The organism is Thermomonas sp., from assembly GCF_020850895.1.
Classification (GTDB): Bacteria; Pseudomonadota; Gammaproteobacteria; order Xanthomonadales; family Xanthomonadaceae; genus Thermomonas.
In genome coordinates this window covers 1-55,455 of the sequence record NZ_JADZDS010000083.1, presented here as the reverse complement: position 1 = coordinate 55,455, position 55,455 = coordinate 1, and the positions used below count along the sequence as shown (strand labels likewise).

The 55,455-nt window shown below is 65.8% G+C and carries 58 protein-coding genes, 1 rRNA gene and 1 pseudogene (1 of these 60 only partly in view); 30 read left to right on the top strand and 30 right to left on the bottom strand.

The features are described 5' to 3' along the window. A protein-coding gene (locus IT472_RS08110; protein ID WP_297180711.1) for a sulfite exporter TauE/SafE family protein crosses the window boundary here: on the bottom strand, nucleotides 1-208 show its 5' end (the start). 596 nt of this gene lie to the left of the window's left edge; 208 of the gene's 804 nt are visible here — the first part of the coding sequence; it begins with the start codon at nucleotides 206-208; its stop codon lies beyond the left edge, outside the window. 49 nt (nucleotides 209-257) lie between these two features. On the opposite strand from IT472_RS08110, the gene IT472_RS08105 reads away from it, so the two are divergent. Together IT472_RS08105 and IT472_RS08100 are read left to right on the top strand one after the other, a co-directional pair. Continuing rightward, the gene (locus IT472_RS08105; protein WP_297180709.1) at nucleotides 258-2,303 is read left to right on the top strand and encodes a lytic transglycosylase domain-containing protein; all 2,046 of its coding nucleotides are present in this window, start codon (nucleotides 258-260) and stop codon (nucleotides 2,301-2,303) included. Between the two features lie 23 nt (nucleotides 2,304-2,326). After that, entirely contained in the window at nucleotides 2,327-3,586 is a 1,260-nt protein-coding gene (locus IT472_RS08100) for a multifunctional CCA addition/repair protein (RefSeq protein ID WP_297180707.1), read from the top strand. Here IT472_RS08100 and IT472_RS08095 read toward each other — a convergent pair. From IT472_RS08095 to tsaD, 6 genes are all read right to left on the bottom strand, one after another. After that, nucleotides 3,563-3,973 (bottom strand): VanZ family protein, encoded by a 411-nt coding sequence (locus IT472_RS08095; RefSeq protein ID WP_297180706.1) that lies wholly within the window; start codon nucleotides 3,971-3,973, stop codon nucleotides 3,563-3,565. The two genes, IT472_RS08100 and IT472_RS08095, sit on opposite strands and share 24 nt — an antisense overlap. After that, entirely contained in the window at nucleotides 3,970-5,160 is a 1,191-nt protein-coding gene (locus tag IT472_RS08090) for an SAM-dependent methyltransferase (RefSeq protein ID WP_297180704.1), read from the bottom strand. Before IT472_RS08090 ends, IT472_RS08095 begins: the two co-directional genes overlap by 4 nt. Then, nucleotides 5,160-5,651: a 6-carboxytetrahydropterin synthase gene (locus IT472_RS08085; protein WP_297180703.1), complete on the bottom strand. Its 492-nt coding sequence runs from the start codon at nucleotides 5,649-5,651 to the stop codon at nucleotides 5,160-5,162. The genes IT472_RS08090 and IT472_RS08085 overlap by 1 nt, the downstream gene beginning before the upstream one ends. After that, complete coding sequence (locus IT472_RS08080) at nucleotides 5,648-6,352, bottom strand: SDR family oxidoreductase (RefSeq protein WP_297180702.1); 705 nt, start codon at nucleotides 6,350-6,352, stop codon at nucleotides 5,648-5,650. The genes IT472_RS08085 and IT472_RS08080 overlap by 4 nt, the downstream gene beginning before the upstream one ends. Further along, a complete protein-coding gene (gene folB, locus IT472_RS08075) occupies nucleotides 6,349-6,711 on the bottom strand; it encodes a dihydroneopterin aldolase (RefSeq protein ID WP_297180701.1) in 363 nt (120 codons plus the stop codon). The genes IT472_RS08080 and folB overlap by 4 nt, the downstream gene beginning before the upstream one ends. A 78-nt stretch (nucleotides 6,712-6,789) precedes the next feature. Continuing rightward, entirely contained in the window at nucleotides 6,790-7,815 is a 1,026-nt protein-coding gene (gene tsaD, locus IT472_RS08070; RefSeq protein ID WP_297180699.1) for a tRNA (adenosine(37)-N6)-threonylcarbamoyltransferase complex transferase subunit TsaD, read from the bottom strand. Between the two features lie 89 nt (nucleotides 7,816-7,904). Between tsaD and rpsU the strand changes: the two genes are divergently transcribed. The 4 genes from rpsU (at nucleotide 7,905) to dnaG (ending at nucleotide 10,971) form a co-directional block, all read left to right on the top strand. Beyond that, entirely contained in the window at nucleotides 7,905-8,120 is a 216-nt protein-coding gene (gene rpsU, locus IT472_RS08065; RefSeq protein ID WP_139716606.1) for a 30S ribosomal protein S21, read from the top strand. An 85-nt stretch (nucleotides 8,121-8,205) separates the two neighbouring features. Then, on the top strand, nucleotides 8,206-8,649 hold the full coding sequence (locus IT472_RS08060; RefSeq protein ID WP_297180697.1) for a GatB/YqeY domain-containing protein: 444 nt from the start codon (nucleotides 8,206-8,208) through the stop codon (nucleotides 8,647-8,649). A 48-nt stretch (nucleotides 8,650-8,697) separates the two neighbouring features. Continuing rightward, nucleotides 8,698-9,201, top strand: a complete 504-nt coding sequence (locus tag IT472_RS08055; RefSeq protein ID WP_297180695.1) for a GNAT family N-acetyltransferase — start codon at nucleotides 8,698-8,700, stop codon at nucleotides 9,199-9,201. 36 nt (nucleotides 9,202-9,237) lie between these two features. Next, a complete protein-coding gene (gene dnaG / locus IT472_RS08050; protein ID WP_297180693.1) occupies nucleotides 9,238-10,971 on the top strand; it encodes a DNA primase in 1,734 nt (577 codons plus the stop codon). Nucleotides 10,972-10,975: 4 nt separating this feature from the next. On the opposite strand, the gene IT472_RS08045 is transcribed toward dnaG, so the two are convergent. Genes IT472_RS08045 through IT472_RS08020 form a run of 6 tightly spaced genes read right to left on the bottom strand, consistent with a single transcriptional unit; the run spans nucleotide 10,976 to nucleotide 15,982 of the window. After that, nucleotides 10,976-11,821, bottom strand: coding sequence for a methylated-DNA--[protein]-cysteine S-methyltransferase (locus IT472_RS08045; RefSeq protein ID WP_297180691.1), 846 nt, complete (start codon nucleotides 11,819-11,821; stop codon nucleotides 10,976-10,978). Nucleotides 11,822-11,874: 53 nt separating this feature from the next. Further along, complete coding sequence (gene alkB, locus IT472_RS08040; protein WP_297180690.1) at nucleotides 11,875-12,516, bottom strand: DNA oxidative demethylase AlkB; 642 nt, start codon at nucleotides 12,514-12,516, stop codon at nucleotides 11,875-11,877. Further along, nucleotides 12,513-13,442: a heme o synthase gene (gene cyoE, locus IT472_RS08035; RefSeq protein WP_297180687.1), complete on the bottom strand. Its 930-nt coding sequence runs from the start codon at nucleotides 13,440-13,442 to the stop codon at nucleotides 12,513-12,515. The genes alkB and cyoE overlap by 4 nt, the downstream gene beginning before the upstream one ends. Next, nucleotides 13,439-14,647, bottom strand: a complete 1,209-nt coding sequence (locus IT472_RS08030) for a COX15/CtaA family protein (RefSeq protein WP_297180685.1) — start codon at nucleotides 14,645-14,647, stop codon at nucleotides 13,439-13,441. Before IT472_RS08030 ends, cyoE begins: the two co-directional genes overlap by 4 nt. 4 nt (nucleotides 14,648-14,651) lie before the next feature. Beyond that, nucleotides 14,652-15,233 (bottom strand): hypothetical protein, encoded by a 582-nt coding sequence (locus tag IT472_RS08025; protein ID WP_297180683.1) that lies wholly within the window; start codon nucleotides 15,231-15,233, stop codon nucleotides 14,652-14,654. Then, on the bottom strand, nucleotides 15,230-15,982 hold the full coding sequence (locus tag IT472_RS08020; protein WP_297180681.1) for an SURF1 family protein: 753 nt from the start codon (nucleotides 15,980-15,982) through the stop codon (nucleotides 15,230-15,232). The genes IT472_RS08025 and IT472_RS08020 overlap by 4 nt, the downstream gene beginning before the upstream one ends. Nucleotides 15,983-16,048: 66 nt before the next feature. Between IT472_RS08020 and IT472_RS08015 the strand changes: the two genes are divergently transcribed. Continuing rightward, entirely contained in the window at nucleotides 16,049-16,279 is a 231-nt protein-coding gene (locus IT472_RS08015; RefSeq protein WP_297180679.1) for a twin transmembrane helix small protein, read from the top strand. A 120-nt stretch (nucleotides 16,280-16,399) separates the two neighbouring features. Here IT472_RS08015 and IT472_RS08010 read toward each other — a convergent pair whose 3' ends face one another. The 5 genes from IT472_RS08010 to coxB are packed head-to-tail and all read right to left on the bottom strand — an operon-like array spanning nucleotide 16,400 to nucleotide 20,698. Then, nucleotides 16,400-17,290: a cytochrome c oxidase subunit 3 gene (locus tag IT472_RS08010; RefSeq protein ID WP_297180677.1), complete on the bottom strand. Its 891-nt coding sequence runs from the start codon at nucleotides 17,288-17,290 to the stop codon at nucleotides 16,400-16,402. 27 nt (nucleotides 17,291-17,317) lie between these two features. Next, nucleotides 17,318-17,899: a cytochrome c oxidase assembly protein gene (locus IT472_RS08005; RefSeq protein ID WP_297180676.1), complete on the bottom strand. Its 582-nt coding sequence runs from the start codon at nucleotides 17,897-17,899 to the stop codon at nucleotides 17,318-17,320. Further along, nucleotides 17,896-18,039, bottom strand: a complete 144-nt coding sequence (locus tag IT472_RS08000) for a hypothetical protein (protein ID WP_297180673.1) — start codon at nucleotides 18,037-18,039, stop codon at nucleotides 17,896-17,898. The genes IT472_RS08005 and IT472_RS08000 overlap by 4 nt, the downstream gene beginning before the upstream one ends. A gap of 6 nt (nucleotides 18,040-18,045) precedes the next feature. Beyond that, entirely contained in the window at nucleotides 18,046-19,668 is a 1,623-nt protein-coding gene (gene ctaD, locus IT472_RS07995; protein ID WP_297180672.1) for a cytochrome c oxidase subunit I, read from the bottom strand. 31 nt (nucleotides 19,669-19,699) lie between these two features. Beyond that, nucleotides 19,700-20,698, bottom strand: coding sequence for a cytochrome c oxidase subunit II (gene coxB / locus IT472_RS07990; protein WP_297180670.1), 999 nt, complete (start codon nucleotides 20,696-20,698; stop codon nucleotides 19,700-19,702). 225 nt (nucleotides 20,699-20,923) lie between these two features. Here coxB and putA point away from each other — a divergent pair, with 225 nt between their 5' ends. Continuing rightward, a complete protein-coding gene (gene putA / locus IT472_RS07985; protein WP_297180668.1) occupies nucleotides 20,924-24,121 on the top strand; it encodes a bifunctional proline dehydrogenase/L-glutamate gamma-semialdehyde dehydrogenase PutA in 3,198 nt (1,065 codons plus the stop codon). Nucleotides 24,122-24,405: 284 nt separating this feature from the next. Here the strand turns inward: putA and IT472_RS07980 are convergent, their stop codons facing one another. After that, entirely contained in the window at nucleotides 24,406-25,818 is a 1,413-nt protein-coding gene (locus tag IT472_RS07980; protein WP_297180665.1) for an outer membrane protein transport protein, read from the bottom strand. 182 nt (nucleotides 25,819-26,000) lie between these two features. Between IT472_RS07980 and IT472_RS07975 the strand changes: the two genes are divergently transcribed. Further along, nucleotides 26,001-26,693 carry a rhomboid family intramembrane serine protease gene (locus tag IT472_RS07975; RefSeq protein ID WP_297180663.1) on the top strand — a complete coding sequence of 231 codons (693 nt, stop codon included), beginning with the start codon at nucleotides 26,001-26,003 and terminating at the stop codon, nucleotides 26,691-26,693. A gap of 53 nt (nucleotides 26,694-26,746) precedes the next feature. On the opposite strand, the pseudogene IT472_RS07970 reads toward IT472_RS07975, so the two are convergent. The 3 genes and pseudogenes from IT472_RS07970 to gpmI form a co-directional block, all read right to left on the bottom strand. Further along, a pseudogene (locus IT472_RS07970) lies at nucleotides 26,747-28,015 on the bottom strand (S41 family peptidase); the annotation flags it as partial. Nucleotides 28,016-28,408: 393 nt separating this feature from the next. After that, a complete protein-coding gene (locus IT472_RS07965; RefSeq protein WP_297180661.1) occupies nucleotides 28,409-29,635 on the bottom strand; it encodes a peptidoglycan DD-metalloendopeptidase family protein in 1,227 nt (408 codons plus the stop codon). After that, nucleotides 29,635-31,179 (bottom strand): 2,3-bisphosphoglycerate-independent phosphoglycerate mutase, encoded by a 1,545-nt coding sequence (gene gpmI / locus IT472_RS07960; RefSeq protein ID WP_297180659.1) that lies wholly within the window; start codon nucleotides 31,177-31,179, stop codon nucleotides 29,635-29,637. The genes IT472_RS07965 and gpmI overlap by 1 nt, the downstream gene beginning before the upstream one ends. Before the next feature lie 297 nt (nucleotides 31,180-31,476). On the opposite strand from gpmI, the gene IT472_RS07955 reads away from it, so the two are divergent. The 5 genes from IT472_RS07955 (at nucleotide 31,477) to IT472_RS07935 (ending at nucleotide 35,147) form a co-directional block, all read left to right on the top strand. Continuing rightward, entirely contained in the window at nucleotides 31,477-33,129 is a 1,653-nt protein-coding gene (locus IT472_RS07955) for a M28 family peptidase (protein ID WP_297180656.1), read from the top strand. A 36-nt stretch (nucleotides 33,130-33,165) separates the two neighbouring features. After that, nucleotides 33,166-33,558 carry an MAPEG family protein gene (locus tag IT472_RS07950; protein WP_297180638.1) on the top strand — a complete coding sequence of 131 codons (393 nt, stop codon included), beginning with the start codon at nucleotides 33,166-33,168 and terminating at the stop codon, nucleotides 33,556-33,558. Nucleotides 33,559-33,601: 43 nt separating this feature from the next. Further along, entirely contained in the window at nucleotides 33,602-34,087 is a 486-nt protein-coding gene (locus IT472_RS07945) for a PH domain-containing protein (RefSeq protein WP_297180637.1), read from the top strand. 74 nt (nucleotides 34,088-34,161) lie between these two features. Continuing rightward, complete coding sequence (locus tag IT472_RS07940) at nucleotides 34,162-34,617, top strand: L,D-transpeptidase family protein (RefSeq protein ID WP_297180636.1); 456 nt, start codon at nucleotides 34,162-34,164, stop codon at nucleotides 34,615-34,617. Nucleotides 34,618-34,646: 29 nt separating this feature from the next. Beyond that, nucleotides 34,647-35,147, top strand: a complete 501-nt coding sequence (locus IT472_RS07935; RefSeq protein WP_297180718.1) for an O-acetyl-ADP-ribose deacetylase — start codon at nucleotides 34,647-34,649, stop codon at nucleotides 35,145-35,147. 18 nt (nucleotides 35,148-35,165) lie between these two features. Here IT472_RS07935 and murA read toward each other — a convergent pair whose 3' ends face one another. Together murA and IT472_RS07925 are read right to left on the bottom strand one after the other, a co-directional pair. After that, nucleotides 35,166-36,422 carry a UDP-N-acetylglucosamine 1-carboxyvinyltransferase gene (gene murA, locus IT472_RS07930; protein WP_297180634.1) on the bottom strand — a complete coding sequence of 419 codons (1,257 nt, stop codon included), beginning with the start codon at nucleotides 36,420-36,422 and terminating at the stop codon, nucleotides 35,166-35,168. Then, nucleotides 36,422-36,655, bottom strand: coding sequence for a BolA/IbaG family iron-sulfur metabolism protein (locus tag IT472_RS07925; protein ID WP_297180632.1), 234 nt, complete (start codon nucleotides 36,653-36,655; stop codon nucleotides 36,422-36,424). Before IT472_RS07925 ends, murA begins: the two co-directional genes overlap by 1 nt. A gap of 55 nt (nucleotides 36,656-36,710) precedes the next feature. On the opposite strand from IT472_RS07925, the gene IT472_RS07920 reads away from it, so the two are divergent. The 14 genes from IT472_RS07920 (at nucleotide 36,711) to IT472_RS07855 (ending at nucleotide 48,726) form a co-directional block, all read left to right on the top strand. Next, entirely contained in the window at nucleotides 36,711-37,709 is a 999-nt protein-coding gene (locus IT472_RS07920) for a KpsF/GutQ family sugar-phosphate isomerase (RefSeq protein WP_297180630.1), read from the top strand. Then, a complete protein-coding gene (locus IT472_RS07915) occupies nucleotides 37,709-38,254 on the top strand; it encodes an HAD hydrolase family protein (protein ID WP_297180628.1) in 546 nt (181 codons plus the stop codon). Before IT472_RS07920 ends, IT472_RS07915 begins: the two co-directional genes overlap by 1 nt. Nucleotides 38,255-38,276: 22 nt before the next feature. Next, nucleotides 38,277-38,831: an LPS export ABC transporter periplasmic protein LptC gene (gene lptC / locus IT472_RS07910; RefSeq protein ID WP_297180626.1), complete on the top strand. Its 555-nt coding sequence runs from the start codon at nucleotides 38,277-38,279 to the stop codon at nucleotides 38,829-38,831. Further along, entirely contained in the window at nucleotides 38,815-39,333 is a 519-nt protein-coding gene (lptA, locus tag IT472_RS07905) for a lipopolysaccharide transport periplasmic protein LptA (RefSeq protein ID WP_297180624.1), read from the top strand. Before lptC ends, lptA begins: the two co-directional genes overlap by 17 nt. Next, complete coding sequence (gene lptB, locus IT472_RS07900; RefSeq protein WP_297180622.1) at nucleotides 39,333-40,052, top strand: LPS export ABC transporter ATP-binding protein; 720 nt, start codon at nucleotides 39,333-39,335, stop codon at nucleotides 40,050-40,052. Before lptA ends, lptB begins: the two co-directional genes overlap by 1 nt. A 150-nt stretch (nucleotides 40,053-40,202) precedes the next feature. Continuing rightward, nucleotides 40,203-41,687 (top strand): RNA polymerase factor sigma-54, encoded by a 1,485-nt coding sequence (locus IT472_RS07895; protein ID WP_297180620.1) that lies wholly within the window; start codon nucleotides 40,203-40,205, stop codon nucleotides 41,685-41,687. Continuing rightward, nucleotides 41,687-42,013, top strand: coding sequence for a ribosome-associated translation inhibitor RaiA (gene raiA / locus IT472_RS07890; protein ID WP_297180618.1), 327 nt, complete (start codon nucleotides 41,687-41,689; stop codon nucleotides 42,011-42,013). The genes IT472_RS07895 and raiA overlap by 1 nt, the downstream gene beginning before the upstream one ends. Before the next feature lie 36 nt (nucleotides 42,014-42,049). Beyond that, nucleotides 42,050-43,006, top strand: a complete 957-nt coding sequence (gene hprK / locus IT472_RS07885; protein ID WP_297180616.1) for an HPr(Ser) kinase/phosphatase — start codon at nucleotides 42,050-42,052, stop codon at nucleotides 43,004-43,006. After that, a complete protein-coding gene (gene rapZ / locus IT472_RS07880; RefSeq protein WP_297180614.1) occupies nucleotides 43,003-43,872 on the top strand; it encodes an RNase adapter RapZ in 870 nt (289 codons plus the stop codon). Before hprK ends, rapZ begins: the two co-directional genes overlap by 4 nt. An 80-nt stretch (nucleotides 43,873-43,952) precedes the next feature. After that, nucleotides 43,953-44,345 (top strand): PTS sugar transporter subunit IIA, encoded by a 393-nt coding sequence (locus IT472_RS07875; RefSeq protein WP_297180612.1) that lies wholly within the window; start codon nucleotides 43,953-43,955, stop codon nucleotides 44,343-44,345. Nucleotides 44,346-44,381: 36 nt separating this feature from the next. Then, nucleotides 44,382-44,651, top strand: a complete 270-nt coding sequence (locus tag IT472_RS07870) for an HPr family phosphocarrier protein (protein WP_297180610.1) — start codon at nucleotides 44,382-44,384, stop codon at nucleotides 44,649-44,651. Continuing rightward, a complete protein-coding gene (ptsP, locus tag IT472_RS07865; protein WP_297180608.1) occupies nucleotides 44,651-46,378 on the top strand; it encodes a phosphoenolpyruvate--protein phosphotransferase in 1,728 nt (575 codons plus the stop codon). Before IT472_RS07870 ends, ptsP begins: the two co-directional genes overlap by 1 nt. 155 nt (nucleotides 46,379-46,533) lie before the next feature. Next, nucleotides 46,534-47,895, top strand: a complete 1,362-nt coding sequence (gene mgtE / locus IT472_RS07860; RefSeq protein ID WP_297180607.1) for a magnesium transporter — start codon at nucleotides 46,534-46,536, stop codon at nucleotides 47,893-47,895. A 33-nt stretch (nucleotides 47,896-47,928) separates the two neighbouring features. Beyond that, complete coding sequence (locus IT472_RS07855) at nucleotides 47,929-48,726, top strand: tetratricopeptide repeat protein (RefSeq protein ID WP_297180605.1); 798 nt, start codon at nucleotides 47,929-47,931, stop codon at nucleotides 48,724-48,726. Nucleotides 48,727-48,821: 95 nt separating this feature from the next. On the opposite strand, the gene IT472_RS07850 is transcribed toward IT472_RS07855, so the two are convergent. The 5 genes from IT472_RS07850 to IT472_RS07830 form a co-directional block, all read right to left on the bottom strand. After that, the gene (locus IT472_RS07850) at nucleotides 48,822-49,757 is read right to left on the bottom strand and encodes an aspartate carbamoyltransferase catalytic subunit (RefSeq protein WP_297180603.1); all 936 of its coding nucleotides are present in this window, start codon (nucleotides 49,755-49,757) and stop codon (nucleotides 48,822-48,824) included. Nucleotides 49,758-49,800: 43 nt separating this feature from the next. Next, complete coding sequence (ruvX, locus tag IT472_RS07845; protein ID WP_297180601.1) at nucleotides 49,801-50,301, bottom strand: Holliday junction resolvase RuvX; 501 nt, start codon at nucleotides 50,299-50,301, stop codon at nucleotides 49,801-49,803. Then, nucleotides 50,298-50,864, bottom strand: coding sequence for a YqgE/AlgH family protein (locus IT472_RS07840; protein WP_297180599.1), 567 nt, complete (start codon nucleotides 50,862-50,864; stop codon nucleotides 50,298-50,300). The genes ruvX and IT472_RS07840 overlap by 4 nt, the downstream gene beginning before the upstream one ends. A 141-nt stretch (nucleotides 50,865-51,005) precedes the next feature. Further along, the gene (locus tag IT472_RS07835; RefSeq protein WP_297180597.1) at nucleotides 51,006-52,136 is read right to left on the bottom strand and encodes a PilT/PilU family type 4a pilus ATPase; all 1,131 of its coding nucleotides are present in this window, start codon (nucleotides 52,134-52,136) and stop codon (nucleotides 51,006-51,008) included. 15 nt (nucleotides 52,137-52,151) lie between these two features. Beyond that, a complete protein-coding gene (locus tag IT472_RS07830) occupies nucleotides 52,152-53,189 on the bottom strand; it encodes a type IV pilus twitching motility protein PilT (RefSeq protein ID WP_297180595.1) in 1,038 nt (345 codons plus the stop codon). Between the two features lie 99 nt (nucleotides 53,190-53,288). Here IT472_RS07830 and IT472_RS07825 point away from each other — a divergent pair, with 99 nt between their 5' ends. After that, a complete protein-coding gene (locus IT472_RS07825; protein ID WP_297180593.1) occupies nucleotides 53,289-54,005 on the top strand; it encodes a YggS family pyridoxal phosphate-dependent enzyme in 717 nt (238 codons plus the stop codon). Between the two features lie 39 nt (nucleotides 54,006-54,044). Next, the gene (gene proC, locus IT472_RS07820) at nucleotides 54,045-54,890 is read left to right on the top strand and encodes a pyrroline-5-carboxylate reductase (RefSeq protein WP_297180592.1); all 846 of its coding nucleotides are present in this window, start codon (nucleotides 54,045-54,047) and stop codon (nucleotides 54,888-54,890) included. 340 nt (nucleotides 54,891-55,230) lie between these two features. On the opposite strand, the gene rrf is transcribed toward proC, so the two are convergent. Further along, nucleotides 55,231-55,343: ribosomal RNA gene (gene rrf / locus IT472_RS07815) — 5S ribosomal RNA — on the bottom strand. Nucleotides 55,344-55,455: the final 112 nt, after the last annotated feature.

Here is a 55,455-nt window from a genome sequence, read left to right as displayed (position 1 = left end):
GGGCACGCGTGGACGAAGCCGCAGTCAATACGATGCTGGCCAGCGCGCTCGCGAGCGCCACATGCATCGCGGCTTCCGCAGGGACACCCAGCTTCGGCAACAGCCAGGCAAATGCCGCGACCAGCACCAATCCCCCGCCAATGCCAAGCAGTCCCGCCAATACCCCGACAACGGCGCCCAGCAACAGGTACAGCGCGATCGCAGTCATCGGCCTACGGCTCGAAAAGGATTCATGGCGGCTCGGTTATAGTCCATGGATGCATACACTCACGTCGTTGCTCATTGTCATCCTGCTGGGTGGAACCGCTGCCCTGCCCGCTTGCGCCAAGCCGGCACCTGACCAAGCGCCCCTCGTCCAAGCCCGTGCACCGATCCGGATTGCCACTCCCGACCCGGCGCTGGATGCCGCGTTCGATGCCGCCGAGCGCAGCGGCCTGAACGATCTGGCACTGGCCGGATTCCGCAGCCAACCGCTGGCTGGCTGGCTGGAATATGTCACGTTGAAGCGCCAGATCGACACCCTGCCGGTCATTCGCGGCAATGCGTTCCTTGCCACCCAGTCAGGGACGCCGGTGGCAGCCATGTTCCGCAGCGATTGGCTCAAAGTGCTCGCCAAGCGCAACCAGTGGCAGGAATTCCTCGCCCAATGGGATCCGGGCATCGATGATGCCAACCTGCGCTGCCTGCGCCTGCAGGCGCTGATGGCGGTCAATCGGACCGATGCCAACTGGGTCCAGGAAGCGCAGGCGTTATGGCGCAGCAGCGGCAAGTCACTCCCGAATTCGTGTGACTCCCCATTCGCATTGCTTGCTGCGCAGGGTGGGCTGACCGACGCGCTGCGCTGGGAGCGCTTTGACCTGGCCGCCGATGCGACGCAATCAGCGGTCATGCGCATGATCGGACGCGGCTTGCCCGCAACCGATGCGGCGCAGGCGAACCTCTGGGCCGCATATATCGATGCCCCCAATGGCCGCGTCGAGGGCTGGCCGAAGTCCGCGCGCAGCAGGCTGGTTGCCGCGGCCGCGCTTGAACGACTGGCCCGGAACAGCCCCAGTGGTGCCGAAGCGCTGCTTCCGGGCATCGCCAAGACCCTGGGATTCACCGATGTCGAACGTGGGCGCGTCCTGGCGCAGGTTGCCCTGCAGTCGGCTGCAAGTTTCGCGCCGGAGGCGGCACGCCGGTTGGCTGCCGTCCCGGATGCGGGCTTCGATGCCAACCTGCACGAATGGCAAGTCCGCGATGCCATTGCGCGCAGCGACTGGGCGGGCGCATTGGCCGCGATCAGGCGCATGCCCGACGCCCAGCGCAACGATTCGCGCTGGCTGTATTTCGCCGCCCGCACCAGCGCCCTGACCGGGGATGCCGCTGGCGCGAAAACACTCTATGCAAGGGCCGCCCGCAACGCGGACTTCTACGGCTTCCTCGCGGCTGATCGGCTGGACCAGCCCTATCACGTGTGTCCGCTGCAATCGACGGCCACCCAAGCCAACAAGCTGGCCATTGCCCGCGACCCCGGCATGGTGCGCGCACTGCAGTTGTACATGCTCGGTCGCAAGGCCTGGGCCGTGAAGGAATGGAATGCGGCACTGGCGCGTTTCAGCGACGCTCAGCGCTGGTTGGCGGTGGAAGTGGCGCAGGACAACGGCTGGTTCGACCGTGGTGTGTTCGGATTGGTGAACGTCGGCGGCAAGCGCTATCCGGACGAACAACGCCTGTACCAGTTGCGATTCCCATTGCACCATGACGCGACGATCCGCCGTGAAGCCCTGCGCAACAACCTCGATCCGGCCTGGGTCGCTGCCGAAATTCGCGCCGAATCGATCTTCGATCCCCGCGCGCGCTCCAGCGCCGACGCCCGCGGATTGATGCAGGTGCTGCCCTCCACCGGCGCCACCCTGGCGCGCCGGCTGGGCGTTCCGCTGGCCAATGCCGATGCGCTGTACGACGCCGACACCAACATCACCCTCGGCACCGCCTACCTGCGCCAGTTGTTGGGGCGTTTCAACGGCAAACCCTATCTGGTGATCGCCGGCTACAACGCCGGCCCCGGTGCAGCCAACCGCTGGCTGACGCAACGTCCAACACTGGACCCGGATTTCTGGATCGAGACCATCGGCTACAAGGAAACCCGCGAATACGTCGCCCGCGTGCTCGGATTCAGCACGCTCTACGACTGGCGCCTTAACGGTAACGCACTCCGCATCAGCGATCGCATGCTGGGCATCAACAACGGGCCTCGCAAGGGATTTGCGTGTGCTGCTGTCCCGCCCCCTGCTGCCGCGCCTCTGCCGGCGCGGCGCTGACTCACCACGTTCGACGGATCCGTATGGCAGGGCTTCCTGGGCACGCACGCATCTACCTCGTCGGCGGTGCCGTACGCGATGCGTTGCTTGGCCAGCCACCGGGGGATCGTGATTTCGTGGTGGTCGGTGCAACTGCCGAGCAGATGCTGGGGGCCGGCTACACACAGGTGGGGCGCGACTTCCCGGTGTTCCTGCATCCGCAGACCGGCGAGGAATACGCGCTGGCGCGCACCGAGCGCAAGTCCGGGCGCGGCTACACCGGCTTTGCCGTCCACGCCGATCCCTCGGTGACGCTGGAAGAAGACCTGCGTCGGCGCGACTTCACCATCAACGCCATCGCGCAAGCAGACGACGGCAGCTTGGTCGATCCGTTCGGCGGTGCCGAGGACATCCGCAATCGCGTGCTGCGCCACGTCAGTGAGGCCTTCGTCGAAGACCCGCTGCGGGTGCTGCGTGCAGCGCGTTTCATGGCCCGGTTCGCCCCACTGGGCTTGACGATGGCGCCGGAAACGCTGGCGCTGATGCGCACAATCGCGGACAGCGGCGAGCTGGCGACCCTAGCACCGGAGCGGGTCTGGCAGGAGCTGGCCAAGGCTCTGCGCAGCGCGGCGCCCTCCGCCTTCCTGCGCACCCTGCGCGACGCCCATGCCCTGCCCGCGGTCTTGCCGGAAGTGGATGCGCTCTACGGGGTCCCGCAACGCGCCGACTACCACCCGGAGATCGATACCGGCACCCACGTCGAGATGGTCTGCGACATGGCCGCACGGTTGGCGCCGGGTGACGAGCTGATCGGCTACGGCGCGCTCTGCCATGACCTCGGCAAGGCGCTCACCCCAGCGGCCGAACTGCCGCGCCACGTCATGCACGAACAGCGCGGCGTCGCCGTCGCCAACGCCATGAGCGAGCGCCTGAAGGCGCCGAGCGAGCACCGCGAGCTGGCGGCATTGTGCAGCCGCGAGCACCTTTTGGTGCATCGGATCGCCGAGTTGAAACCGGCCACGATCCACGACCTGATCGCCCGCTGCGACGGCTTCCGCAAACCCGTGCGAATCGACCAGCTCGCCACCGTCTGCGAGGCCGATGCGCGAGGCCGCCAAGGCCATCGCGATACGCCCTTCCCGCAGGCCACTATGCTGCGCCACCTGTTCGCGGCAGCGCAATCGGTGCGCGGCGATGCGATCACGGCCAGCGGCCTCAAGGGCCCGGACTTCGGCGCGGCGCTGCGCAAGGCGCGGATCGCCGCCATCGCACAGGCAAGGTCACAGCCGGCGATCGAACCTTAACAACAGGTCGCGCAGCGGCGTGAACGCCGTCGCCAGCCCGATCAACACCCCCACGGTATTGGCCAGTGCATCCATCCGGTCGGCGGCGCGGCCCATTGCCATCGCACCTTGCAGGTATTCCAGGCCGATCCCGAGAAACACCAGCACCACGCACACGAACCCCCAGGACAGCCGCCGCTGGAACAATTGCACCGCGCCCGCCGACAGCACCGCATACGCCAGGAAGTGTTCGAACTTGTCGCTGACCCCGACCTTGGGCAGATCCTGCACCGGCAGCAGCGAACCGAACACCACGCCGGCGATGGCCAGCACCCACAGTCCGGTCCACAGCCAAGGCCGTCGGAACGGTTTGAGCGAACGCCCCAGCAGTGGTCGCTGGGCACTCACAGCCGGTGGCTCAAGTCACCGAGCGCGAACGCCGGACCAAAATCGACGCCACGCTGGAAGCCCATTGCCTGGAAACGCTCGCCCATTTCGCTGGGCAGGGTCAACCGCTTGACCTGCTGACGCAAGCCGTGGCGCGTGGCTTCGTCAGCCGCCTGCGCGTCCGCAGCAAGCAACCGCTCCTGCAGACGGTTGCCGATCAGGAAGCTGGCTTGCGAACAGTAACCTGCAAACTCGAACCCTGCGCCCACGCCCGCTTCAGCGAGTGCAGTGAAATCCACCGACGCGGTGATGTCCTGCAGCCCCGGCCAGTCGTACACGGCATTGCCGACCCGATGCTGGCGAAACGCACGCAAGGTCCCGTCGTCGCGTTCCGGCAGGTAATACTCGCCGCGCGCGTAGCCGTAATCGACGAACAGCAGGGCGCCGCGCTCCAGACCACCCACCACGGCCTGCACCCAGTAGGGCAACTGCACCAGCACTTCGCTGCGGTAGCCCTCTGCCAGGGGTTGCGGCAAGCACGATTCCAACTGCCGCACAGACGCCGCCAGCATCGCATCGGCAGGCACATCGACGCGCGCGAACCGGCCTTCGCCATCCAGCGCCACCCACTCTTCCAGCACCGACCCTTCGCGCAGGCAAAAGCGCGAAGCAGGCAAGGCGTCGATGACCTCATTGGCGAACACCACACCGCTCCAAGCATCCTCGATCGGACCATCCAGCCACTGCACCCGCGCAAACAGTGCAGGCGACAGACGCGCCTGCAAGCGCTCACGCTGGCGCTGGCGCAGGTCCGCGCTGGGCTCGAGGATCGCGTAGCACGCCGGCAGCGCATCAAGATCGCGCAGCGCTTCCAGACAAGCATGGGCAAACGCGCCGCTGCCGCCGCCCAATTCGAAAAACACCGCCTCCTCGCCCAACTGCTTGAGCACCGGTGCCAGCGCATCGGCCACACACCCTGAAAACAGCGTTGAGAGTTCCGGCGCAGTGGTGAAGTCGCCGCCGGCCCCGAACTTGTGCGCACCGGCGCTGTAGTAGCCCAAGCCAGGGGCGTACAGCGCCAGTTCCATGAACTTCCAGAACGGGATCCGCCCCCCGGCGGCGAGGATCTGCTCGCGGATCACCTGCTGCAACCGCGCGCTGTGCGCTTGGGCATCGGGCCCCGGCGCAGGAATCCCGGACGACGGCATCAATCGAACCTCGCGCGACGTCCTGCACTCTGGCCCGGCGCGGAACTCACCCGCACCTCGATTTCTTCGATCGCGTGGGCGCGCAGCGCGTCACGATCCTCGCCCAGCCGCCGCAGGAACCAGCTGGCAAATTCTTCCAGCGTTGCGTTCTCGATCGGCAGCAGCTTGACGTCCTCGCGCAGGAACGGGATGCGCTTGCCCGCGAACACGGCGATCACGTGCTCACCGACCTCCTCGATCTGCAAGTACGGCGAACGCGTCGGCAGGATCATCCACTCGTTCAGTTCACGGCACAGAGCAAGCACACGGTCCTTGTAGATGCCGTAGTCGAAGCACAGGCCGTTGCCCTGCATGCGCGCGTGCAGGTCCACTTCGACGAAGAAATTGTGCCCATGCAGGCGCTCGCGTTCGGTCGCCGAAAAGATCGTGAAATGGCCAGCCGAAAACTTCATGTTCTGCTTGGCCAAACGGATGGTGACCCGATCATTCACTGGAAATCGGCCTCCCCGATGTCGCCCCGCTGTGGCCGCATCAGGATGTCTTCAACGACGGTGCGCGGTGACATTGCCCACGCCGTCCACGCCATCTCAGCCACGTCCTCCGCCGGCATCAACCGCTCCGACGGCAACGGCACGTCCTTCCAGGAATCGGTCAGGGTCGCCCCCGGCAGCAGCGCCACCACCCGTATGCCATGCGACTTCATCTCTTCGCGCAAGTTGCGCGAAAAGCCGTACAACGCGTGCTTGGCAATGCTGTAGGAACCTCCGTTGGGATAGGCCGCGATCGACGCCGTGCTGCAGACATTGAGCACCATCCCGCTGCGACGCGCCTGCATCGTGGGCAGCAGGCGCCGGGTCAGCCGATAGGCACCGAACAGGTTGGACCGCAGCATGTCCAACAGGACTTCGTCGTCTTCGCTGGCGATGCCGCCGGGACGAAACGCCCCGGCATTGTTGACCAGCAGGTCGACTGCGCCGTGTCGATCCAACACCGTTTGCGCCAGCGCATCCACCGCTTCGGGAGCCCGCAGGTCGCAAGGGAAGCATTCAACCGCGGGGTGCTTCGACTTGAGTTCGTCCAGGCCCTGCCTTCCGCGGGCGCAGGCGATCACCTGCTGCCCTTCGCGGACGAAACGCGCGACGATCGCCCGGCCGATCCCGCGCGACGCGCCGGTGACCAGCACCACGCTCATTCCACCAGACTCCCGCGCTCGATTTCCACCCCCACCGCCGTCGCATTGGCCAGCGCCTCGGGCTTGCTGATCTTCAGCCGCACCCCGTGGGCGCCGAATTCGGTGAGAATCAGGTCGGCGCAGGCCTCGGCCAGCGTTTCCACCAGCACGTATTCGGTCTGGGTGACGAAATCGGCCAGCCGCTGCGCCACCGCCTCGTAATCGAGGGCATCGATCAGGCTGTCGCTGAGCGCGGCGATGTGGGTGTCGAAGCGGATCCGGACGTCCAGCACCAGCGTCTGCGGAGCCAGGCGCTCGCGCGCGTGGACGCCGATCAGGGCGGGGATGCGCAGGCCTTCGATGAAAATGATGTCGGTCATGGCGCAAGGATACCCGGTGTTCCGAAGCGAGCGACAACGCGCGCCCCGGGAGTTGTTGCCCAAGCCTGTCCGCAGAATTCACACCGCCGGCAGCGTCGCCATGTCCCAGCGCGGGGTGGCCCGGATCGTCGCATCCTCGCGCTGGCCGGCCTGCAGGCGCAGCGCGCCGGCGAAGGCGATCATCGCGCCGTTGTCGGTGCACAGCGCGGGGCGCGGGAAGCAGGCGCGGCCGCCGCGTTGTTCGCACATCTGTGTCAAACGCGCCCGCAGCCGCTTGTTCGCACCGACGCCGCCGGCCACGATCAGCACGTCGCAACCGGCCGCGTCCAGCGCGCGCTCGCACTTGATCGCCAAGGTATCGACCACCGCGTCCTCGAAGCCGCGGGCGATGTCGGCGCGGGTCTGCTCGGCCTGGTCGCAATCGCGCCACGCCAGCAGCACCTGGGTCTTCAGGCCGCTGAAGGAAAAATCCAAGCCCGGTCGATCGGTCATCGGACGCGCGAACTTGAACCGGCCCGGCACGCCCTGTTCGGCCAGCTTGGCCAACTGCGGCCCGCCCGGATAGGGCAGGCCCATCATCTTGGCGGTCTTGTCGAAGGCTTCGCCCGCGGCATCGTCCAGGGTTTCACCCAGCAGCCGGTAGCGGCCGATCGCCTCCACCGCGATCAGCTGGGTATGCCCACCGGACACCAGCAGCGCCACGAACGGCGGCGCCGGCGCGTCGTCTTCCAGCAGCGGCGCCAGCAGATGGCCTTCCATGTGGTGGACGGCCAGCGCCGGGACGTCCAGCGCCCACGCCAGCGCGCGGCCGACCGCCGCGCCGACCAGCAGCGCGCCGACCAGTCCCGGCCCGGCGGTATAGGCCACGCCATCGAGGTCCGACAGCCTCAGCCCCGCCTCGTCCAGGGTTTGCCGAATAAGCGGCAGCAGCTTGCGCACGTGGTCGCGGCTGGCCAGCTCCGGCACCACCCCGCCGTACTCGGCGTGCAGGGCGATCTGGCTGTAGACGGCGTGCGCGCGCAGCCCGGCCGCGCCGCCCAGGGCGGTGTCGTAGACCGCCACCCCGGTCTCATCGCAGGAGGTTTCGATACCCAGGACTTTCATCCGCCCATCTTGCGCTCAAACCGGGGGCACTGCTACCATGTGCAGCTTCCTGCCGCAAAAGGCAGGCCTTACGACCACGAGAGTTCTAAATGCCCAGCGTCAAAGTCCGCGAAAACGAGCCCTTCGAGTTTGCCCTGCGCCGCTTCAAGCGCACCTGCGAAAAGGCCGGCGTGCTGGCCGAAACCCGCAAGCGCGAGTTCTACGAAAAGCCGACCCAGGAACGCAAGCGCAAGGCCGCCGCGGCGGTGAAGCGTCAGGCCCGTCGCGCCGGGCGCGATGTGACCAAGCGCCAGCGCCTGTACTGAGCGCAACGCCTGCTTCGAAAGCCGGCACGCGCGAGCGTGGCCGGCTTTTTCGCGTTTTTGCACCATTGATTCCGAGAGCACGTCCATGAGCCTCAAGCAACAACTCACCGATGACATGAAAACCGCGATGAAGGCCGGCGAAAAAGAGCGCCTCGCGGTCATCCGCCTGATCAATGCCGCGATCAAGCAGAAGGAAGTCGACGAACGCGTGGAGATGACCGACCCGCTGGTGCTGGCCGTGCTGGAAAAGATGGTCAAGCAGCGCAAGGATTCGATCACCCAGTTCGAGGCCGCCGCGCGCGAGGATCTCGCCGCGATCGAGCGCTACGAGTTGGGCGTGATCGAGGCCTACCTGCCGGCCAAGCTCGACGAGGCCGCGATCCTCGCCGCGATCGATCAGGCCATCGCCACGACCGGCGCCGCCTCCGCCACCGACATGGGCAAGCTGATGGGCGTGCTCAAACCTGCCCTAGCCGGTCAGGCCGACATGGGCCTGGTGTCGAAGCTGGTGAAGCAAAGGCTGGGCTGACCGACCGACTGCGCGCACGCCTCCGTTCAATCCCGCCGGTAAGACGCCATGCCCACGCCATCGCCGCTGCTCTCGATACGCCCGGCCACGCCCGACGACGTGCCGCTGATCCGGGAGTTGATCGCGGAACTGGCCGAGTACGAACGGTTGGCCGATGCCGCAATCGCCACCGAAGACGGCCTGCGGGCGCAGTTGTTCGGCCCGCATCCGGCCGCCGAAGTCCTGATCGGCGAGGTCGACGACGAGGCGGTCGGCTTCGCCCTGTTCTTCCACACTTTCAGCACCTTCGCCGGCAAGCGCGGGCTGTATCTGGAAGACCTGTTCGTGCGGCCGCCCTACCGGGGCGCGGGCCTCGGCAAGCACCTGATGGCGACGCTGGCGCAGATCGCCGTGCAGCGCGACTGTGCCCGCTTCGAATGGAGTGTGCTGGACTGGAATGCGCCCTCGATCGGGTTCTACCGCAGCATTGGCGCAGTCGGCATGGACGAATGGACGGTGCAACGGCTGGAAGGCGCCGCCCTGCATGCGTTGGCGGCGCGCAACGAACTCTGATGCATCGCCAGACCACCGCGCCTCTACACTAGCCGGATGGCACGCATCCCCGACGCCTTCATCGACGATCTGCTGGCGCGCTCCGACATCGTCGAAGTGGTCGGCGCCCGGGTGCCGCTGAAGAAACAGGGCCGCGAATTCGCGGCGCGTTGTCCGTTCCACGACGAGCGCTCGGCCAGCTTCACTGTCTCCCCGACCAAGCAGTTCTATCACTGCTTCGGCTGTGGCGCGCACGGCACCGCACTGTCGTTCCTGATCCAGTACGACCGACTGGAATTCCTCGATGCGGTCGAAGAGCTGGCCAAGCGCGTCGGGCTGGAGGTGCCGCGCGACACCACCCAACGCAATGCCAATCCGGAAACCCGCGACCTGTACGGCGCGATGGAAGCGGCGTCGACCTTCTTCCGCAGCCAGTTGGCGCGCAGTGACAAGGCCCGCGCCTATGTCGGCAAGCGCGGCATCGCCGCCGACATCATCGCGCGTTACGCCATCGGCTATGCGCCCGACGGCTTCTCGGCGCTGCGTGATGCCCTCGGCACCGATCCGCAGCGGATGCAGTTGCTGGAACGCGGCGGGCTGTTCTCGAAGAACGACAAGGGCCACGTCTACGACAAGTTCCGTGACCGCCTGATGTTTCCGATCCACGACCGCCGCGGGCGTGTCATCGCCTTCGGTGGCCGCGTGATCGACCCCGAAGATTCGCCGAAGTACCTCAACTCGCCGGAGACCGCGCTGTTCCACAAGGGGCGCGAACTGTACGGGCTGTGGCAGGCGCGCCAAGCCAATGCCAAGCTCGACCGCCTGATCGTGGTCGAAGGCTACATGGACGTGGTGGCGCTGGCGCAATACGGCGTGTCGCAGGCGGTGGCCACGCTGGGCACGGCGACCACGCCGGACCATGCCGAACTGCTGTTCCGCAATGCACCGGATGTGTATTTCTGTTTCGATGGCGACCGCGCCGGCCGCAGCGCCGCCTGGAAGGCGCTGGAGTCGGTGCTGCCGCGCATGAAGGATGGCCGCCAGGCCTTGTTCCTGTTCCTGCCCGACGGCGAAGACCCGGACTCGCTGGTGCGCAAGGAGGGCGTGGCGGGCTTCGATGCGCGCCTGCGCGCCGCCACCCCGCTGTCCGAATTCTTCTACGCGCATATGTCGAACGACGTGAACCTCGCCAGTCTCGACGGCAAGGCGCGCTTGGCCGAACGCTGCAAACCGCTGCTCGCGCAAATCCCCGATGGCGCCTTCGGTGATCTGATGCGCCAGCGCCTGCAGGAGCTGACCGGCCTTGGCCGCACCGCAACCGCCAGTCCGTCGAGGGCAACGGCCACGCACGGCACGTCCGCGACCAGACCCCAAGGGGATCGTCGCCCGAGCTTGGTCCGCACGGCGATCACGCATCTCTTGCAGAATCCGGAGTTCGCTTCCGAACTCACGCCACCCTATCCGTTCGCAAGCCTTCAACAACCCGGCATCGAAACCCTTTCCGAATTGGTCCTGCTCCTGCGCGAACGCCCGGGGCTGAACAGCGCCGCGTTGCTTGAACACTTCGAAGGTCGTGAGGAATCCTCCGCGCTGCAGCGCCTGGCCCTGCAGGACTTGCCGGGAGAGGACGCCGCACGACGCGCGGATTTCCTCGACGCCATCGCCCAGATCAACCGCTTGGTCCTCCAGCATCGGCTCGAGGAATTGCAGGTCCAACAGCGCGAACGCAACCTGGATGACGCGGAAAAACAAGAGTTGCGCGAATTGCTGCAGGCCAGGCTGCGGCGCTGAGGGTTCAGTCAGCAGACTCGCGTGCCAGAAGCGCACGCTTGCGAGCAACGCCCCAACGATAGCCAGAGAGTGCGCCATCGCTGCGCACCACCCGATGGCAAGGAATGGCCACCGCCAACGTATCGGCGGCACAGGCTCCGGCCACGGCGCGAACGGCGCGGGGCGCACCGAGCAGATCGGCCAACTCGGCATAGCTCACGGTCCTGCCAACGGGAATCCTGCGCAATGCCTCCCATACCCGTTGCTGAAACGCGGTTCCACGGATATCAAGCGGCAAGTCCAGGCCCAGTCGTGGCGCTTCGATAAAGCCTGCCACCTGCGCCAGCTGTTGCTCGAAATCGACATCGCCACCGATCAACTCTGCGCGTGGAAAGCGGTCCTGCATCTCGCGCAGCAGCACGTCCGGATCATCACCGAGGTCGATCGCGCACAGCCCACGTGCACTGCGCGCCACCAGCAGCGCACCCAGCGAGCATTGTCCGACGGCGAACACGATCCGCGCTTGCGCACCGCCATCGCGATACTGCGCAGGCTGCATTCCGAGCAGCGCCTCGGCGCTGTCATAGAAACGGCTGCTTGCATTGAAGCCGGCATCGAATGCCGCATCGACGACCTTTACCTCTGGTTTCGCCAGCGCTCCACGCAAGCGTTTACCACGGTGTGCCTGTGCATAGGCTTTCGGCGTCAAGCCGGTCATTTCCTTGAAGCGTCGATGGAACTGGTGCGGGCTGAGACCGGCCGCCATTGCCAACACACCCAGCGATGGCGGCGTCGCTGCCTGCTCGATCTGTCGGCAAGCAGCGGCGATGCGATCGGCATCTCGATGCGAGGGTTCAATGGGCGCGTCCATGACAGCACTGTAGCCGCCTGATCGCAGCCGCGCCTCCCGGTTCTTGCGCCGGCTCAGTGCACCTTTCGGAACGTCAGGTTGATACGTTGTTCGCCGAGCGCGGGATGCAGCCCCGGCGCGATCGGCAGCACCCCATGGAAGCGCATGCGATCCACGCCACCCCAGACCACCACGTCGCCGTGCACCAGCGGCACCCGCAGCGCCTTGTCGCCACGCGCGAAGCCGCCGAACAGGAAGGTCGCCGGCAGGCCCAGCGACACCGACACGATCGGCGCGACGTGATCATCCTCGTCGCGATCCTGATGCAGCGACAACCGCGTGCCCGGCGCATAGCGATTGATCAGGCAGGCATCCGGCACATGGTCGGCGAAGCCGGCCTCGGCGGCGGCCGCGCTCGCCAACGCCAGGAAGCCGTCCGGGAATGCCGGCCAAGGCGCACCTGTCAGGGGGTCGCATTCGACGTAGCGGTAGCCACGACGATCGCTGACCCACCCCAGCGGACCACAGTTCGTCATGGCCACCTGCATGGCATGGCCACCGGGCGTGACGAAGTGTCGGAACAGAGAAGTGGCACTAACACATCCCACTCCGGCCAGCAGCGCATCCACGAACGGCAGCGCAAACCCATGCAGGACGCAGGCCTGCTTCGCCAGATCGGTGCGCAGGCCATGAGGCGCGGCGAACAGGTCGTTCACGACTGCGGCGCGAACTCCAGCGCCGGCGCGGCATCCAGCATTGGCAGCAGCCAATGGTCGATCAGCAGGAACCCGAACAGTGCCATCAGGTACCAGATCGAATACCAAAAGGTCCGCATCGCGAAATAGTCATCCGGCGGATCCAGCAGCGTCCACGCGTACCACAGGAACACGCCCCCCAGCACCAGCGCGCCGCCGAGGTAGAACAGCCCGCTCATGTGCACCACCCACGGCAGCACCGAGGCGATCACCAGCAGGACCGTGTAGAGCAGGATCTGCCAGCGGGTGTAGACCACACCATGGGTCACCGGCAGCATCGGCACCAGCGCGCGCGAATAGTCCTCGCGGCGGAAGATCGCCAACGCCCAGAAATGCGGCGGCGTCCACACGAACACGATCAGTACCAGCAGCAGCGCATAGCCCCAGTCCCGTTCGTTCGCCATGCCGGTGACGGCGGCCCAGCCCAGCAGCGGCGGCACCGCACCGGCCAGCCCGCCGATCACGATGTTCTGCGGCGTGGCCCGCTTGAGGAAGCCGGTGTAGATGATCGCGTAGCCGATCAGCCCGGCGAACGACAACACTGCACTGATGGGATTGACCCACAGCAGCAATACCGCCATCGAAGCGATCCCAAGGGCAACGGCGAATGCCAGCACCTGCACCGGCCGCAACGCGCCGGTGGGCAACGGTCGATCCGCGGTCCGCGCCATGACCTTGTCGATGCGCTGGTCGAGCAGGTGGTTGATCGCGGCGGCGCTGGACGCCGACAGCCAGATTCCTGCGGTGCCGGCCAGGATCCGTAGCCACGGCCACGGTTCACCTGGCTGGATCGCCAGCAGCATGCCGATGATCGCGGTGAACACGATCAGCGCGACGATCCGCGGTTTGGTCAACCGCCAGTACTGAGACAGGACCGCCGTGCTCATGCCATGCCCTCGGGGGGCCGCAGGCGCGCCAGCAGCGTCACCAGTACGAATAGCAGCGCAACCGCACCTGCGTTATGCAGGATCGCCATCGACAGTGGCAGCGCAAGCATGACATTGCTGATCCCCAGCCCAACCTGCACGCAGGCAAGCAATGCCAACGCCATACCCCAGCCGCGCAGGCCCGGCATTCGCAGCAGCTTCACCGCCAGGCCAAGCAGGTAGACGAACACCACCCCCGCCATCAGTCGGTGCGCCATCTGGATCGCCACCCGTGCCGGGTTGTCGAGGATGCCGCCCTCGTAATCCACGCCGATGCCACGCCAGAGCACGAATCCCTGGTGGAAATTATGCTCGGGCCACCAATCGCCCGCGCATTTCGGGAAGTCGGTACCGCAGGCCCAGGCCGCGTAGTTGGCACTGGTCCAGCCGCCCAGCGCGATCTGGGTACCCAGCAGGACCAGGCCGATGATCAGCCACTGGCGCAACCGGCGCGCGTCCGCGGTCAGGATCGGCAGGTCGGTGGCCCGCCACGCCGTCCATGCAAGCAGGGCGAACGTCGTCAGACCGCCGACCAGGTGGCCCATCACTACGATGGGCTTGAGCAGCCAGGTCACCGTCCACATGCCGAGCAAGGCCTGGAAGATGATGACCGCCAGGGTCAAGGCGCTGGCTCTTGCCGCGTCGAGATTCGACCAGCGCATCGCTGCCAGCAGCAGGACGGCCTCCCCCAGCACCGCGAGACAGCCTGCGATGAAGTAGCGCGTCTGTGCCGCGGCGGGGATGGCCTCCGCGGGGTGCGCAGATGCCAGCACATAGCCACTCATGTAGAAATGGATGGAGGTTGCCACCAGTACCGCGGCAGCAAGGATTTGCGTGATGCCCCAGCGCCGCCGACGCGCCGCCAGCAGGGCCAGCGCCAACACCAGCACGCCGAGCACGCCAGCGACCATGCGGTGGAACTGCTCGCGCCAAGCCTTGCTTGGGTCGACCGCTCGGATCGCGGTGGCCGCATGATCGACGATCTGGTCGGCGCGGGTCGGCCACGCGGCCCGGCCATAGCAGGTCGGCCAATCGGGGCAACTGAGGCCGGCATTGGACAGGCGCACGAAGGCACCGAACACGATCAATGCCGCCGCCAGTGCCGTCGCCAGCCAGGCGATGCGGTGGAAATGTCGGTAAAGGTGCGACCGGGACGTCTGGGTCATGGGCTCAATTGATCTTCAGCAGCTTGGCAAGGTCGAAGCGCAAGTCGCCCGGATCGGCACCTGGGGCATAGCGCATCACCACGAAGCCATTCGGATCCACCAGCCAGACCGGATCGCCGCGTGGATCGTCGATGCCGCTGAGTGCGGCCGAGAGACGCGGATCCGGGCGCAGCAGATGCACCTCGCGCAAGCCACTGACATCGCCGGGGGCTTGGCCAATCCACAGGACATGCACGCGATCTGCCTCGCGGCCCATGATGCGCCAGACCTTGTCGAGGTTCACGAGCAATTTGGCGCACTGTGGCTGGCGCGTGCCGGTGCAGTCACGCGGCGCCGCCACGATCCGCCAAGTGCGCGGGCTGTCGGACCAACGATACGGATGTCCATCCACGAGGGTGGGCGTGAAATCGCGCAGGTCGCCATAGGGCTGCAGCATCTGGCCCTTGTTGATGTGGCCGGCCGGCTGCCAGCCGGAGAAGCGCAGCACCCCGGCAAGCACCAAGGCACCCAACGACAGCCCGAGGATCAACAGCAGGGTCGTGCGGTTGCGGGCACGAACACGCGAAGAAGCGCCCACGTCGGTCATTTCCGCAAGGCCCGTATCGAAAGCAGCAGCGCTACGACCAACACCGTCAGCGCCAGGCCGAACCACTGCACCGCGTAGCCAAGGTGGCGATCCGGCGACATCGTGTTCGGGAGAATCACCAACTCACGCTCGTTGGGCGCCGCCATCACGCCCTGGTCACCCTCCAGTCGACGCGAATCAATGCGCAGGACTCGTGGCGCAAGCTTCATCGGCAGGCGCAGCGAGGCTGCGATCGCGGGCAGGTCCATGCGCGCCATCAACCAGCGATCGGGACCGGCGCCCGCCAGTGCTGCCCCGTGGCGCAGTCCTTCCGACGGCGGCGGGGCCAACAAGCCGCGCACATGCTGGTCACCGCCCGCTGGACACCCATACTCCGGCAGCACCCGGTCGCCACCCAGCGGTCGCCAGCCCGCATCCACCAACAACGCCTGCGCACCGATGTCGGGCAGCAGGATGCAATACATGCGCACGCCGACCACGCCTTCTCGCTGCTGGCCGTCCAGCCACAGGGTCACGTTGAGGATGCGCCCCGTGCCCAGCGCCCAATCGTAGGCGTACGTGCGCTTGGGATCGGACGCAAGCAGCAGTGGCTGCGGATTGGCGCGGGTCAGGGCGCGTGCAGCGTCCTCGACGATCGCCTGCTTTTCGTGCATGCGCTCCAGTTGCCAGCGACCCGCTTGGGCAAATCCCCCGGCTACCACCAGGGCAAGCAGCCACCACAGGAACAAACGCCCGCCACGCACGCTCATCGCCACGCCCCGTCGGGCTGCGATAATGCCGCACCAGCGCCGGAATGGACCGGCATCGGAGGCAACGTGGGCAGCTCGCTCAAGATCCTGCTCATCGGTGGGTTCCTGCTCCTCATCCTCTGGCACCTCGGTGCCGGGCTGTATTACATGCTGGTGGACAAAGGCGGCAGCAAGCGGACGGTCAATGCGCTGACCTGGCGGATCGCCCTGAGCATCCTCTTGGTTCTGCTGTTGATGCTGGGAATCCACATGGGCTGGATCACGCCGCACTCGGTTGGCCAGTCACCGCGAGGATGATCCCACGCCGGCCAGCGACCATGCCACCACCCTGGCCGCGCATTGCATGACCCCCCGACCGATCGCTCTCGCCGGATGGCCTGACGGGGCAATGCGGCACCGGGGAGTGTCGCCCGGGGGTCAGAGCACGTAGACGAAAACGAACAGGCCAAGCCAAACAACGTCCACGAAATGCCAATACCACGCCACCGCCTCGAACCCGAAATGGTTGTCGGCGCTGAAATGGCCCTTTGCGCAGCGGAACCAGATCACCGCCAACATGATCGTCCCGAGGGTGACGTGCGCCCCGTGGAATCCGGTCAGCATGAAGAACGTGGAACCGTAGATGCCCGAACCCAGGGTCAGGTTGAGCGCGCCGTAGGCGTGGGTGTATTCCTCGACTTGGTAGAACAGGAACAGCCAACCCAGCAGCACCGTCGCGCCCAGGAAGGCCAGCAGGATGCCGCGCTTCCCGGCCTTGAGGGCATGGTGCGCGACGGTGATGGTGAGGCCCGACGTCAGCAGGATCAGGGTGTTGAGCAGAGGCACGCCCCAAGCCGGGATGGTCTGGTAGGCGCCACCGACAGCCTCGGGGCCATTGCTCGGCCAGCCGCCGGTGAAGTCCGGCCACAGCATGGCGTGGGTCTCCACCCCGTGCCCCTGTCCCTCCAGCCAAGGGATGACGAACTGGCGCGCGTAGAACAGCGCGCTGAAGAACGCCGCGAAGAACATCACCTCGGAAAAGATGAACCACGCCATCCCCATCCGGAACGAGATATCCACCTGCCTGTTGTAGCGACCCCCGATCGACTCGCGGACCACTTCGCCGAACCAGCCGAATGCAGTGACGACCAGCAGGATGATGCCGAGGAAAAATACCGTCCGACCCCAGCTGACGTCATTCAGCCAGTTGGCGAAACCGAACATGGTGACGAACAGCGCAACCGAAGCCACCAGCGGCCAGCGGCTCTTGCTGGGGACGAAGTAGATGTCCTTGTCGTGGGTGCCGAGTTCGGCGGGGGCATTGGCCATGGCGGTGTTCCGGGAAGTTGGAAGGGATCAGGGGGCGGCGTGCACCGACCCGCCCGCCCCGGCTCGTGCGACGAGCGCGGCGGTCTGGGCGTCGTTCTTGAAGAATGTGTACGACAGGGTGATGGTCCGAACCCCGTGCGGGAGCGCGGGATCGACGATGAAGCGCACCGGCATGTCGCGCGATTCTCCCGGTTCCAGCGTCTGCGCGGTGAAGCAGAAGCATTCGGTCTTGTTGAAATAGCGTGACGCACGCGCCGGAGCAACGGACGGCACCGCATTCCCGACGATGGCGTGATCGGAGATGTTGCTGGCCTCGAACAGTGCCTCGTACTGGCGCCCCACCTGGACTCGGAGGGTTTCCTGCTTCGGTGCGAACCGCCACGGCAGCTTGGAATTCACCCCGCCATCGAACTGCACCGTCACCCAGCGCCCATCGTTCGGGTTTGCCTCCACGTTCGCCGCGTTCGGCCCTTTCTCCAGGCGGATGCCGAACACCTTCTCGCAGGTGATCCGGTACAGCGGCACCATCGAGAACGCGAACGCGAACGCGCCCAGCGAAAGCCCCAGCATCTTCCACACGCCCAGCGGCCCCAACGGCGAGTTGCTCATCGCATCCCCCCGCCGGTAAGGACCACCCAACCGTACAGCGCGAGCACCGCCAGCGCCAGAATCCATGCCGTCCGCCGCGCACGCTTGTGCGCTGCAGCGGTTACCGGATCGTGATCGGACTGGCGGGAATCCATCGCCATGCTCCCTCAGTGGGCCGGGTCACCGTGGGCCAAGTCTCCCGGGTGGATCTCCGGCGGTGTCTGGAATGTGTGGTGCGGTGCCGGCGACGGCACGGTCCACTCCAAGCCGCGCGCACCTTCCCAGGCACGGGCCTCGGCCTTGGCGCCGGTCTTGAGTGAACGCCACAGCACGAAGGCCATGAAGAACGGCGTCGGGAACATGCAGAACGCGCCGATCGTGCTGATCAGGTTCCAGTCCGCGAACACCACGTTGTAATCCGGGATGCGTCGCGGCATGCCGGCCAAGCCGAGGAAATGCTGCGGGAAGAACACCATGTTGACGAACACGAAGGTCCACCAGAAATGGATCTTCGCCAGCGTCTCGCTGTACATGCGCCCGGTCCACTTCGGCCACCAGTAGTAGATGGCCCCGATGATGGCGAACAGGGCGCCGGTCACCAGCACGTAGTGGAAGTGGGCGACCACGAAGTAGGTGTCGTGGTACTGGTAGTCGGCCGGCACGATCGCCAGCATCAGGCCGGAGAAGCCGCCGATGGTGAACAGCACCACGAACGAGAGTGCCCACAGCATCGGCGACTCGAAGGTCAGCGATCCGCGCCACATGGTGGTCACCCAGTTGAACACCTTCACCCCGGTGGGGATCGAGATCAGCATGGTGGCGAACATGAAGTAGACCTCGCCGCCCAGCGGCATGCCCGCCACGAACATGTGGTGCGCCCAGACGATGAACGACAGGAAGGCGATCGCGGCGGTGGCGTAGACCATCGCCTGGTAGCCGAACAGCGGCTTGCGCGAAAAGGTCGGGATGATCTCCGACACGATCCCGAACGCCGGCAGGATCATGATGTAGACCTCCGGGTGGCCGAAGAACCAGAAGATGTGCTGGTACATCACCGGGTCGCCGCCGCCCGCTGCATTGAAGAAGCTGGTGTCGAAGAAGCGGTCGGTCAGCAGCATGGTGACGGCACCGGCCAGCACCGGCATCACCGCCAGCAGCAGGAACGCGGTGATCAGCCAGGTCCAGCAGAAGATCGGCATCTTCAGCAGGTCCATCTGCGGCGCGCGCATGTTGAGGATGGTGGCGATGATGTTGATCGCACCCATCACCGAACTGACGCCCATCATGTGGATCGCGAAGATCGCGAACGCGAGGTTGTAACCACCCTGCAGGGACAGTGGCGGGTACATGGTCCAGCCACCGGCGGGCGCACCGCCGGGCAGGAAGAAGGTCATCAGCAGCAGGGCGAAGGCAAACGGCATGATCCAGAACGACCAGTTGTTCATGCGCGGCAACGCCATGTCCGGGGCGCCGATCTGCAGCGGGATCATCCAGTTCGCCAAGCCCACGAACGCCGGCATGATGGCGCCAAAGATCATCACCAGCGCATGCATCGCGGTGAGCTGGTTGAAGAACTCCGGCTTCATGTACTGCAGGCCCGGCTCGGCCAGCTCGGCACGCAGCCCCACCGACAGCGCCGCACCCAAGATCGCCATCGTGAAGCTGAACACCAGGTACAGCGTGCCGATGTCCTTGTGGTTGGTGGAGAAGAACCAGCGGTCGATGAAGCCCTGGTGGTGAGCGTCATGGCCGTGGTCGTGGCCGATGGCGTCTGGGTGGGTTGCGGACATTGTGCGTGCCTTCTCGAATGCGATACGTGGATCAGCCAACCGTCGCCGGGGCGGCAGGTGGCGCGGTGACGGCGGGCGTGGCAGGGTCGGCTGTGGGCGCGGGCGTGGCAGGGTCGGCTGTGGGCGCGGGCGCGGCAGGGTCGGCTGCGGGCGCGGGCGCGGCTGGTGCCACGGGTGCAGGTGCAGGCGCTGCCGGAGGTGCATTCTTCTGCTTCTGCGCGGCCAGCCAGGCAGCAAACTCCTCCTTGCTCACGACCTTGACCACGATCGGCATGAAGCCATGGTCCTTGCCGCACAACTCGGCACACTGGCCACGATAGATCCCGGGCGTTTCGATCTGTGCCCAGGCCTCATTGACGAAGCCGGGGACCGCATCCTGCTTGAAGCCCAATGCCGGCACCCACCACGAATGGATGACATCGTCGGCGGTCAGCACGAAGCGCACCTTGGTGTCGACCGGCAACACCAGCACATTGTCCACGTCGAGCAAGTAGTGCGGATCGTCGTCGGCATTGACCACCTTGCGGCTCTGGCGAAGCTCGTCGCTGCGCCGGTCGAGGCGACTGGTGAAGGTGACGTCCTCGCCCAGATACTCATACCTCCACATCCACTGGTAGCCGGTAATCTTGACCGTCATGGCCGAATCGCGGGTGTCGTACATGCGCAACAGGCCGCTGGTCGCCGGGAACGCAAGCCCGATCAGGATCAGAATCGGGATTGCGGTCCACACCACTTCCAGCTTGGTGCTGTGGGTGAAGCTGGTGTCCGCCACGGCACCCTTGGATTTGCGGAACCGGAAGATCGCAACCGCCATCGCACCGAACACCAGCACCCCGATCACCACGCACACCCACAGCACGATCATGTGGGCGTCGTAGGCGGCGTGAGCGGTGGGCGTGACGCCACGCACGAGGTTCAATTGCCACGGATGCGGGTCCGCAGGCCCGGAGGGGGTTGGCTGCGCATGCAAAACCCAAGGAAATGCGCTAGCCAGGGCCAACGCGAGCAGTTTCAAACGACCGGATGTCATCACGTCAAAGCCCTGTAATCAGTCCACCCCACAGCCACGCCGGGCCACAGCCGGCCCACGCGTGTTCCCCGGGGTTCCGAAACCTTCCCCTCGCCTTGCCACATCAACGCCGTGGCAGGCTTGATCCAAATCAAGATTACTGGTGCAGGCCGACAACGGCAACCATCCGATGGCTGAACCCGCTCTCGCTTACACTATTGGGCCCGACGCAAGACCTCCGCGTGCATGAGCAGCGATTCGATCCCGGTTCCCGCCGCAGCGATCCTAGACCCGGAACTCCCGGGACAACTGGCAGCACCGCGGGCCGCGATCACGGCCGGCTGGTCATTGGCCGAAGCACAGCATGTCCGCGAGTTGCTGGCCATCGCCGAATTGCCGGCTGCTGACCACGCACTCGCGCAGGAAACCGCAGCAGACCTGGTCCGGCGTGTACGCGCGCGCGCGCGCGACCAGGGCGTGGTCGAAGCCTTCATGCGCCAATACGACCTCGGCAGCGACGAGGGCGTATTGCTGATGTGCGTTGCAGAAGCGCTGTTGCGCATCCCGGACCAGGACACAGCTGACGCGCTGATCCGCGACAAGCTCGGCGACGCCAACTGGAAACGTCATTTGGGCCAGTCCGAATCGGTACTGGTCAACGCCTCCACCTGGGGCTTGATGCTCACAGGCAGGCTGGTCGATCTCGCCGACGACACCAAGCGCGATGCCTACGGCGCCTTCCAGCGGCTGATCGGTCGCGCCGGAGAACCGGTGATCCGCCTGGCCGTGCGCCAGGCGATGAAGATCATGGGCCACCAGTTCGTGCTCGGCCGGACCATCGGCGAGGCGCTCTCGCGCAGCCGCAAGGGCGAAGGCGCCAACTACCGTTATTCCTTCGACATGCTCGGCGAGGCCGCACTGACTGCCGCCGACGCCGCACGTTACCTTGAAGCCTACCGCAGCGCGATCGCCGCGATCGGCGGCACCGGGCCATTCACCGACGTCTTTTCCGCGCCCAGCATTTCGATCAAGCTTTCCGCCCTGCACCCGCGCTACGAGCACGCCAAGCGCGCCCGGGTCATGGCCGAGTTGGCGCCACGCATCCTCGGACTGGCGCGACAGGCCAAGTCGTACAACATCGGCTTCACCATCGACGCCGAGGAAACCGACCGCCTCGAGCTGTCCCTCGACCTGATCGAAGCCACCCTCACCGACCCGTCGCTGGAGGGCTGGAACGGCTACGGCCTGGCCGTGCAGGCCTACCAGAAGCGCGCACCACGGGTGATCGATTTCCTCGTCGACCTGGCCCGTCGCAGCGGCCACCGGATCCCGGTACGGCTGGTCAAGGGCGCCTATTGGGATGCCGAGGTCAAGCGCGCGCAGGTGGACGGGCTGGGTGGCTATCCGCTGTTCACCCGCAAGCAGAACACCGACGTCAGCTATCTCGCCAACGCCCGCCGCATGATCGATGCCGGCGATGCGCTGTATCCGATGTTCGCGACCCACAACGCCCACACCATTGCCACCGTGTACCAGATGGCACGCAGGATGGCGGACCGACGCGATTTCGAATTCCAGAAACTGCACGGCATGGGTGATGACCTTTATGCCGAAGTCATTCCCGCCAATCGCCTCGACGCGCCCTGCCGGGTGTATGCGCCGGTCGGGAGCCACGAAGACCTGCTGCCCTACCTGGTGCGCCGCCTGCTCGAGAACGGCGCCAACTCCAGCTTCGTCAACCGGATCACCGACGAGAGCATCCCGGTCGAGGAACTGGTGCGTGACCCTGCCGGGTTCGTAGCCAGCCTGACGTCCATCACGCACCCCCGCATCCCGCTGCCGGTCGACCTGTATCGCAGCCAGAACCAGAACCGAGGCAATTCCATGGGCATCAACCTCGCCAACGACGACGCACTTCGGGAATTGGCCAAGGCGATCAACGCCGCCGGCGCCGGCAGCTGGACAGCCGGCCCGCTGGTGCCGGGGGCCAGCCCGAGCGGAGCCTTTGCCGATGTCACCAACCCGGCCGACCGCCGTGAAACCGTGGGTCGCTGGCAGGCCACCGACGCCATCACCCTCGAACGTGCACTGGTCAATGCCACGGCAGCACAGCCGGACTGGGACGCCACCCCGGCCGCATCGCGCGCCGCGATCTTGGAGCACGCCGCCGACCTGCTGGAAGTGCGCACCCCCCAATTCATGGCGATGTGCACCAAGGAAGCCGGCAAGACCCTGCCCGACGGCGTTGCCGAGGTGCGCGAAGCGGTCGATTTCCTGCGCTATTACGCCCTGCAGGCGCGCGAACAGTTCGCGCCGCTGGCGCTGCCCGGGCCAACCGGCGAAAGCAACCGACTGCAGTTGTCGGGGCGCGGCGTATTCGTCTGCATCAGCCCGTGGAACTTCCCGCTGGCGATCTTCCTCGGCCAGATTGCAGCCGCGCTGGCGGCCGGCAACACCGTGATCGCCAAGCCCGCCGAGCAGACCAACTTGGTGGGCCAGGCCGCGGTCAAACTGCTGCACGAAGCCGGCATCCCGGTCAGCGTGCTGCAGTTCGTGCCCGGCGATGGCGCCACCATCGGCGCCGCGCTGACCTCCGATCCACGCGTGGCAGGCGTGTGTTTCACCGGTTCAACCGACACCGCGCGGGCGATCAACCGCGCGCTGGCTGCGCGCGAACATGCTCCGATCGGTGTCCTGATCGCCGAGACCGGCGGCCAGAACGCGATGCTCGCCGACAGCTCATCGCTGCCGGAGCAGGTGATCAAGGACGTGATCGGCTCCGCCTTTACCTCGGCCGGCCAGCGCTGCTCGGCGGCGCGCGTGCTGCTGGTGCAGGACGATATCGCCGACAAGGTGATGACCATGCTCGCCGGCGCGATGGCCGAATTGAAGGTCGGCGATCCGGGTCTGCTCTCGACCGACGTTGGCCCGGTCATCGACAGCGACGCCCAGTGCGCGCTGGCCGAGCACGGCGCGTCCATGGACAAGGACGCGCGCCTGATCGCACGCACGCCGCTGGGCCCGGACACCGAGCACGGCACCTTCATCGCGCCGAGCGCCTGGGAACTCCAGTCGATCACGCAATTGACCCGGGAAAACTTCGGCCCTGCCCTGCACGTGATCCGCTGGAAGGCCGACCAACTCGACGCCGTGATCGACGCCATCAACGCCACCGGATTCGGCCTGACCCTGGGCATCCACTCGCGAATCAACGCCACCGTCGAACGCATCGTGGCACGTGCGCGGGTTGGCAACATCTACGTCAACCGCAACCAAATCGGCGCGGTGGTCGGGGTGCAGCCGTTCGGCGGCCAGGGACTGTCCGGCACCGGCCCCAAGGCCGGTGGACCGCATTACCTGCTGCGCTTCGTCACCGAGAAGACCGTCACCATCAACACCACCGCCTCCGGCGGCAATGCCTCGCTGCTGACCTTGGGCGACTGATCAAGCGAGGGAGAGCGGCGAGGCCTGCCACGGGAAGCGCCACCGCATCACGGTGCGGATAACCGTGCGGGCTGCACTAGGGCCGCGCTGGGGTGGTGGGGTCACCCGCACCACAGGGCGAGCAGTCCATCACGCAAATCCCCGTTGGTGGCGAGGAGGATTCCCGCGAACGGACGTCGAGCAATCCGCCTCGAACCGTGTTCACCGTGCGCCACGATGTCCTCCACAACGAAAAAGCCCCGCTTGCGCGGGGCTCCTTCGACGAACCGATCCAAACGGATCAATCAGAACCGGTACTGCATCGAGACGCCGAACAAGTTGGCATGGCCATTGAAATAGCCGTACAGCGACGAGGTGTTGCCGTGCGCCACATCCGCCGGCAATGCGATGTGCGGGGTCTTGATCTCGATCCGCTGGTAGGCCGCATCCAGCGAAAGGTTCTCGGACACGTTCCAGGTGCCGCCGATCGAGTAGATCATGCGGTTGTTGTCGGGCAAGCGCGGGGTCCGGGTCAGGTCATTGGTGGGCGTCTGGTCGTGGCCCACGCCGAACCGCATCGTGAATGCATCGCTCAGGTCATATTCGCCGCCGACCGAGATGAAGTTGCTGCCGCCCCACGAGAAATCCTCGGAGCCCACGACCACGCCAGAGGAGCGCACGATCGTCACGTCCTGCAGTGAGCTCCAGCCGGTGTGCTGGAGGTCGAACATCATCCGGAAGCGGTCGGTGAAGGCATAGCTCGCACTGATCGTGGCGATGCTCGGGGTGACCAACTTCGCACCGCCGGGGCTATCGACGAAGCGCGGGTCGGCACCGAGCAGGGCCGGCACGCCATTGAAGTCAATCGTGCCGCGCAGGTTGTGGCGGATCTCCGAACGGTAGCTGAGGCCAATCGTCAGCCTTTCATTGGGCTTGATCTGGGCACCCACCACGTAACCCATGTTGGTGTCGCTGCCATTGATCACGAGGCTGCCGTCGGCGGACTGCGGGTGGTACAGCGGATACAGCGCCCAGCCCGGGTTGAAGCAGGTCAGCATCACGTTGCCGGTGTTGGGTGCCGGCAGACCGGCAGCAGCCTGCGCACAGATGGCAGAGCCAAAGTCGATCGACTTGCTCAGGGTTGCCTGCGCGTGTTCGTAGATCAGGCCAATGCCGACCGAAGCGACCTCGTTGAACTTGATTGCTGCCGACAGGGTCAGGTCGACGGTCTTCAGGTCCGAGGTCATAGCGCGATAGCGGCCGACCCAGCCCGGGGCATACTCGGTCTTCAGGCCAAACGGCGCACCCACGCTGGCGCCCAGGTACAGGCCCTCGAGCGAACCGTGCATCGGGAACACCGCAGACATGTTCGGAACCAGGGTCGGATCGCCGGGGTCACCGCCATTGCCGCCGGTCAGCGAAGTCGCAGCCGATGCCGGCAGGCCGAAGATCGTTCCACCGCCATGGAAGGTCGCCGACAGGTCGATGACGGTGGCGTCCATCTGGAAGGTGCGCTGGTCAAGGTTGGTCATTGCCGCGGGATTGAGCGAGACGACCGACGCGTCCTTGCCGACGAGGCTGCCGGCGCTGGAGCGGCCAAGGTTCTTGACGCTCTGTTCGCGAAGCTGGAATCCGGAAGCGGCGGCCTGGCCTACGAACAGCGTGCCGAGGACGGCCAGCGCAAGCGCTGAAGCGCGAAGACTGCGATTGTTGCTCATGATGGAACTCTCCGTAGAACTGGGCTGCATGAAGGATTGGATGTTTGAACGCACGGCACGCACTGGGGCCTTCGCCAGGTTCGATAACGCCCGACCCGTCGACGTACCATGCCGTATGTCCACTATAGCGCATTTTTAACTGTCTTATAACATCTGTTTTGCCACGATTTGACCTGTCCCCCATGTTCGTTGGAATTCCGCCCCGCAAGAAACCGCGCTTCCTCTGGGCTACGCCATTGCTGTTTGCATCGCTTTGGCTTGCCTATGTGGTCGCGGCGTTGCGTGCGCCCGCCGGTCGCATCGCCACCACCTTGGACTGGGGCGTGCTCACAGGCGGGCTGGACAGCGGTTCGGCGTGGCGCGATGCGATCGTCGACGGCAGCATCCTGCGCTTGTTCTCGGGGTTGTTCCTGCACGCAGACTGGATCCACCTGCTCGGCAACCTGATCTTCCTGCTGATCTTCGGCCTGCCTGCGGAACGCAGCATGGGCGGATGGCGCTTCCTGCTGCTGTTTCTGCTCGGGGGAGCGGCATCGAACCTGGCTGCGGTGCTTGCCATCGGCACGCCGGACCGGGTGGTGATTGGGGCCAGCGGTGCGGTGTCTGCCCTGATCGGTGCCTATCTGGCACTGTTCCCCGGTGCGCGCCTGGGCGTGGTGCTGCCGCTCGGGTTGTTCCTGCAGTTCGTGCGCGTGCCCGCCTTCCTGCTGATCGGGCTGTGGGCCTTGTTGCAGGTGTTGTTCGCCCACAGTGGGCCGGCGCTGGGTGCAGTTGCATGGCCGGCGCACATCGGTGGATTCGTGTTCGGCATTGCGTTCGCACTGGGGACCCGCGCAGCGATCGCACGTCGCCTGCGTCACAGTCGCGGGTATTGATCCACGCGACGCAGCCTTGAAATCCCATCGAACCGATCAGGCCCGGGGATGCCTCAAGGATGCCCCGCGGCCGCTTTCGGCGGCTTGGGCGGCGTCGGCTTGGGCGCCACGGTGGCCGTCGTTGCTGCAACCGGGGCGGCCATGCGTTTCAATTCCGCCAGCGCGGCCGCAACCGGCGCTTCACCCGGAAGCACTTCGCCGGCATTGTCACCTTCCACCGCCCCCGTCTCCGAGGCCAGGTGCCCCGGGAGTTCCGCTTCGCTGACGGGGGCCTGGCGGCGCTGTCCACCTTCCGGGTGCAAGAGCACGTCCGGGACGATCCCGAGCGCTTGGATCGAATGTCCACTGGGCGTGTAATAGCGCGCCGTGGTGATCTTGACCGAATCACCGTTGTCCAGCGGCAGCAGGGTTTGCACCGATCCCTTGCCAAAGGTGCGACTGCCGACCACGCGCGCACGGTGGTTGTCATGAAGCGCTCCTGCCAACACTTCCGACGCACTGGCCGAACCGGCATCAACCAGGACGACGACTGGCGCACCCTGCAGGCGGTCCCCAGGCGTGGCTTCGAAGCGGCTGTTACCGATTGACTTGCGACCACGCGTGCTGACGATGAGCCCACGGTCGAGCAGTTCGTCGGCGATCTGCACGGCACCCACCAGCAATCCGCCCGGGTTGCTGCGCAGATCCAGCACCAGCCCGCGCAGCGGGCCGTTTTTCTGCAATCCAACGAGTTGCTTGACGAAATCTTCCGCCGTCGAAGCCTGGAAGCTGGCGATGCGGATGTAGCCGTAACCCGGCTCGAGCAGGCGCGAGCGCACGCTGGCGGTGCGAATGGTCGCACGCGTCAGGATGACGTCGAACGGCGCCGCCACCCCGGCACGGATGACCTTGACCACCACCCTGCTCCCGGCCGCGCCGCGCAGGGGTTCGGAAACATCGCCCTCGCCTGCGCGCAGCGCCTTGCCGTCGATCGCGATGATGCGGTCTCCGCTACGCAGCCCGGCCCGATCGGCCGGACTATCGTCGATCGGGGCGATGATTCGCAGGCTGCCGTCGGGCATCTGTTGCAGTTCGAGGCCCACGCCGTCGTAACTGCCACGGGTCTGTTCGTCGAACTGCTCGGCGTCGCTCCGCTCCATGTAGGCGCTGTGCGGGTCGAGGTCCAGAAGCAACCCGCGGATCGCCGCGCGCATCAGGGCTTGGTCGTCAACCGGGTCGACGTAGGCCTGCTTGATCGCGTTGTAGACCAGGACGAAGCGGCGGATTTCGTCGAGTGGCACCTTCGCGCCTTCGAGCGTTGCCGCATCCGGATCATCGGGCGCCCCAACCTCATCCGCAGGATCCCCCGCAGCCGCAGGGACCCCATGCACAGGCTCAGCGGAAGCAGGCGTCTCTTGGGCGAATGCCGCGCCTTGGCAAAGCACCAGTGCAACCAGACCACACAGCAATGGGTTCCGCATCCGACTCTCCGATGGCTTGGGAATCTCTGAATAATCCAGAGGTTCCTGCCAGCCAAGGATGGCTGGCCACGAATCGATCACGCAAGTGCTTGATCCGTGTGAGCCAAGTCCGGGCAACGACCGGACTTGGCGTGGGCTGACAACTCCAGGATGGAATTGTTCAAACTTACCCATGGGACCGCGCGCAGCGGGAAAGCGCGGGGCAGCACCAGCCCATGGTTGCATGATTGCCTGCCGCTGCGCGATTGCCTGCGGTCACTGCCGGGACAGCCAGGCCGATGGATTCACCGGTTTGCCGTCACGACGCAATTCGAAATACAGCGCCGGCATCGCCTGGCCGCCGGACGAGCCGACCGTGGCGACCGCATCGCCCTTGTGCACCGCGTCACCTGCCTGCCGCAGCAGCCCGTCATTGTGCGCGTACAGGCTCATGTAGCCGTTGCCGTGGTCGATGATCAGGATCATGCCGTAGCCGGTCATCCAGTCCGCGAACACCACCGTGCCATCGGCCACCGCTTGGACCCGGGTCCCCGCAGCCGCCGCGATCAGCACCCCATCGCTGCGGCGTCCGTCCGGCATGCGTCCACCGAACCCCGCCAGCAGGCCACCGGCGACCGGCCAGCCCATGCCACCCACCCGAGGCGCAGGCGCAGTCGCGACCCGGGCCCGATCCACCGGGCGCGGCGCCGTTGCGCGCTGCGCTGGAGGAGCCTCGCGTTGGGCGCGCGCACGCGCCTCCTCACGCGCCGCCTTGGCCGCCGCTGCCCGCAATTGGGCAAGCAGGGTCTGCAGCGCCCGTGCATCCTGACCGAGCGCGCGCTCGCGAGCGGCACGGTCACGGTACTGACGGTCGAGGGCTTCCATCACCTTGGCCCGGTCCTTGCGGGCATCCTGCGACTGCGACACCTGCGCCGCCTGCGCAACACGGGCTCGATCCAGGGCCGTCCGCTGTTCCACCATCTCGGTTTCCAAGGCTTGGATGCGCATGATCTCCGCACTCAATGTGCGGATGCGCTCGACCTGGGCACGCTGGAGATAGCCCTGCAGGATCAACGCACGTTCGGCATCCGCCACCCGATCCTGTGCCAGCAGCGCCTTCAGGGGTTTCGCATCGGCGCCTGCCTGCGCGGCGCGCAGCAGGCGCTCAAGCTCGGCGCGTCGGGACGCCATGTCCCCCGAATAGCGCGCACGCTCGGACTGCAATTGCACGAGCCGTTGGTTCGTCTGGGCCAACTCGCCCCGGGTCTGCTCCAGCGCCCTCTGGCTCGCACCGACGGCCTCATCCGCAGAACGCAACAGCCGGCTGGCTTCACCGCGACGCCCTTCGATTTGTCGACGCTGGGCTGCGACCGCGCGTAATTCGCTGCGCACCCCCTGCAATCGCTGTTGGGCATCCGTCGCCTGTTGGCCGGACTGGCCGTACCCAGGCCCCGCCAACACCAGCGCGAGCACAAGGACAGGCAGGGCGCGCAAACTGCGCATCAGCCCGGCAGCAGCAGGCTGGATCCGGTCATTTCGGCCGGCGCGGGCAGGTCCAGCAGGTCCAGCAGGGTCGGGGCGACGTCGCGCAGTGCCCCACCGTCGCGCAAGGTGGCCTTGCGCGTGCCGGCATAGACCAACGGCACCGGCCCGACGGTGTGCGCGGTGTGCGGCTGGCCGGTGGCCGGGTCGCGCATCATTTCCAAGTTGCCATGGTCGGCGGTGATGATCAAAGCGCCACCCGCCGCGCGCACGGCGGCGTCGATCCGGCCTATCGCCGTGTCGACCGCCTCGGCTGCACGGATGGCCGCGCCGAGGATCCCGCTGTGGCCCACCATGTCCGGATTGGCCAGGTTGCAGACGACCGCATCGAAGCGTCCCGACGCGATGGCATCGACCAACCGGTCGGTGACCTCGCCACAGCTCATTTCCGGCTGCAGGTCGTACGTGGCAACCTTGGGGCTGGGCACGAGGATGCGCTCTTCGCCCGCAAACGGCGACTCGCGCCCGCCGCTGAAGAAGAAAGTGACGTGGGCGTATTTCTCGGTCTCGGCGATCCGCAGTTGGGCCAGCCCTTGTTCGGCCAGCAATTCGCCGAAGGTATGGCGCAGGTCATCCGGTGCAAACGCCACCGGTGCCGGCAGGGTGGCGTCGTATTCGGTCAGGCAGACGAAGCGGGAAAGCTTCGGTCGGCGCGCGGAAAATCCGTCGAATCCCGGCGCGACGAACGCGGCACTGAGCTGGCGGGCGCGATCGGCGCGGAAGTTCATGAACACCACTGCATCGCCATCGCGGATGGGTTGTGCGCCATCGATCACCGTCGGGACGACGAATTCGTCGTTCTCGCCACGGGCATAGGCCGCCTGCAGCGCGACGACCGCATCACTGGCGCGATGTTCGGCCTGCGCCTCGACGATGGCATCCCAGCCGCGCCGAACCCGCTCCCAGCGCTTGTCACGATCCATCGCGAAATAACGCCCGCCGACGCTGGCGACGTGAGCATTGCCCAGCGATTCGCACAGCGCCTGCAACTTGCGCAGGCTGGCCTCGGCCGAGCGTGGCGGGGTGTCGCGTCCATCCAGCAGCGCGTGCACGGCCACCCGTGGCACGCCGCCGCGGTGGGCCAATTCCAGCATCGAGAAGATGTGGTGTTCGTGACTGTGCACGCCGCCCGGCGAGAGCAACCCGATCAGGTGCAGGGTGGTTCCTGCGCAGCGGACGGCAGCGCAGGCGGCGGTCAGTTCGATATTGGCGAAGAAGCTGCCATCCTCGATCGCGGCATCGATCCGGGTCAGGTCCTGATAGACGATCCGTCCGGCACCAAGATTCATGTGCCCGACCTCGGAATTGCCCATTTGTCCGTCCGGCAAACCGACGAACCGACCCTCGGTGTGGACCAGCGTGTGCGGGCACGTTGCCAACAGCTGCCGCCAATGGGGCAATTCGGCCAGTGCCAACGCATTGTCGGCTGTTTCCTCGCGGTGTCCCCAGCCATCGAGAATCAACAGGACGACGGGTTTGGGACGCTGCGGCGTGGAATCGGGCACGGAATCTCCTGCACGTGGGATCGCGCATGCGCGCGGCGACCACCCAATTGTAGCGATGACTGCGTCCTTCGACGGCCCACGAGGGATATCCACCCGCCTTCCCGTGTCACGCCACTGGACTGCACGAATCTCCCGCCGTATCGCCGCCCCGGTGCCCTAGAATCAACCGGTCGGAAACGGAGCTTCGCAATGCGCCAAGCCACGCTGCTGCCAGTGCTCGTATGCGTCTTGTGTGCATGCACTCAGCGCAGTGAAGGCACTTCGATCGGAAGCGGAGATCCCCGGGCCGCCCAAGCGGTGACCGCGGTCGCCGGAGACCATGCGTTTTCGCCGACAATCCGCACCCAGGACCTGGCCGCCCACGTCCAGACCCTCGCATCCGATGCGTTCGGCGGCCGCGCACCCGGCAGCGACGGCGAAGGAAAGACCGTCGATTACATCCGATCGCAGTTCGCCCGGATCGGCTTGCAGCCGGGCAACGGCGCCAGCTGGTTCCAGACCGTGCCGATGCTGGAGACCAGCACCAAACCCCCCGTCGTCATGCATGTGACCGCAGGTTCGACCCGGCAGGACCTTGCCTACGGTGACGACATGCTGGTCTGGACGCGCAGCGGACGCAGCCACGTCAGCCTTGCCGAAAGCCCGCTGGTGTTCGTCGGTTACGGAGTCAATGCCCCGGAGCGAGGCTGGAACGATTACTCCAACCTCGACGTCCGCGGCAAGACCGTGGTGATGCTGGTCAACGACCCCGGCTTCCACGCCAATGACCCGGCCCTGTTCGACGGCAAGCGCATGACCCTGTACGGGCGCTGGACCTACAAGTTCGAAGAAGCTGCGCGCCAAGGCGCAGCAGCAGCGCTGATCATCCACGACGACAGGGGGGCGTCCTACGGCTGGAACGTGGTGCGCAATTCCTTCTCCGGCGCACGATACGACCTGCGCCCCGGCGACGACGCCGCACCGAGGCTAACGGCTCAGGGGTGGCTCACCGAGCCGGCGGCAACAGCACTGTTCAAGGCCGCCGGACTGAACCTGGCGACCCTGCGCGCTGCCGCCAACCTGCGCGGATTCAAGCCGATCCCGCTGAACGCCAGCCTGTCGCTGGAACTGGACAGCACGATCGAAGCCAAGTCCTCATGCAACGTGCTGGGCCTGCTGCCGGGGACCGCCAATGCCGATGAAGCCATCGTCTACATGGCGCATTGGGACCACCTGGGCACCCACCCGCAGGAACCCGGGGACAACATCTACAACGGTGCGGTCGACAACGCGACCGGTGTTTCCGCATTGCTGGAGTTAGCCGAAGCCTTCGCCGCCGCACATCCAAGGCCACGCCGATCGGTCCTGTTCCTCGCCGTGACGCTGGAGGAATCCGGACTGCTCGGTTCCAGCTACTACGTCGCCCATCCAGTCATCCCGCTGGCCAAGACCGCTGGCGTCATCAACCTCGACGCACCCATGCCGATCGGACGAGCACACGATTCGACCGTGGTTGGCAAGGGCAATTCCCAGCTCGAGGAGTTGCTGCAGTCAGCGCTCGATCAACAGGGGCGCCGGATGGTCGGCGAAGACGACGTGACCGCCGGTTATTACTTCCGATCCGACCACTTCAGTTTTGCCCGTGCGGGGGTGCCCGCGCTCTATCTCGACAGCGGTACCGATCTCATCGACGGCGGGACAGCGGCCGGAAAGGCCGCGCTCAGAGACTACGGAGAACACCGCTACCACAAGCCGGGTGACCACTACGACCCTGCCCACTGGAACTTCGAGGGCATCGTCGAGGACGTGCAGGCGCTGTATTCCGTGGGCGCAACCCTTGCCAACAGCGGCCAATGGCCAGACTGGCGCGAAGGCAGCCCATTCAAGGCAGCGCGCGACGCCATGCGTCCGCCACGCCTGCCCGTCCCCGCGGCGCGGCAACCCAGCCCGCCCAGACAGCCACCGAAGTAAACGCTACCCTTCTCGCACCCTCCCGGAGGACTGGCCATGACCCTTGCCTACTGGTGCATCCTGATCGCCGCTGCCTTGCCCTACGTTTGGGTGCTCATCGCCAAGCGTGCGGTTCCCGGCTACAACAACAAGGATCCGCGCGGTTGGATCGCCAAGCAGGACAGCTACTTGGTGAAGAACGCCTATGCCGCCCACCAGAACGCGTTCGAAGCATTCCCGGCGTTCGCTGTCGCCGTGCTGATGGCGCAATTCACCCAAGTCGATCCGCAGCACGTTGGCTGGCTGGCGATGGCGTTCGTGGCCTTCCGCATCCTCCACGGCGTCTTCTACATTACCGTCCAGCAGGCCCTGCGCAGCCTGTGCTGGCTGGGCGGCTTCGCCTGCATGATCGCGCTGATGGTGTCCGCTGCGCTGCACGTCGGCGGATGATGCGGTAGCCTCGGCCCAATCAGACCCCAAGCAGGCAGGCAACGTGAGCTACGTCCAATCTGTCCTCGTCCCCGGCGAAACCGTGATCGTGCAGGCCCGGATCCACTGGTTCATCTACCTCGACGTGCTGTTCTGGCTGCTCCTCGGTGCCGCGCTGTCGCTGTTGCTGCCACTGCCATTTGCGATCCTGGGCTACCTGCTGCTGGCCTACGGTCTGTTCCTGGCCATCAAGGACTGGATCCACGTCGCTTCCACCGAGCTGGCAGTCACCAGCGCACGGGTGATCGCCAAGTTCGGATTCATCCGCCGTGAAACCGTGGAGCTACGGCACAGCAAGGTCGAAAGCCTGCAGGTCAACCAGTCGATCCTCGGCCGAATATTCAACTACGGCAGCGTGGTGATCACCGGATCAGGCGGCACCCATGCACCGATTCCCTACATCTCCGACCCGCTGAAATTCCGCAGTCTGGCGCTGACCGGCATGGAGGCCACCGCCGGCGAACCTTCGGCGGCCCACGATCCCGAGTAAACCCGACTTTCGACAGTTGCAGGAATCCACACCCGATGCGCAGGCTCCTGCCCTTCCTTGGCATTTTGCTTTGCGTGTCCCTTGCGAATGCCCAAACCCCCCGCGTCGATCTGGTCCGCGTCGACAAGTCAGACCGGACCCTGACCCTGATCGGCAACGGCCAAGTGATGCACCGATTTGCCATTCGGCTTGGCGGCACGCCTCTTGGGCACAAGCAGCGCGAGGGTGACCGCCGCACGCCGGAAGGCCGCTACCTGCTGGATTTCCGCAAGGCTGACAGTGCGTACTACCGTGCCATCCACATCTCCTATCCGAACCGTCAGGACAGGGCCAACGCCCGCCAGCTCGGGGTCAGCCCCGGTGGGGCGATCATGATCCACGGTCAACCCAATGGCCTCCGGCTTGCAGCGGATTCGACCGTCACCCTCCCCATGGACTGGACCGACGGCTGCATCGCGCTCTCGAACGCGGACATGACCACACTCTGGACCTTGGTGCGCATCCCCACGCCCATCGAAATCGTGCCATGACGCAGCATGCGTCCGTGGCCCCATCGTCTCTGCGGATCGAGGCGATCCAGGCCGACATCACCACATTGGCACTCGATGCCATCGTCAATGCCGCCAACTGCACCCTGCTCGGTGGCGGCGGGGTCGATGGCGCCATCCATCGCGCCGCTGGACCCGGTCTGCTGGAGGAATGCATCCCGCTCGGCGGCTGTCCCGTTGGCCAAGCCAAGGCCACCGCCGGCCATCGCCTGCCGGCGCGGTTCGTGATCCATACGGTCGGGCCGGTCTGGCGCGGCGGCACCAACGGCGAACCGGAACTGCTGGCGGCCTGCTATGAAAACGCGCTGGCACTCGCCGAAACGCTCGCCCTCGAATCGATCGCCTTCCCGGCCATCAGCACCGGCGTGTATGGGTATCCCAAGGCGCCGGCGGCGCGGATCGCGCTTGCCTGTGCGCGTGCGCACCGACCGCGTTCGCTGCGCCGCGTGGTGTTCTGCTGCTTTGGCAACGACGACCGGGCGGTCTACCGCGCCCTGCTCGACGCACCCTGACCCTGACCACGGACCGCTTCAATCGACGCGCCGGATATCCGCACCCAAGGCACTGAGCTTGGCCTCGATGTTCTCGTAGCCACGATCAAGGTGATAGACGCGATCGATCAGGGTTTCACCCTCCGCAGCCAGACCCGCGAGGATCAGCGAGGCCGAGGCACGCAGGTCGGTGGCCATCACCGGCGCACCTTGCAACCGGTCGACGCCACGCACCACCGCGGCATGACCATCGACGCGGATGTCGGCGCCCAGGCGCAGCAATTCGTTGACGTGCATGAAACGGTTTTCGAAGATCGTCTCGTTGATCACACCGACGCCATCGGCCACGCAGTCCAGCGCCATGAATTGCGCCTGCATGTCGGTCGGGAATGCAGGATGCGGCGCGGTGGTGATGTTCACGGCCTTCGCGCGCTGGCCATGCATGTCGAGGGTGATGTGGTTCTTGTCGACGATGATTTCGGCACCGGCTTCGCGCAGCTTGCCGAGCACCGCATCCAGCGTATGCGGGCGGGCGCCGGTGGTCGTCACCCGGCCGCCGGTCATCGCCGCGGCGACCAGGAAGGTGCCGGTTTCGATCCGATCGGCGATCACCCGGTGGGTGCAACCGGACAAGCGCTCCACGCCTTCGATCACGATCCGCGGGGTACCCGCACCGCTGATCTTCGCGCCCATCGCGTTGAGGCAATCGGCCAGGTCGGTGATCTCCGGCTCCATCGCCGCGTTTTCGAGGATGGTCCGCCCTTCTGCCAATGCCGCGGCCATCAACACGTTCTCGGTGGCCCCGACGCTGACCAGTTCGAACACATGCCGCGTGCCCTGCAGGCGTCCCTTGCAGCTGGCCCGGATGAAGCCGTGGTCCACCACGATGTCCGCACCCAGTGCCTGCAGCCCCTTGAGGTGCAGGTCGACCGGCCGTGAGCCGATCGCGCAGCCGCCCGGCAGCGAGACTTCGGCATCGCCGAACTTCGCCAGCAGCGGCCCCAGCACCAGCACCGAGGCGCGCATGGTCTTGACCAACTCGTACGGTGCGACGTGCTTGTCCACCCGCGAGGCATCGACCGTCATCACGCTGCCGACATGCTCGACCTGCGCGCCCAGCCCTTCCAGCACGCGCGCGGTGGTCAGCACGTCCTGCAAGTGCGGCACGTTTTCGATCTCGCACGGCCCGTCGGCCAGCAAGGTCGCGCAGAGGATAGGCAGCACCGCGTTCTTGGCGCCGGAGACCGGGACCTCGCCGACCAGTCGCTTGCCGCCGCACACCAGGATCTTCTGCATCAGGCGGCCGCCTCCGCGGGCGTCAGGGCCTTGATCTGCAGGGCGTGGATCTCCCCGCCCATGCGTTCACCCAGGGTGGCATACACCAGCCGGTGGCGGGCCAATGGCAATTTGCCGACGAAGGCCTCGGCGACCACGACGGCCTCGAAATGCACGCCATCGTCGCCGCGCACTTCGGCGCGCGCACCCGGCAGCCCGGCTTCGATCAATTGGCGAATGGCATCGGTATTCATGGGGCAGGAAGCTGCGCTCGCGTAAACTGGCCTGTCAGTCTAGCGGAAACGCCCCATGCAGCCCGTCCACACCGCCCGTCCGGACGAATTCGATTTCGCCGCCAGCGGCCGTCGCGTGTTCGCCACCGAGAGCGAGGCGCTGGCCGCCGTGGGCGGCCGGATCGACACCCAGTTCGACGCGGCCTGCCGGATGGTGCTGGGTTCCCGCGGCCGCGTGGTCTGCACCGGGATGGGCAAGTCCGGCCACGTCGCCCGCAAGATCGCCGCCACCCTGGCCTCGACCGGTACGCCGTCGTTCTACGTCCATCCGGGCGAGGCGGCGCATGGCGATCTTGGCATGGTGACCGATGCCGACGTGGTGCTGGCGCTGTCCTACTCGGGCGAAAGCGACGAGATCCTGCTGCTGCTGCCGGCACTGCGCCGGCAGGGCAACCGGGTGATCGCGATGACCGGCAACCCCGGCTCGGCGCTTGCACTGGAGGCCGATCTCCACCTCGACGTCAGCGTCCCCGTGGAAGCCTGCCCGCTCAAACTCGCACCCACCTCCAGCACCACCGCGAGCCTGGCCATGGGTGATGCACTGGCGGTTGCATTACTGGAAGCGCGCGGTTTCACCTCCGACGATTTCGCCCGCTCGCACCCGGCCGGGGCGCTGGGGCGGCGCCTGCTGCTGCATATCACCGATGTCATGCACGTCGGCAAGGAAATCCCCAAGGTCCGCCCGGACGCCACCATCAGCGAGGCACTGGTCGAGATCAGCAGCAAGCGCCTGGGCATGACCGCGGTGGTCGACGGCGAGGATCGCCTGCTCGGTCTCTACACCGACGGCGACCTGCGCCGCAGCCTCGACGACGACCACGTCGACCTGCGCCACACCCGCATCGACGCCGTGATGACGCAGGCACCCAAGACCATCGACGCCGATGCGCTCGCGGTGGAAGCCGCGCAGTTGATGGAGGCGCACAAGATCAATGCCCTGCTGGTGACCGACCACAGCGGGCGCGTGGTTGGCGCGCTCAATATCCATGACCTGCTGCGCGCGAGGGTGGTCTGATGACGCATCCCGACTACCCCGCCGAGGTGCTGGAACGCGCGGCGCGCATCCGCCTGATCGGCTTCGACGTCGACGGCACCCTGACCGACGGCGGCCTGAGTTTCGACAGCGAAGGCCGCGAGAGCAAGCGCTTCCACGTCCAGGACGGCATGGGCATGGTCCTGCTGCGGCACGCGGGGATCGAAACTGCCCTGGTCAGCGCCCGCCCCAGCCAGGTGACGGCCAATCGCGCCCACGAGTTGCGTATCTCCCACGTGCACCTGGGCGAACGCAGCAAGCTGGCCTGCCTGCAGCGGATGGCCGCCAACCTTGCAATCGGCATGGACGCAGTGGCCTTCATGGGCGACGACCTGCCGGATCTTGCCGCCCTGCGCGGCGTCGGTCTCGCGCTGGCACCGGCCGATGCGCACCGGTGGGCACTGCAAACCGCCCACTGGATCACCCCGCGCAGCGCCGGCAATGGCGCGGTGCGCGACGCCTGCGACCTGCTGTTGCACGCCCAAGGCAGGGCCGAGGCGATCCTTGCCCACGGAGAGCACCCATGAGCCCGGGCCGTCGGAACATCGCATGAACTGGCGCACGATCCTGACCTTGCTGCTGCTCGCCGCCGCGATCGCCAGCGGCTGGTCGGTCTGGCGGATGTCCCGCCCGATCGAAACGGGGGTATTGCATGCACGCCCCGACTACCTGCTGCGCAATTACGAAATCACCTCGTTGGATGCGCGTGGCAAGGAGCAATTCACCCTGCGTGGCCCGGTGCTGGAACGCAATCCAACCGATCGGGCCATGCGCTTGGCCACACCGGAGTTCCTCGTGCCAGACGCCGTCGGGTCGTACTGGGAAATTCATGCCGATGAAGGCATCGTGCCGCCGGGCGGCGGGCGGCTCGAGGTGCGCGGTCGGGTCAGCGCGCAAAGCCCTGCAGACAGGCCTCCGGCCACGCGCATCGAATCCGATCAATTGACCCTGGACCTGGACCACCATCGCGCCACGTCCGCCGGGAAGGTCACCATCACCCGTCCCGGCCTTACAATGGAAGGCGTCGGGTTGCTGGCGGATTTCGATCGTCGCCAGGTGTCCCTCCTTTCCCAGGTGCGCAACCGCTATGCCCCGCAGCCGTGACCTCCCCGCTTTTGCGCTGGCCTTGCTGCTCGCCGCTGCCTGCAGCAGCGCCATCGCGCTCAGCTCCGATCGCAACAAGCCGATGGACATCGAGGCCGGGCGCAGCGATTGCGGCCTCGGTGCCAACGCCAGCTGCACGCTCAGCGGCGACGTCCTCATCACCCAAGGTTCGCTGCGGGTAACTGCAGCCCGCGCCGTGATCCAGCAAAGCGGGGGCAATCCAAACCGTGCCCAGCTCAGCGGCGGCGTCACCCTGAAGCAGGACATGGATGATGGCGACCGCATCCAGGCGACTGCAGCCAACGTCGATTACGACATGCGCAACGAGGTCATGGTCCTCACCGGCAACGTCACCATCCACCAGAACCGCGGCAGCCTCAGCGGCCAGCGGGTGGTCTACAACCTGAAGACCGGCCAGATCGAAAGCGGCGGCGAAGGCGGCGGGCGCGTGCACATGCGCATTCTTCCCAAGGGTGGGGCGGCCGGCGGGGAAACGCCCTGATGCTTGTTGCACAAGGGCTGCGCAAACGCTACCGCGCCCGCGACGTCGTGCGCGATTTCAACCTGAGCCTCAATCCCGGCGAAGTGGTCGGATTGCTCGGGCCCAACGGCGCCGGCAAGACCACCTGTTTCTACATGATCGTTGGCCTGATCGAGGCCGATGCCGGGCAGATCCTGCTCGATGACACCAACATCACCGACCGGCCGATGTATGCCCGCGCCCGCCTCGGCATTGGCTACCTGCCGCAGGAAGCCTCGGTGTTCCGCAAGCTTTCGGTCGCCGACAACCTGCGGTTGGTGCTGGAACTGCGGCCCGACCTCGACGATGCCGGCCGCGAGCATGAATTGAACGTGCTGCTGGACGAACTGCAGATCGGCCACGTCACCGACCAACTGGGCGCCAGCCTGTCCGGTGGCGAGCGCCGCCGGGTCGAGATCGCCCGCGCGCTGGCCGGCAAGCCGCGCATGATCCTGCTCGACGAACCCTTCGCCGGCGTCGATCCGATTTCGGTCAACGAGATCCAGCGCATCGTGCGCCACTTGCGCGACAAGGGGATCGGCGTGCTGATCACCGACCACAATGTCCGCGAAACCCTGGGCATCTGCGATCGCGCTTACATCCTGGCCGAAGGCGCGGTGCTGGCACAGGGCGCACCAAGCGACCTGCTCGAGGACCCGGACGTGCGCCGTGTCTATCTCGGCGAGGGGTTCCGCCTCTAGGCGGGAAGGCGGAACCCTTCATCCAGGAATTGTCAGCCCACGCCATCCATGGCTGGTGGGAACCTCGTTTGTAGCTGAGTCATCCGCAAGACCAGCAGCCCGCTAGGGATCATGCCACCATCGCACCCCCTTCGCGGCTATGCTGTGGCCGTGAAGCCGCGCCTGACCGCCAGCATCCAGCAACAGTTGGTCCTGACTCCCCAGGTCCGGCTTGCAATCCGGGTGCTGCAGCTATCCGGCATCGAGCTGGAAGCGGAAATGACCGAAGCGGTCGCCAGCAACCCGCTGCTTGACTGGATCGAGGACGGCAGCGAAGCCGGCACCGAGGACACGGATCCCGGCAAGGACAACGACAGCGGGGACGCAACGCCTGATCCCGTCGCAGACCTCCAGTACGACCCAGAAATGGAAGCTGGATCGTGGGCCGAGCACGCCAGCCGCAGCCATGGATCGGATTTTGCCGACGAAGCCAGCCAGCCGGCGGTCGAGGAGTCCTTGCACGACCACTTGCTCATGCAATTGCACTTGGGCCACTTCAGTCCACTCGAAACCCGCATCGGCGCCGCCCTGATCGCATCCCTCGACGATGACGGCTACCTGCGCGACAGCCTCGAGTCGCTCTCTGAAAGCCTGCGCCCCGAACTCGAAGCAAGCCCCGAACAGATGTTGCTGGTGCTGCATCGGATCCAGTGCTTCGATCCCGTGGGTGTCGGGGCACGCAGCGTCTCCGAGTGCCTGCAAGCGCAGTTGCGTGCGCTACCGGACGACACCCCGGGCCGCGCCCTGGCCCTTGCCATCGCGACCAACCACCTTGAACGCCTGCCGAAAGCCGGGGTCGCCGGCCTGCAGGCATGGCTTGGATGCAGCGCCATCCAGGCGCAGGCCGCGGTCAACCTGCTGCAGAGCCTCGATCCCCATCCCGGGTCGCGTTTCGGTGCGCTGCCGTCCGGCTCCTACGTCCGCCCGGACTGCATCATCTGGCGTCACCAGGGGCTCTGGCAGGTGGCGTTGGCACCCGATGCCCGGCCGAAGATCGGCCTGCAACGCGATTACCAGCGTCTGCTCCAGCAAACCAAGGGGTCCGACGCCGAGTACCTGCGCGGCCACCTCCAGGAAGCGCGCTGGTTGCTCAAGGCGCTGGAATCGCGCGCGAACACCCTGCTGCGGGTCGTCCGTCGACTCGTTCGTGAACAGGCCGGATTCCTCGAATTCGGCCCACAAGCACTGCGTCCGCTGACCCTGCGCGAAATCGCCGCCGAACTCGAAATGCACGAATCCACGGTCTCGCGCGCAGTCGCCGGCAAATATGCGCATACGCCCCGTGGAACACTGCCGCTGCGCGCGTTCTTCGCATCCGGCATCGGCACCGAAAGCGGGGGAAGCGCCTCAAGCACGGCCATTCAGGACAGGATCCGCAAACTGGTCTCCAATGAAGATCCATGCAAACCCTTGTCCGATGCCAAGCTTGCCGATACGTTGAAGAACGAGGGAGTGCCGGTGGCAAGGCGCACGGTCGCGAAGTACCGCGAAGCGCTGCAAATCCCGGCCTCCCACGAACGCGTCCGCGTTGGCACCGCCAGCGCGGCCGCACCGCAGCCACCCGGCTCGCGGCCCACTGCCGAAGGAGGTTCATGATGCAAATCGAAATCTATGGCCAGCAAATCGAGGTGACGCCCGCTTTGCGCAGTTACGTGGAAACCCGGTTTGAACGTCTCGATCGGCGCATCGACAAGGATTGCGAGATCCGCGTGCAACTGGCACTGGAGAAGCCATCGCACAAGGCGATTGCGACGGTGAACCTTTCCGGACGCACGCTGCACGGCGACGCGGTCGGTCAGGACATGTATGCAGCAATCGACTTGCTGGTCGACAAGGTCGACCGACTGCTGGTCAAGCACAAGGAAAAGCTCACCGAACAACGGCGCGGCGACGGCTTGTCGAGGTCAGGTCCGTCCGACTGAGATCTCGATGGACATGCCCCGCAAGCGCCCCCGACCATGACCACGGCACGCATCACCGCCCAGGAACTGTTCACCAGCCAGCAGGAGCGGCTCGCGCTGCGCTGGCTGGCCGGTGAACGCGGCGCGTCGGAACGTGTCCTCGAAGCGGTCGACACGGTGGCTCGGCGACCGTCGCTGGCCGGGTACCTCAATGCCATCTATCCCAACAGGGTCCAGATCCTCGGTTCCGAGGAACTGGAATGGCTGGACAACCTTGATGCGCGCCTGCGCTGGGAAACCATCCACAAGCTGATGGCCTTCCGGCCGCTGGCACTGGTCATCACCCGCAACCAGACCTGCCCGGATGACCTGCGGCTGGCAGCAGAGGAGTCCGATACGCCGCTGTGGGTGTCACCCCGGCGCGGCCATGAGTTGCTCAACCACATCCAGTACCTGCTGGCGCGCACGCTGGCGCCGCGAATCACGCTCCACGGCGTGTTCATGGAGATCTATTCGATCGGCGTGCTGATCACCGGCGAATCCGGCTCCGGCAAGAGTGAACTGGCGTTGGAACTGATTACCCGCGGCCACCGACTGGTCGCCGACGATGCGCCGGAATTCACCCAGATCGCCCCCGACGTGCTCGACGGCACCTGTCCTGAACTGCTGCAGGACATGCTCGAACTGCGCGGCCTAGGCGTGCTCAACATCCGCCAGATGTTCGGCGACACCGCGGTCAAGCGGAACAAGTACCTGCGCATGATCGTTCACCTCAGCAAGCCGACCCCGGGCACCAGTGAGACCGGCATCGAACGCCTGACCGGCGACATCGGGACCCGGCACGTGCTGGATCTCGACGTGCCGAAGATCACGGTGCCGGTGATGGCCGGCCGCAACCTCGCGGTACTGACGGAAGCGGCCACCCGCATGCACATCCTGCGCAGCAAGGGCATCGACCCGGCGGCGGCCTTCCTGGCACGGCATAGCCACTTCCTGGAGCGTTCCACGCCGTGAACGCAGGAAGCCTGTCCGAGTTGGTCATCGTCAGCGGCATGTCCGGTTCCGGCAAGTCCGGCGCCCTGCATGCGCTCGAGGACCTCGGCTACTACTGCGTGGACAACCTGCCCGCGCAGCTGTTGCCGGAATTCGTTCGCAGGCTGCAGGAAAACGAGGCCTCACCCTCGAAGATCGCGGTCGGCATCGATGTGCGCAACTTCGGTGACCTGTCCGACGTTCCCTCTGCGCTGTCGCAGGTTGGCGCGCTGGGCGCCAACCCGCGCCTGCTGTTCCTCGAAGCAAGGGACGAAGTCCTGTTGCGTCGCTATGCAGACACCCGTCGCCGGCACCCGCTCAGCCACCTCGGACTGGCCTTGGCCGACGCCATTTCCCTGGATCGGCAGGCACTTCGCCCGCTGCGCCAGATCGCCGACATGCTGATCGACACCAGCGCGATGAACGTGCACCAGATGCGGCGCAGCGTGCTGACCGAATTCGGGCTTGCCGGAGCCGGGCTGTCGCTGCTGTTCCAATCGTTCGCCTACCGTCGCGGCATTCCCGCCGACGCCGACTTCGTGTTCGATACCCGGGTGCTTCCCAACCCGCACTGGGATGCGCGGCTGCGCCCACTGTCCGGCCGTGATCCCGAGGTGCGCGAACACCTCGACCAGCAACCGGACGTCACCACCTACGTTGCCCAAACCCAAGCCTTCCTTGATGCTTGGCTGCCCAAGCTGAGATCGGAAACCCGCAGTTACGTCACCATCTGTTTCGGCTGCACCGGTGGACGTCACCGCTCGGTGTACCTTGCCGAACGCTTGGCCCGGCACTTCATGGATTCGGGCTGGGAGGAAGTCGCGATCCACCACCGTGAACTGGAGTGATGGAACGCCAGCCCGCTGCCGGCACATCCGTCGCATACTTCCGCTTCCGCATCGCATTGCGCGTCTGCTAAGTTGTGCACATGTCCGTTGGCGTCCTGCTGATCACTCATGAAGGCATCGGCCACGCGCTCGTGGCCGTCACCACGCGCCTGTTGAACAAACTTCCCTTGGCCTGCGAAGCCTTCGAAGTGTCCTTCGACAGCGACCCGTCAACCCTGCTGCCACAAGCCAGCACCGCGCTACGGCGCGTCGACCAGGGTCAGGGCGTGTTGATCCTCACTGACCTGTACGGAGCCTCCCCGAGCAACCTGGCGGCACGACTGGCTCGGATCGGCACGCCGGTGCGACGGGTGTCCGCGGTCAGCCTGCCAATGCTGATGCGGGTGATGAACTACGCCGAACTGGATCTAGACGAACTCCCGGCGGTGGCAGCCGCGGGATCACGCAATGGAGCGATCATGGATGACATCTGAAGCCTTCCATCTCCTCGTTTTCCGCAAGGACAGTGCATGATCCGACGTGACCTGAAGATCATCAACCGGCTCGGGCTGCACGCCCGCGCGACGGCCCGGCTGGTCCACGTGCTTTCCGCCTTCCAGAGCCAGGCCACGCTGGAAGTGCGTGGGCGCGAGGTCAACGCCAAGAGCATCATGGGCGTGATGCTGCTGGCGGCCGGTCCCGGTGCCGAAGTGGTGCTTCGGGTCGACGGTCCCGACGAACAGGCCGCTTCCGACGCCGTGGCCAGCCTGTTCGAGCGCCGCTTCGACGAGGACGATTGATGCGCAAGTTGCTGTCCGGGACGGCGGCGGCACGCGGTTGCGCGATCGGTCGGGCACGGATGCGGCTGCCGCACCGCCTCGAGGTTGAGGCGACCGCAATCCTGGCGCAGGACATCGATGCGGAGATTGCGCGATTCCATGCTGCTGTGGCTCAGGTCCGCTCGGAAATGCGCACCCTGCGCGAGCGCCTGCAGGGCGCACTGACGCCGGAACTGGGCGAGGTCGTGGCTCTGCACGCCCTGCTGCTTGACGATCCGGAACTGCTGACCGGCATCGACACCCTGATTCGCACCGGCCCGTATTCGGCGGACTATGCGCTGCGCCTCCAGCGCAACCGCATCACCGCCGTGTTCGACGCCATGGACGATGCCTACCTGCGCAGCCGCATCGATGACATCGACCACATCATCGAACGCTTGCACGGCGCCCTGCATAGCCACATGTCAGCCCTGCCTGGGGTTTCCGGCGACATCCTGGTCACCGCCAACATCGCCCCGGCCGAGTTGGCGCAACTGCAGACTCAAGGCGTGGTCGGCGTGGTGACGGCCGGCGGCAGCCCGCTCTCGCACAGCACGATCATGGCGCGCAGCCTGCACCTGCCGTTGGTGGTCGGCGCCAGTCAAGCCTTGCTGAAAGTCAAGGACGGCGACGTGTTGGTGATCGACGGAAGCACCGGATTGGTGATCCTCGAACCCGACGCAGCCGACCTGCGCGCCCACCACGCACGGATGGCGCAGGCGCGCCAAGACCGGCGCCAGCTCAACCGCCTGCGCCGCGAGCCGAGCCGAACCCTCGATGGCGCCGACATCAAGCTGTGGGCGAACGCGGAGACCCGCGAAGACGCCAGCGAAGCGCACGCCCTTGGCGCTGCCGGGATCGGTCTGTTCCGCTCCGAATTCCTGTTCCTCGGGCGCAACGAATTGCCGGACGAAGAGATCCAGTTCCGCGCCTACCGCGACGTCGTGCTGGCGATGACAGGACGCACCGTCACCATCCGCAGCCTCGACCTCGGTGCCGACAAGGCCGAACGCTCGGGCCTGGTCCTGGGCCAGGAAGCCAATCCGGCGCTGGGGTTGCGCGGCGTGCGGCTGTCGCTGGCGCGCGCCGGCCTGTTGCGCACCCAGTTGCGTGCCATCGTGCGCGCCTCCGGCTACGGTCCGGTGCGCGTGCTGGTGCCGATGGTGAGCGCGATCGAGGAAATCAAGGCCGTACGCTCGCTGTTGGCCACGGTCATGGATGAGCTGCGCACGGAGGGCCGGGAGATTGCCCCACACGTGCCGCTGGGAACGATGATCGAAGTTCCCTCGGCGGCCGTGGTGCTGCCCACCTTCATCGGACTGGTGGATTTCCTGGCCATCGGCAGCAACGACCTGGTCCAGTACCTGCTGGCCTTGGACCGCACCAACGAAACGCTGGAAGCACTGTATACCCCCTTGCACCCAGCAGTCCTGCGCGTCATGCACGAGGTGATCAGGGTCGCCCGACGGCGCGCCGTGCCGGTGACGCTGTGCGGCGAGATCGCAGCCGAGCCCGATTTCGTCCCGCTGCTGCTCGCTCTTGGCCTGGAGGAACTGAGCCTGCATCCGACCCATCTGCTGGAGGTCAGGCAGGCTATCCGCGGCTGCGACCTGGCACGACTGCGTGCCGCCGCCCCGGCACTGCTGCGTGCACGCACCCGCGCCGGCATCGAACGTTGGGTCGGCGCACACGGCATCAGTCCCCCCTGACCACGGACCACGGAATCCATCCGGAACGTCCACCGAGGTGCCAAGGTGCTGGCCGGCTCCCTCCCTGCAGGGGATAATGCGAACACCATGAACGCCTGATCAGGCGCCCGCGTGTTCCGCTGCGCGAGGCGCTCCCACCGCCGCCGGAACCCCGCATGGCTGACGCCATTCGCCACGACAAGCCTGCGCGCCAGCTGCGTCTGTTATCAGACGCGCTGGACAGCGGCCGGCTGGGCCCGGTGCGTCGATTGGTCAACACGCTCTCGCCCGCCGAAATCGGCAGCCTGCTGGAATCGCTGCCGCCAGCGCGGCGTTCGGTGGTCTGGGGCTTGGTCGATCCGGAGGACGACGGCGAAGTACTGGTGCACGTCGGCGACGAGGTACGCGAAGGCCTGATCGCCGACATGGACCCTGACGAACTGGTCGCCGCGGCCTCGGACCTCGAGATCGACGACCTTGCCGACCTCGTCGAAGATCTGCCGGACGCGGTGATCGATGAAGTCCTGAAGTCGATGGACCGCGAGAACCGCGAGCGCCTCGAACAGGTGTTGTCCTATCCCGAGGACAGCGCCGGACGCCTGATGAATCCGGACGTGGTGACGGTGCGCGCCGACACCACCATCGACGTGGTCCTGCGCTACCTGCGCTTGCGCGGGGAATTGCCGGAGCACACCGACCACATCTACGTGGTCAGCAAGCGCCACCAGTACCTCGGCAGGATCGCCCTGCAAGCGCTGTTGACCCACGAGCCGGGCACCGCGATCAACCAGTTGATGGACGGCGAACAACCCGCAATCGGCGTCGACGAAAGCTCGGACGAAGTGGCTCGGCAATTCTCCGACCACGACTGGATTTCCGCGCCGGTGGTGGACGACAACAACATCCTGCTCGGCCGCATCACCATCGACGACGTGGTCGACATCATCCGCGAGCAGGCCGAGCACCAGGCACTGTCGGCCGCGGGCCTCGACGAGGACGAAGACCTGTTCAGCCCGGTTTGGCGTGCCATGCGCCGCCGCTTGGTGTGGCTGTCGATCAACCTGTGCACTGCCTTCATCGCCGCCAACGTGGTCGGTCAGTTCGAAGCCACCATCGACAAGCTGGTGGCGCTGGCGGTGCTGATGCCGATGGTGGCCGGCTTGGGTGGCAACGCCGGCACCCAGGTGATGGCGCTGGTGGTGCGCGGCCTGGCGCTGGGGCAGATCGGTGCCTCCAACGTGAGGACCCTGCTGTGGAAGGAACTTCGGGTGGCCCTGCTCAACGGACTGCTGATGGGCTCGGTGCTCGGCGCCATCGTTTGGGTCTGGTTCGGCAACGCCGGGCTGTCCGTAGTCATCTTCACCGCGCTGACCTGCAACCTGCTGATCGCCGCCTCCGCCGGCGTGCTGATCCCGCTGACGCTCAAGCGCATGCGCTTCGATCCGGCCTTGGCCAGCGGCATCTTCCTGACCGCACTCACCGACTCACTCGGCTTTTTCACCTTCCTCGGGTTGGCCACGCTGGTATTGCTGCGCTAGCCTGATGTCCGGATCTCGACTCAGGTGTCCCACATGCCAATCATTCCATCGCTCGCAACTCGACTGTTGCTCGCGGCCGCGCTTTCCGCCTGTGGCACCGGGATCGCCTTTGCCCAAGCTCAGCCTCAGCCTGAATCGAACCAGCCCAACAAAAGCCCACCCACGAAGGGCCGGACCATCGTCCGCACCGCCACTCCGGCCATCGAGGCGGAACGGCAGGCGATGGGCTCGCAGTTCCGCGATACGCTCGGCCTTGCCCAAGCCGATGTGGCAGCCCAACGCCTCGAACAGGCCGTCGCCCGATTGGCTCCGGTCACTGAGTACTGCGATCGCCTGCTCGCCTCAGGCCGTGCTCTGGTCAGCGTCGCCACTGCATCCGAGTACCAGAGCTACATGGCCTCGCGCCAGGACAGTGAACCCGTCGACTGGGTCGACATGGCCTGCCCGCAGTCCTACAACATCCTCGGCTACATCGCCGTTGAAGCCAGGAACTTCGAAAAGGCGCTTGCTTACCTCGACAAGGCCGTCGGCCTTGCCACCCTGTGGGCCGATCCTCGGGTTGAACGCGGCTTCGTGTTGAACCAGCTGCATCGAAACAGCGAGGCCCTCGCTGACTACCGCCTCGCCCTGCAGTTGATCGACCGCTACCAGAGCAATGCTGGCATGAAAGCCATTGCCTTGCGTGGCCTCGGCTATACCTTGGTCGAACTGGGCGATTTGCAGGCCGCCGAACAGGCCTATCAGGACTCGCTCGTCGTCGAACCCGGCAACGATCTGGCACAACGCGAATTGCAGTACATCCAGGATCGACGCAACCAAGCCAGACCCTGAACCGGCGACCGCGCCAGAGTTGCAGTCACAAGCGCGTCTGCGTCTGGACCCGAGAGCGGCTCAGCCGTCCGATTGCGGAGTGTTTCGACACACCACTATCTTCCCAGCACCGCCTCCAGCACCGCCATCCGCACCGCGACGCCATTGGCGACCTGATCCAGGATGCGTGACCGCGAGCCGTCGGCGACTTCATCGGTGATTTCGACGCCGCGATTCATCGGGCCCGGATGCATGACGATGGCCTCCGGCGCGGCGCGGCGCAGGCGTGCTGAAGTCAGGCCGTAATCGCGGTGGTACTCGTCCAGCGAAGCCACCAGTCCCTCAGCCATACGCTCGCGCTGCAGGCGCAGCATCATCACTGCATCCACGCCGTCCAGCGCGGCATCGAAATCGTCGGTCACGGCGCAACCGGCCAGCGTGCCGGCATCCGGCAACAGCGATGCCGGGCCGCACACGCGAATCTCGCTGCAGCCGAGCGTGCGCAGCGCGTGCAGATCACTGCGGGCCACCCGTGAATGCTTGACGTCGCCCACGATCACCACCTTGAGCCTGGAGAAATCCTCGCCCTTGGCCTGGCGCAGGGTCAGCATGTCCAGCAGCCCTTGGGTGGGGTGCTCGCTGCGACCGTCGCCGGCATTCACCACCGCCACGCCTGGAGCAGCCTCCGCAGCCAGCGCCGCCACCGCGCCATCCGCCTTGTGCCGAACCACGAAGCCGCGCACACCCATGGCCTGGATGGTGCGGAACGTGTCGAGATCGGTCTCGCCCTTGGTGGCCGACGACGTGGACGCATCGAAATTGAGGATGTGCGCGCCCAGCCGCTGTGCCGCAAGCTGGAAGCTCAAGCGGGTGCGCGTGGAGGGCTCGAAGAACAGCGTGCACACCGCTACGCCAGCCAGCGCATTGGGCGACTCTTCGCCTGCCGCGAACACCTGCGCACGCCGCAACAACGCATGCAGCCGATCGACCGAAATGCCATCCAGCCCAAGCAAGTGATGTGGGCTGCCTATGATGCCGAGTTGCGAATTCATGCGGGACTGGACTTCAGGGGTTCATGGAACGGATTGCCGACCATCAATCTACCGGCAGTGCGAGTTGCGGCGATGCCAGCCAGCGTTCGAGGATGATCGCCGCCGCCAACGCATCCAGCGCATCGGCGTCCCGTCGCTTGCTGCGACCTTCGGCGCGGGCGACTGCAAACCGGCGAGCGGCTTCCTGCGAGCTGTTGCGCTCGTCGACCATCACCACCGGCAAGCGAGTGCGCTGGTGCAATTCCCGGGCGAAATCGCGAGCGGCCTTGCGGATCGGCTGGTCGCCGCCATCGAGGGTCATCGGATCGCCAACGACCAAGCCGTCGGGACGCCACTCGCGCAGCAGCCTGTCGGCATGTGACCAGTCGGGACCGACCGCATGCACGTCGACCACGGCCACCGCGCGGGCACTGCCGGTCAAGGCATTGCCAACCGCCACGCCGATCCGGCGCGCCCCAACGTCGAACCCAAGCACGGTTCCGTTCGCAGGGATCGCTTTCGGTCCCGTCCCAGCCGTTGCGCCGGCGTCCCCGGTGGCGTTCATGCGTGCCCGCTGTGACTGGCGTGGTTGACCAGATCCACGCCGATGCTCCCGGCTGCCGCCTTCCAGCGCTGCGCCAGGGGCAACTCGAATAGCACGTCACGACGATTCGGCACCAACAGCCAGCTGTCGTCCACCAACTCCTGTTCGAGCTGCCCTGCCCCCCAGCCGGCGCAACCCAGCGCCACCAGCGCCTGCGGCGGCCCGTTGCCACGCGCCATCGCCTCGAGCACGTCGCGTGACGTGGTCAGGAACAGTCCATCGCCCACCTTGAGGGTGGAGTCCCAGGTCGTTTCACCGTCATGCAGGACAAACCCGCGCTCGGGGTGCACCGGTCCACCGGAAAGCACTTTCTGATCACGCAGTTCTGCGTCGTCGCAACTGACGCCCATTTGCTTCAGGATCTCGCCCACGGTGTATTCGGACGCACGATTGACCATCACCCCCATGGCCCCCTCGCCGTCGTGCTGGCACACCAGCGTCACGCTGCGCTCGAAGTTGGGGTCGCACATCGAAGGCAGGGCGATTAGCAGGTGGTTGCCGAACCCATGTTCTTGCCCGTTCATGCCCGCCATTCTAAGGCAAGCCGGGCACATGCCATCCGCCCGGAGGTCAGGCGCGTTGCTTTCCGGCCGGGAAACACTTGAACCACTGCATTGCCGATGCCGCCGCCCAAGGACGCGCAGCGGCATCACATGGCGCAGAATTCAGCGCGTTTCGGCGATCTGCACCCCATCCAGGCCCTGGGCCAAGGTGGTGGCATCGCCACCTTGGGCCAGCTTGATGCGCAAGCGCACTTCGTTGGAGGAGTCGGCAAACCGCAGGGCATCCTCGTAGCTGATCTCGCCGGCCTGGTACAGCTCGAACAGGCTCTGGTCGAAGGTCTTCATGCCCATCTGCACGGATTCCTTCATCACCTCCTTCAGCTTGTGGATCTCGCCGTCGCGGATGTAGTCCTGCACCAGCGGCGTGCCCAGAAGGATCTCCATCGCCACCCTCCGCGCCTTGCCGTCCGGGGTGGGGATCAGTTGCTGGGCGACCACGCCCTTGAGGTTCAGCGACAGGTCCATCAACAGTTGGCTGCGGCGATCTTCCGGGAAGAAGTTGATGATGCGATCCATCGCCTGGTTGGCGTTGTTGGCATGCAGGGTGCACAGCACCAAGTGGCCGGTTTCCGCGAACGCGATCGCGTGGTCCATGCCTTCGCGGGTACGCACCTCGCCGATCATGATCACGTCTGGTGCCTGGCGCAGGGTGTTCTTCAGCGCGTTCTCCCAGCTGTCGGTGTCGATGCCGACTTCACGCTGGGTGATGATGCAGCCGTCGTGCTTGTGCACGAACTCGATCGGATCCTCGATCGTGATGATGTGGCCGGTCGAGTTGGCATTGCGATAGCCGATCATCGACGCGAGCGACGTGGACTTACCCGTGCCGGTGGCACCGACGAAGATGATGATGCCGCGCTTGGTCATCGCCAGCGACTTGATCACCGGCGGCAGGCTGAGTTCCTCGACCGTCGGGATGCGCGTCTCGATCCGTCGCAGCACCATGCCGACCTGGTTGCGCTGGTAGAAACAACTCACGCGGAAGCGGCCCACGCCTGACACGCCGATCGCGAAGTTGCACTCGTGGGTTTTTTCGAACTCCTCGCGCTGCTGCGGCGACATCACGTTCAGCACCAGGTCGCGAGACTGCTGCGGCGTCAGCGGGTTCTGGGTGATCGGGCTGATCTTGCCGTGGACCTTCATCGACGGCGGCATGCCCGCGGTGATGAACAGGTCCGACGCCTTCTGATGCGCCATCAGCTTGAGAAACGAGGTGAAATCGATGCTGCTCATCTTTGGCTCCCGGCCTTATTCGAACAACCGCTTGTCCTTGGCATAATCGTGTGCCTGCTGCCTGCTGACCATGCCACGTTTGGTCAGATCCTGCAGGTGCTGGTCCAGCGTCTGCATGCCTTGCGCCTGGCCGGTCTGGATCGCCGAATACATCTGCGCCACCTTGTCCTCGCGGATCAGGTTGCGGATCGCCGGGGTGCCGACCATGATCTCCCACGCCGCGGTGCGGCCGCCGCCGATTTTCTTCAGCAGCGCCTGCGCGATCACCGCGCGCAAGGATTCCGACAGCATCGAGCGCACCATCGGCTTCTCGCCGGCGGGGAACACGTCGATGATGCGGTCGATGGTCTTGGCCGCCGAGCTGGTGTGCAAGGTGGCGAACACCAAGTGGCCGGTTTCCGCCGCGGTCAACGCCAGGCGGATGGTCTCGAGGTCACGCAATTCACCGACCAGGATGATGTCCGGGTCTTCACGCAGTGCCGAGCGCAGCGCTTCGTTGAAGCCGTGGGTGTCGCGATGCACTTCGCGTTGGTTGATCAGGCACTTCTGCGCAGTGTGGACGAATTCGATCGGATCCTCGACTGACAGGATGTGGCTGTAGTCCTTCTTGTTGATGTAGTCGATCATCGCCGCCAGCGTGGTCGACTTGCCCGAGCCGGTCGGCCCGGTGACCAGGATCAGGCCCTGCGGCTGTTCGATCAACTCCTTGAAGATGCGTGGACAGCCGAGATCCTCCAGCGAAAGCACCTCCGAGGGAATGGTGCGGAACACCGCACCGGCGCCGCGGTTCTGGTTGAAGGCATTGACGCGGAAGCGGGCCAGCCCCGGGATCTCGAACGAGAAGTCGCATTCGAGGAACTCTTCGAAATCGCGACGCTGCTTGTCCGACATGATGTCGTACACCAGTGCATGGACCTGCTTGTGGTCGAGCGCCGGGATGTTGATGCGGCGTACGTCGCCGTCCACGCGTATCATCGGCGGCAGCCCCGCCGACAGATGCAAGTCTGAGGCCTTGTTCTTGACCGAGAATGCCAGCAGTTCGGCAATGTCCATGCGTACTCCCTTCGCCTTTCCAATGGTGAGTGTGTCGCCCCGGGCTTCCACGTTCGCACGCTGGCGCCGCGCTGCCCCAGCCGGCAGTATGAGCGCCAGATGCATACACGTTCAACCACCGTGCCTAGAAACGTCGCCCCTAACCCCGCCCTGCAGCGGATTCTCTCACTGATCGACAACGCGTGCCGCCCCTCCGGGAGGCCATCCGTCCAGCTTCTGGTTGTTTCCAAAACCCGCGATCCGGAAGCGATCGCCAGCGTTGCTGCCGCAGGACAGCGCGCCTTCGGCGAAAATTACGTGCAGGAAGCCCTGCCGAAAATCGCCGCATTGCGCGAGCTAGGGTTGGAGTGGCACCTGATCGGCCACCTGCAGTCGAACAAGGCAGAGCAGGCAGCCCGCAGCTTCGATTGGGTCCAGACCGTGGATCGGCCCAAGCTGGTGGCGGCGTTGGCTCGCCATCGCCCTGACGCGCTGCCCCCGCTGAACGTCCTCATCCAGGTCAACATCGACGACGAAGCAAGCAAGTCTGGCTGTAGCCCGCTCGACATCATTCCCCTGGCCGCGGCCATCGCCGACCAGCCACGCCTGCGGCTGCGCGGTTTGATGGCGATCCCCTCACCCGACCCCGACATGGACCGCCGGCGCACTGCGTTCCGGAACATGGGTCGGTTGTTTTCACGACTGCAGCAGGACTCGGCTGGCATCGACACCCTGTCATTGGGCATGAGCGAGGATTTCATCGAAGCCATCGAAGAAGGCGCGACAATGGTGCGCGTCGGCAGCGCCCTGTTCGGCCCACGGCCACGGAAACCTTGATCTCCCGAACTGCCCCCGAAAACCAATCACCCGACTCCCATGACCAATCCAATCGCCCCCGACCATTTTTCGGATCCGATCGCCTTCATCGGTGGCGGCAACATGGCTCGCAGCCTGATCGGAGGACTGCTTCGCCAAGGTGGCACACCCGAACGGATCCATGTCGCCGAACCGGTTGCACCCTTGCGCGAAGCATTGCGCAGGGATTTCGGCATCGTCGACCATGCACATGCGCGAGATGCCGTCGAAAGTGCATCCACCTGGGTGTTCGCGGTCAAACCGCAGATCCTTCGCCAGGTCTGCGAAAGCCTGATCGGACGCGCACAGGCGGTGCATCCGCTGGTCATTTCCATCGCCGCCGGGATCACCAGCGAACAGATCGACCGGTGGCTGGGGGGGGGCATCCGGATTATCCGGGTCATGCCGAATACACCGTCCCTCCTGGGCGCGGGCGCCGCAGGATTGTATGCGCGCCCAGGAGTGGAACCCCACGGACGCAACTTGGCTCAGTCGCTGCTGGCCGCAGCCGGGATCACCGTCTGGATCGAGGAAGAATCACAGCTGGACGCCGTTACCGCCCTGTCCGGCAGCGGTCCGGCCTACGTTTTCCTGCTCGCCGAGGCGATGATCGCTGCCGGCATCCAGGAAGGCCTGCCACCCGAAACTGCACGCCGACTTGCCCTGCAAACCATCCACGGCGCTGGCCGCATGCTCACCGAGTCCGATGTAGACGCCGCCGAGTTGCGGCGACGCGTCACCTCCCCGAACGGGACGACCCAAGCAGCACTGGACTCGTTCGAAGCCGGTGGGTTCCGCGGCTTGGTCTCGCAAGCAATCCATTCGGCCCGTGTCCGCGGTGTCGAACTGTCTGCCGCAAACGACTGAATCGTCATCAGCAACCCCGGAGCGGCTTCGCTGCAAAGTAAAACCCCCGACCAGATATCAGATCGGGGGTTTGGGATAAGGCCCTGGCGATGACCTGTTGCAGTCCGCCGCTGCGCGGCGCACAGCAACGGGCTGGCAGACTCACTGTCATCGACACACCGCAGTAGAAAAACCCCCGACCAGTGAGCTGATCGGGGGTTTTGGGCAAAAGGCCCTGGCGATGACCTGTTGCAGTCCGCCGCTGCGCGAGGTACAGCAACGGGCTGGCATGAACACCATCAGCACGGCCGCAAAGACAAACCCCCAGCTCATTGAGCTGGGGGTTTGCTTTCAAAAAAGGCCCTGGCGATGACCTACTCTTGCATGCGGATGCACACTACCATCGGCGCGGCTGCGTTTCACTTCCGAGTTCGGGATGGGATCGGGTGGGACCACAGCGCTGTTGTCACCAGGGAGAGGGTGGAGGGTCGCTCGCTTGTTTAGAAGTCTGCACAAGGATGTGCAGGCTCTTGTGCAGGGACGCACATTAACAGCAGCGCACACGCTCTCAAGGGGGATCTGCAGT

What these genes read in the sequence shown, in the direction of transcription:
- IT472_RS08105 (WP_297180709.1), top strand. Translation starts at nt 258, where the DNA reads ATGCATACACTCACGTCGTTGCTCATTGTCATCCTGCTGGGTGGAACC.
- IT472_RS08100 (WP_297180707.1), top strand. Translation starts at nt 2,327, where the DNA reads ATGGCAGGGCTTCCTGGGCACGCACGCATCTACCTCGTCGGCGGTGCC.
- IT472_RS08090 (WP_297180704.1), bottom strand. Translation starts at nt 5,160, where the DNA reads ATGCCGTCGTCCGGGATTCCTGCGCCGGGGCCCGATGCCCAAGCGCAC.
- IT472_RS08080 (WP_297180702.1), bottom strand. Translation starts at nt 6,352, where the DNA reads ATGAGCGTGGTGCTGGTCACCGGCGCGTCGCGCGGGATCGGCCGGGCG.
- folB (WP_297180701.1), bottom strand. Translation starts at nt 6,711, where the DNA reads ATGACCGACATCATTTTCATCGAAGGCCTGCGCATCCCCGCCCTGATC.
- tsaD (WP_297180699.1), bottom strand. Translation starts at nt 7,815, where the DNA reads ATGAAAGTCCTGGGTATCGAAACCTCCTGCGATGAGACCGGGGTGGCG.
- rpsU (WP_139716606.1), top strand. Translation starts at nt 7,905, where the DNA reads ATGCCCAGCGTCAAAGTCCGCGAAAACGAGCCCTTCGAGTTTGCCCTG.
- IT472_RS08060 (WP_297180697.1), top strand. Translation starts at nt 8,206, where the DNA reads ATGAGCCTCAAGCAACAACTCACCGATGACATGAAAACCGCGATGAAG.
- IT472_RS08055 (WP_297180695.1), top strand. Translation starts at nt 8,698, where the DNA reads ATGCCCACGCCATCGCCGCTGCTCTCGATACGCCCGGCCACGCCCGAC.
- dnaG (WP_297180693.1), top strand. Translation starts at nt 9,238, where the DNA reads ATGGCACGCATCCCCGACGCCTTCATCGACGATCTGCTGGCGCGCTCC.
- IT472_RS08045 (WP_297180691.1), bottom strand. Translation starts at nt 11,821, where the DNA reads ATGGACGCGCCCATTGAACCCTCGCATCGAGATGCCGATCGCATCGCC.
- cyoE (WP_297180687.1), bottom strand. Translation starts at nt 13,442, where the DNA reads ATGAGCACGGCGGTCCTGTCTCAGTACTGGCGGTTGACCAAACCGCGG.
- IT472_RS08030 (WP_297180685.1), bottom strand. Translation starts at nt 14,647, where the DNA reads ATGACCCAGACGTCCCGGTCGCACCTTTACCGACATTTCCACCGCATC.
- IT472_RS08025 (WP_297180683.1), bottom strand. Translation starts at nt 15,233, where the DNA reads ATGACCGACGTGGGCGCTTCTTCGCGTGTTCGTGCCCGCAACCGCACG.
- IT472_RS08020 (WP_297180681.1), bottom strand. Translation starts at nt 15,982, where the DNA reads ATGAGCGTGCGTGGCGGGCGTTTGTTCCTGTGGTGGCTGCTTGCCCTG.
- IT472_RS08010 (WP_297180677.1), bottom strand. Translation starts at nt 17,290, where the DNA reads ATGGCCAATGCCCCCGCCGAACTCGGCACCCACGACAAGGACATCTAC.
- IT472_RS08005 (WP_297180676.1), bottom strand. Translation starts at nt 17,899, where the DNA reads ATGAGCAACTCGCCGTTGGGGCCGCTGGGCGTGTGGAAGATGCTGGGG.
- IT472_RS08000 (WP_297180673.1), bottom strand. Translation starts at nt 18,039, where the DNA reads ATGGCGATGGATTCCCGCCAGTCCGATCACGATCCGGTAACCGCTGCA.
- ctaD (WP_297180672.1), bottom strand. Translation starts at nt 19,668, where the DNA reads ATGTCCGCAACCCACCCAGACGCCATCGGCCACGACCACGGCCATGAC.
- coxB (WP_297180670.1), bottom strand. Translation starts at nt 20,698, where the DNA reads ATGACATCCGGTCGTTTGAAACTGCTCGCGTTGGCCCTGGCTAGCGCA.
- putA (WP_297180668.1), top strand. Translation starts at nt 20,924, where the DNA reads ATGAGCAGCGATTCGATCCCGGTTCCCGCCGCAGCGATCCTAGACCCG.
- IT472_RS07980 (WP_297180665.1), bottom strand. Translation starts at nt 25,818, where the DNA reads ATGAGCAACAATCGCAGTCTTCGCGCTTCAGCGCTTGCGCTGGCCGTC.
- IT472_RS07975 (WP_297180663.1), top strand. Translation starts at nt 26,001, where the DNA reads ATGTTCGTTGGAATTCCGCCCCGCAAGAAACCGCGCTTCCTCTGGGCT.
- IT472_RS07965 (WP_297180661.1), bottom strand. Translation starts at nt 29,635, where the DNA reads ATGCGCAGTTTGCGCGCCCTGCCTGTCCTTGTGCTCGCGCTGGTGTTG.
- IT472_RS07950 (WP_297180638.1), top strand. Translation starts at nt 33,166, where the DNA reads ATGACCCTTGCCTACTGGTGCATCCTGATCGCCGCTGCCTTGCCCTAC.
- murA (WP_297180634.1), bottom strand. Translation starts at nt 36,422, where the DNA reads ATGCAGAAGATCCTGGTGTGCGGCGGCAAGCGACTGGTCGGCGAGGTC.
- IT472_RS07925 (WP_297180632.1), bottom strand. Translation starts at nt 36,655, where the DNA reads ATGAATACCGATGCCATTCGCCAATTGATCGAAGCCGGGCTGCCGGGT.
- IT472_RS07920 (WP_297180630.1), top strand. Translation starts at nt 36,711, where the DNA reads ATGCAGCCCGTCCACACCGCCCGTCCGGACGAATTCGATTTCGCCGCC.
- IT472_RS07915 (WP_297180628.1), top strand. Translation starts at nt 37,709, where the DNA reads ATGACGCATCCCGACTACCCCGCCGAGGTGCTGGAACGCGCGGCGCGC.
- lptC (WP_297180626.1), top strand. Translation starts at nt 38,277, where the DNA reads ATGAACTGGCGCACGATCCTGACCTTGCTGCTGCTCGCCGCCGCGATC.
- lptA (WP_297180624.1), top strand. Translation starts at nt 38,815, where the DNA reads ATGCCCCGCAGCCGTGACCTCCCCGCTTTTGCGCTGGCCTTGCTGCTC.
- lptB (WP_297180622.1), top strand. Translation starts at nt 39,333, where the DNA reads ATGCTTGTTGCACAAGGGCTGCGCAAACGCTACCGCGCCCGCGACGTC.
- raiA (WP_297180618.1), top strand. Translation starts at nt 41,687, where the DNA reads ATGCAAATCGAAATCTATGGCCAGCAAATCGAGGTGACGCCCGCTTTG.
- hprK (WP_297180616.1), top strand. Translation starts at nt 42,050, where the DNA reads ATGACCACGGCACGCATCACCGCCCAGGAACTGTTCACCAGCCAGCAG.
- IT472_RS07875 (WP_297180612.1), top strand. Translation starts at nt 43,953, where the DNA reads ATGTCCGTTGGCGTCCTGCTGATCACTCATGAAGGCATCGGCCACGCG.
- IT472_RS07870 (WP_297180610.1), top strand. Translation starts at nt 44,382, where the DNA reads ATGATCCGACGTGACCTGAAGATCATCAACCGGCTCGGGCTGCACGCC.
- ptsP (WP_297180608.1), top strand. Translation starts at nt 44,651, where the DNA reads ATGCGCAAGTTGCTGTCCGGGACGGCGGCGGCACGCGGTTGCGCGATC.
- mgtE (WP_297180607.1), top strand. Translation starts at nt 46,534, where the DNA reads ATGGCTGACGCCATTCGCCACGACAAGCCTGCGCGCCAGCTGCGTCTG.
- IT472_RS07855 (WP_297180605.1), top strand. Translation starts at nt 47,929, where the DNA reads ATGCCAATCATTCCATCGCTCGCAACTCGACTGTTGCTCGCGGCCGCG.
- IT472_RS07850 (WP_297180603.1), bottom strand. Translation starts at nt 49,757, where the DNA reads ATGAATTCGCAACTCGGCATCATAGGCAGCCCACATCACTTGCTTGGG.
- ruvX (WP_297180601.1), bottom strand. Translation starts at nt 50,301, where the DNA reads ATGAACGCCACCGGGGACGCCGGCGCAACGGCTGGGACGGGACCGAAA.
- IT472_RS07840 (WP_297180599.1), bottom strand. Translation starts at nt 50,864, where the DNA reads ATGAACGGGCAAGAACATGGGTTCGGCAACCACCTGCTAATCGCCCTG.
- IT472_RS07835 (WP_297180597.1), bottom strand. Translation starts at nt 52,136, where the DNA reads ATGAGCAGCATCGATTTCACCTCGTTTCTCAAGCTGATGGCGCATCAG.
- IT472_RS07830 (WP_297180595.1), bottom strand. Translation starts at nt 53,189, where the DNA reads ATGGACATTGCCGAACTGCTGGCATTCTCGGTCAAGAACAAGGCCTCA.
- IT472_RS07825 (WP_297180593.1), top strand. Translation starts at nt 53,289, where the DNA reads ATGCATACACGTTCAACCACCGTGCCTAGAAACGTCGCCCCTAACCCC.
- proC (WP_297180592.1), top strand. Translation starts at nt 54,045, where the DNA reads ATGACCAATCCAATCGCCCCCGACCATTTTTCGGATCCGATCGCCTTC.